Origin of the sequence: Phenylobacterium sp. (assembly GCF_035569475.1) — a bacterium.
GTDB lineage: Bacteria > Pseudomonadota > Alphaproteobacteria > Caulobacterales > Caulobacteraceae > Phenylobacterium.
In genome coordinates, this window is record NZ_DATMNA010000038.1 from 110,144 (window position 1) to 152,473 (window position 42,330).

39 protein-coding genes and 1 pseudogene (1 of these 40 running past the window's edge) are annotated in these 42,330 nt (G+C 68.8%); 4 read left to right on the forward strand and 36 right to left on the reverse strand.

The annotated features are described in order from the left end of the window. Together gltA and VNW53_RS06145 are read left to right on the forward strand one after the other, a co-directional pair. On the forward strand, positions 1 to 1,250 hold the 3' portion of the coding sequence (gltA, locus tag VNW53_RS06140) for a citrate synthase (RefSeq protein ID WP_325554275.1). It extends 34 nt beyond the left edge of the window; the window shows 1,250 of its 1,284 coding nt (coding positions 35-1,284); its start codon lies off the left edge, out of view; it ends in the stop codon at positions 1,248 to 1,250. Positions 1,251 to 1,330: 80 nt separating this feature from the next. Then, complete coding sequence (locus VNW53_RS06145) at positions 1,331 to 1,657, forward strand: hypothetical protein (RefSeq protein WP_325554276.1); 327 nt, start codon at positions 1,331 to 1,333, stop codon at positions 1,655 to 1,657. Here the strand turns inward: VNW53_RS06145 and lpxB are convergent. The 15 genes and pseudogenes from lpxB to rpsB all read right to left on the reverse strand — a co-directional run. Next, entirely contained in the window at positions 1,654 to 2,841 is a 1,188-nt protein-coding gene (gene lpxB / locus VNW53_RS06150) for a lipid-A-disaccharide synthase (protein WP_325554277.1), read from the reverse strand. The genes VNW53_RS06145 and lpxB overlap by 4 nt on opposite strands. After that, positions 2,838 to 3,677 carry a UDP-2,3-diacylglucosamine diphosphatase gene (gene lpxI, locus VNW53_RS06155; protein WP_325554279.1) on the reverse strand — a complete coding sequence of 280 codons (840 nt, stop codon included), beginning with the start codon at positions 3,675 to 3,677 and terminating at the stop codon, positions 2,838 to 2,840. Before lpxI ends, lpxB begins: the two co-directional genes overlap by 4 nt. Position 3,678: 1 nt before the next feature. Further along, positions 3,679 to 4,476, reverse strand: coding sequence for an acyl-ACP--UDP-N-acetylglucosamine O-acyltransferase (gene lpxA / locus VNW53_RS06160; protein ID WP_325554280.1), 798 nt, complete (start codon positions 4,474 to 4,476; stop codon positions 3,679 to 3,681). After that, positions 4,473 to 4,946, reverse strand: a complete 474-nt coding sequence (fabZ, locus tag VNW53_RS06165; protein ID WP_325554282.1) for a 3-hydroxyacyl-ACP dehydratase FabZ — start codon at positions 4,944 to 4,946, stop codon at positions 4,473 to 4,475. The genes lpxA and fabZ overlap by 4 nt, the downstream gene beginning before the upstream one ends. After that, entirely contained in the window at positions 4,943 to 5,959 is a 1,017-nt protein-coding gene (lpxD, locus tag VNW53_RS06170) for a UDP-3-O-(3-hydroxymyristoyl)glucosamine N-acyltransferase (RefSeq protein ID WP_325554284.1), read from the reverse strand. The genes fabZ and lpxD overlap by 4 nt, the downstream gene beginning before the upstream one ends. Before the next feature lie 35 nt (positions 5,960 to 5,994). Further along, complete coding sequence (locus VNW53_RS06175) at positions 5,995 to 6,684, reverse strand: OmpH family outer membrane protein (RefSeq protein ID WP_325554286.1); 690 nt, start codon at positions 6,682 to 6,684, stop codon at positions 5,995 to 5,997. Between the two features lie 8 nt (positions 6,685 to 6,692). Beyond that, entirely contained in the window at positions 6,693 to 9,176 is a 2,484-nt protein-coding gene (bamA, locus tag VNW53_RS06180; RefSeq protein ID WP_414693247.1) for an outer membrane protein assembly factor BamA, read from the reverse strand. Positions 9,177 to 9,205: 29 nt separating this feature from the next. Further along, positions 9,206 to 10,423 carry an RIP metalloprotease gene (locus tag VNW53_RS06185; RefSeq protein WP_325554287.1) on the reverse strand — a complete coding sequence of 406 codons (1,218 nt, stop codon included), beginning with the start codon at positions 10,421 to 10,423 and terminating at the stop codon, positions 9,206 to 9,208. Positions 10,424 to 10,447: 24 nt separating this feature from the next. Then, positions 10,448 to 11,653, reverse strand: coding sequence for a 1-deoxy-D-xylulose-5-phosphate reductoisomerase (gene dxr, locus VNW53_RS06190; protein WP_325554288.1), 1,206 nt, complete (start codon positions 11,651 to 11,653; stop codon positions 10,448 to 10,450). Further along, positions 11,641 to 12,507 (reverse strand): phosphatidate cytidylyltransferase, encoded by an 867-nt coding sequence (locus VNW53_RS06195; RefSeq protein ID WP_325554290.1) that lies wholly within the window; start codon positions 12,505 to 12,507, stop codon positions 11,641 to 11,643. Before VNW53_RS06195 ends, dxr begins: the two co-directional genes overlap by 13 nt. Beyond that, the gene (uppS, locus tag VNW53_RS06200) at positions 12,485 to 13,264 is read right to left on the reverse strand and encodes a polyprenyl diphosphate synthase (protein ID WP_325554292.1); all 780 of its coding nucleotides are present in this window, start codon (positions 13,262 to 13,264) and stop codon (positions 12,485 to 12,487) included. Before uppS ends, VNW53_RS06195 begins: the two co-directional genes overlap by 23 nt. Before the next feature lie 55 nt (positions 13,265 to 13,319). Beyond that, on the reverse strand, positions 13,320 to 13,886 hold the full coding sequence (frr, locus tag VNW53_RS06205) for a ribosome recycling factor (RefSeq protein WP_325554293.1): 567 nt from the start codon (positions 13,884 to 13,886) through the stop codon (positions 13,320 to 13,322). Positions 13,887 to 13,923: 37 nt separating this feature from the next. Then, the gene (gene pyrH / locus VNW53_RS06210; RefSeq protein WP_325554295.1) at positions 13,924 to 14,643 is read right to left on the reverse strand and encodes a UMP kinase; all 720 of its coding nucleotides are present in this window, start codon (positions 14,641 to 14,643) and stop codon (positions 13,924 to 13,926) included. A gap of 97 nt (positions 14,644 to 14,740) precedes the next feature. Continuing rightward, on the reverse strand, positions 14,741 to 15,679 hold the full coding sequence (tsf, locus tag VNW53_RS06215) for a translation elongation factor Ts (protein ID WP_325554296.1): 939 nt from the start codon (positions 15,677 to 15,679) through the stop codon (positions 14,741 to 14,743). Between the two features lie 270 nt (positions 15,680 to 15,949). Next, positions 15,950 to 16,738: pseudogene (rpsB, locus tag VNW53_RS06220) on the reverse strand (30S ribosomal protein S2); the annotation flags it as partial. Between the two features lie 252 nt (positions 16,739 to 16,990). On the opposite strand from rpsB, the gene VNW53_RS06225 reads away from it, so the two are divergent. Next, positions 16,991 to 17,389, forward strand: a complete 399-nt coding sequence (locus tag VNW53_RS06225) for a hypothetical protein (protein ID WP_325554297.1) — start codon at positions 16,991 to 16,993, stop codon at positions 17,387 to 17,389. 119 nt (positions 17,390 to 17,508) lie between these two features. Here VNW53_RS06225 and dnaE read toward each other — a convergent pair whose 3' ends face one another. After that, positions 17,509 to 20,958, reverse strand: coding sequence for a DNA polymerase III subunit alpha (dnaE, locus tag VNW53_RS06230; RefSeq protein WP_325554299.1), 3,450 nt, complete (start codon positions 20,956 to 20,958; stop codon positions 17,509 to 17,511). Between the two features lie 29 nt (positions 20,959 to 20,987). Continuing rightward, the gene (gene sidA, locus VNW53_RS06235; protein WP_325554301.1) at positions 20,988 to 21,305 is read right to left on the reverse strand and encodes a cell division inhibitor SidA; all 318 of its coding nucleotides are present in this window, start codon (positions 21,303 to 21,305) and stop codon (positions 20,988 to 20,990) included. On the opposite strand from sidA, the gene VNW53_RS06240 reads away from it, so the two are divergent. Continuing rightward, positions 21,265 to 21,699 (forward strand): Spy/CpxP family protein refolding chaperone, encoded by a 435-nt coding sequence (locus tag VNW53_RS06240; RefSeq protein ID WP_325554302.1) that lies wholly within the window; start codon positions 21,265 to 21,267, stop codon positions 21,697 to 21,699. The genes sidA and VNW53_RS06240 overlap by 41 nt on opposite strands. Here VNW53_RS06240 and VNW53_RS06245 read toward each other — a convergent pair whose 3' ends face one another. From VNW53_RS06245 to VNW53_RS06335, 19 genes are all read right to left on the reverse strand, one after another. Next, a complete protein-coding gene (locus VNW53_RS06245; RefSeq protein WP_325554303.1) occupies positions 21,700 to 22,194 on the reverse strand; it encodes a hypothetical protein in 495 nt (164 codons plus the stop codon). It lies immediately after the preceding gene. Positions 22,195 to 22,373: 179 nt separating this feature from the next. Further along, positions 22,374 to 24,839: a PAS domain-containing protein gene (locus VNW53_RS06250; protein ID WP_325554304.1), complete on the reverse strand. Its 2,466-nt coding sequence runs from the start codon at positions 24,837 to 24,839 to the stop codon at positions 22,374 to 22,376. 89 nt (positions 24,840 to 24,928) lie between these two features. Next, positions 24,929 to 25,618: an ABC transporter ATP-binding protein gene (locus VNW53_RS06255; protein WP_325554305.1), complete on the reverse strand. Its 690-nt coding sequence runs from the start codon at positions 25,616 to 25,618 to the stop codon at positions 24,929 to 24,931. Then, positions 25,611 to 26,900 (reverse strand): lipoprotein-releasing ABC transporter permease subunit, encoded by a 1,290-nt coding sequence (locus tag VNW53_RS06260; RefSeq protein ID WP_325554306.1) that lies wholly within the window; start codon positions 26,898 to 26,900, stop codon positions 25,611 to 25,613. The genes VNW53_RS06255 and VNW53_RS06260 overlap by 8 nt, the downstream gene beginning before the upstream one ends. Before the next feature lie 146 nt (positions 26,901 to 27,046). Beyond that, positions 27,047 to 28,366: a proline--tRNA ligase gene (gene proS / locus VNW53_RS06265; protein ID WP_325554307.1), complete on the reverse strand. Its 1,320-nt coding sequence runs from the start codon at positions 28,364 to 28,366 to the stop codon at positions 27,047 to 27,049. A 75-nt stretch (positions 28,367 to 28,441) separates the two neighbouring features. Next, positions 28,442 to 28,705: a DUF1467 family protein gene (locus tag VNW53_RS06270; RefSeq protein ID WP_325554308.1), complete on the reverse strand. Its 264-nt coding sequence runs from the start codon at positions 28,703 to 28,705 to the stop codon at positions 28,442 to 28,444. Continuing rightward, on the reverse strand, positions 28,705 to 29,127 hold the full coding sequence (gene mce / locus VNW53_RS06275; protein WP_325554309.1) for a methylmalonyl-CoA epimerase: 423 nt from the start codon (positions 29,125 to 29,127) through the stop codon (positions 28,705 to 28,707). The genes VNW53_RS06270 and mce overlap by 1 nt, the downstream gene beginning before the upstream one ends. Before the next feature lie 42 nt (positions 29,128 to 29,169). Continuing rightward, positions 29,170 to 31,479: a CoA transferase gene (locus VNW53_RS06280; protein WP_325554311.1), complete on the reverse strand. Its 2,310-nt coding sequence runs from the start codon at positions 31,477 to 31,479 to the stop codon at positions 29,170 to 29,172. A gap of 95 nt (positions 31,480 to 31,574) precedes the next feature. Beyond that, positions 31,575 to 32,423 (reverse strand): alpha/beta fold hydrolase, encoded by an 849-nt coding sequence (locus VNW53_RS06285; RefSeq protein WP_325554312.1) that lies wholly within the window; start codon positions 32,421 to 32,423, stop codon positions 31,575 to 31,577. A gap of 33 nt (positions 32,424 to 32,456) precedes the next feature. Further along, on the reverse strand, positions 32,457 to 32,693 hold the full coding sequence (locus tag VNW53_RS06290) for a helix-turn-helix transcriptional regulator (RefSeq protein ID WP_325554313.1): 237 nt from the start codon (positions 32,691 to 32,693) through the stop codon (positions 32,457 to 32,459). Beyond that, on the reverse strand, positions 32,693 to 33,286 hold the full coding sequence (locus VNW53_RS06295) for a DUF2975 domain-containing protein (RefSeq protein ID WP_325554314.1): 594 nt from the start codon (positions 33,284 to 33,286) through the stop codon (positions 32,693 to 32,695). Before VNW53_RS06295 ends, VNW53_RS06290 begins: the two co-directional genes overlap by 1 nt. A 62-nt stretch (positions 33,287 to 33,348) precedes the next feature. Beyond that, positions 33,349 to 35,031: a ribonuclease J gene (locus tag VNW53_RS06300; RefSeq protein ID WP_325554316.1), complete on the reverse strand. Its 1,683-nt coding sequence runs from the start codon at positions 35,029 to 35,031 to the stop codon at positions 33,349 to 33,351. After that, a complete protein-coding gene (locus VNW53_RS06305; protein WP_325554318.1) occupies positions 35,032 to 35,811 on the reverse strand; it encodes a type III pantothenate kinase in 780 nt (259 codons plus the stop codon). 3 nt (positions 35,812 to 35,814) lie between these two features. Then, positions 35,815 to 36,555, reverse strand: a complete 741-nt coding sequence (locus VNW53_RS06310; RefSeq protein WP_325554319.1) for a biotin--[acetyl-CoA-carboxylase] ligase — start codon at positions 36,553 to 36,555, stop codon at positions 35,815 to 35,817. A 1-nt stretch (position 36,556) separates the two neighbouring features. Further along, positions 36,557 to 37,987 carry an NADH-quinone oxidoreductase subunit NuoN gene (gene nuoN, locus VNW53_RS06315; RefSeq protein ID WP_325554320.1) on the reverse strand — a complete coding sequence of 477 codons (1,431 nt, stop codon included), beginning with the start codon at positions 37,985 to 37,987 and terminating at the stop codon, positions 36,557 to 36,559. Between the two features lie 11 nt (positions 37,988 to 37,998). Next, the gene (locus VNW53_RS06320) at positions 37,999 to 39,483 is read right to left on the reverse strand and encodes an NADH-quinone oxidoreductase subunit M (RefSeq protein WP_325554322.1); all 1,485 of its coding nucleotides are present in this window, start codon (positions 39,481 to 39,483) and stop codon (positions 37,999 to 38,001) included. Positions 39,484 to 39,497: 14 nt separating this feature from the next. Next, the gene (nuoL, locus tag VNW53_RS06325) at positions 39,498 to 41,573 is read right to left on the reverse strand and encodes an NADH-quinone oxidoreductase subunit L (protein WP_325554323.1); all 2,076 of its coding nucleotides are present in this window, start codon (positions 41,571 to 41,573) and stop codon (positions 39,498 to 39,500) included. A 2-nt stretch (positions 41,574 to 41,575) separates the two neighbouring features. After that, on the reverse strand, positions 41,576 to 41,884 hold the full coding sequence (gene nuoK / locus VNW53_RS06330) for an NADH-quinone oxidoreductase subunit NuoK (protein WP_325554325.1): 309 nt from the start codon (positions 41,882 to 41,884) through the stop codon (positions 41,576 to 41,578). After that, on the reverse strand, positions 41,881 to 42,330 hold a 450-nt coding region (locus VNW53_RS06335), incomplete at its 5' end, for an NADH-quinone oxidoreductase subunit J (protein WP_325554327.1). The genes VNW53_RS06335 and nuoK, both read right to left, overlap by 4 nt.

Here is a 42,330-nt window from a genome sequence, read left to right on the forward strand (position 1 = left end):
AGACCATCGACCTGCCCATCCTGAAGGGCACGACGGGTCCGGACGTCATCGATATCCGCAAGCTCTACGCCGAGAGCGACGCCTTCACCTACGATCCGGGCTTCACCTCGACCGCGAGCTGCGAAAGCAAGATCACCTACATCGACGGCGACGCCGGCATCCTGCTGCACCGTGGCTACAAGATCGGCGAGCTGGCCGAGAAGTCGACCTTCCTCGACACCTGCTACCTGCTTCTGCACGGCGAGCTGCCGAACGCTGCGCAATATTCCGAGTTCGAGCACACGATCACCTATCACACCATGCTGCACGAGCAGTTCGATAGGTTTTTCCAGGGCTTCCGCCGGGATGCTCACCCGATGGCGATCATGACCGGCGCCGTCGGGGCGCTGTCGGCCTTCTATCACGACTCCACCGACATCACCGATCCCGAGCAGCGGATGATCTCGGCCCATCGCCTGATCGCCAAGATGCCGACGATCGCGGCGCGGGCGTTCAAGTACTTCCAGGGCCAGCCCTTTGTGCACCCGCGCAACGATCTCTCCTACGCGGAGAACTTCCTGCGCATGTGCTTCTCGGTCCCGGCCGAGGACTGGAAGCCCAATCCGGTGCTGACCAAGGCGATGGACCGGATCTTCATCCTCCACGCCGACCACGAGCAGAACGCCTCGACGTCCACGGTGCGCCTGGCCGGGTCGTCGGGCGCCAACCCCTTCGCCTGCATCGCCGCCGGCATCGCCTGCCTCTGGGGGCCCGCGCACGGCGGGGCCAACGAAGAGGCGCTCAACATGCTCAAGGAGATCGGGACGGTCGACCGGATCCCCGAGTACATCCAGGGCGTGAAGGACCGCCGCTACCGGCTGATGGGCTTCGGCCACCGCGTCTACAAGAACTACGACCCCCGCGCGACGGTGATGCAGAAGACCTGCCACGAGGTGCTGGCCGAGGTCGGGGACGCCGACGATCCGCTGCTGAAGGTGGCCCTGGAACTGGAGCGCATCGCGCTCTCGGACGAGTACTTCATCGAGCGCAAACTCTACCCGAACGTGGACTTCTATTCGGGCATTACCCTGCGCGCCCTGGGCTTCCCGGCGGAGATGTTCACGGTGCTGTTCGCCGTGGCCCGCACCGTCGGCTGGATCAGCCAGTGGAAGGAGATGATCGAGGACCCGGCCTACAAGATCGGCCGTCCCCGCCAACTCTACACCGGCGCGCTCGAACGCCCCTACATGCCGGTCGACAAGCGCGCCTGATACGATTGACATCACGCCGTTATGGGCAGGTCCTGGGCGCGGGCGGGTATTCCATCCGCCCGCAACCTATGGAGGCCGCCATGCCCATCATGGCCATCTACCGCTCCAGTGACGTCGATGCGGAAACCTTCAACCGCTATCGCGCCGAGGTTCCCATCGAGCCCGTGCCGACCGGCGCGATCTTCCACCAGGCCGCGTTCGGCAAGGATGGGCTCCTGGTGATCGACATCTGGGACAGCGAAGCGGAGCTGCAGGCCTTCAACGAGGCGAGGGTCTATCCGGCCATGCGTAAGATGGGGCTGACGCCGATCGAGCCGGAGGTGCTGCAGCTCCACGAGCTGTGGACCGCCCCGGACGCCCGGAAATACAACGTCCCGGCGCCGCTGCCCCAGTCCGTCTCCGCCTAGCCCGGGGCGCGGGCCGCCAAGATCTTCAGAACCGCCTCTGCGGCGGCCTCCGAGGGGTCGGGACCGCCCCGGCCCATCTTGTCGAGGGCGGCGTACTGGGCGGCGACCTGGCGGTCGCGCAGCGCCTTGTCGTCAAGCCGAAGGGCGACCTCCCGCGCGACGTTCGGGCCCGTGCAGTCCCCCTGGATCAGCTCCGGGGCGACAAACGCCCGCGCAGCGATGTTGAACAGGGTGACCCAACGGGTGCGCAGCAGCACCTTCCGCACGATCCAGGCGGTCACCGGCCCCAGCCGGTAGCCGATCACCATGGGGACGCCAGCCAGGGCGAGCTCCGTGGTCACCGTGCCGGAGCAGGCCATGGCGACGGTGGCCGCCTTCATCGCGTCGAGCTTGCCCTCGTCGCCCTCGATCACATGGGCGCGGTGCGACCAGCCGGCGACGCGCGCCTTGACCGTCTCGGCTACCGTGGGCGCCGCGGGGACCACCACGTGGAGCCGGGGATGGGTCTCCTTCAGGCGCCGCACCGCGTCCTCGAACACCGGCAGCATGCGCTCGATCTCGCCCGGCCGGCTGCCCGGCAGGACGATCAGGATCGGATCGTTCGGCGCCGCGCCGATCCGCCGACGCAGCCGCGCCGGCCTTGCCTTGGAGAAGTCCACCGTGAGCGCCGAATTGCCGACGAAGGTCACCGGCAGGCCGTGGGCCTCGAAATGGGGGGCGTCGAAGGCGTGGATCGACAGCAGGTGGTCGACGGCCGCCGCCAGCGTCCTGGCGCGGCCGGGCCGGGTCGCCCAGACCTGCGGCCCGACATATTTGATCAGCGGCAGGCCCGGCGCCTGCCGGCGGAGGCGCTGGGCGACCCGCAGGGTGAAGCCCCAGGAATCGATCAGCACCGCCACGTCCGGCTTTTCGCGCAACGCCAGGGCAGCGGTCTCGTCGGCCCGGCGGACGATCCGCGGATAGGCCAGGAGGCCCTCCGCCAGGCCCAGGATCGAGATGTCGGCGATGTCGAAGGGGCTCTCGACGCCCTCGGCCGCCATCTGTTCGCCGCCAACGCCCACGAAGCGCACGTCCTGGCCGAGGCGCGCCTTCAGCGCGCGCGCGAGGCCCGCGCCGCGGTCGTCGCCCGAGGCCTCCGCCGCCACCAGCATGACGGTCAGCGGACGCTTGGCGGCCCGGCTCACGACGCGGGCGCTTCCACGCCCAGGATGAAGACGCCGAGCTCGTCGGCCAGCGCGATCACCGCCTCGCGCTCCAGCACCAGCAGGTGGCCGACCTCGCCGACGATGCCCGCCAGGCCGGCGCGCGCGACGCCCTCGACCGTGGCCGGGCCGATGGTCGGCAAGTCGACGCGCTTTTCCTGGATAGGCTTGGGCGCCTTGGCGAGCACGCCCACCGCCGCGCCCGGCCGTCCGCGCAGCGCTTCGGGCAGGTCGGCGACGCGGGCCAGCAGGGCGTCGGTGCCCTCGGCGGCCTCCAGGGCCAGCACCAGCCCGCGGCAGACCACCGCGGCCTGACCGGCGTCCAGGCGGCCGATCGCGCGGGCGACCTCCACGGCCTGCCGGATGTCCGCTTCGCTCTCCGGGCCCGGCGCGATGCGTCCGAGCGGCCCGGCGCCCAGGGTCAGGTCGTCCATCACCTCATGGGCGCCTTCGACGGCGAAGCCTTCCCTCTCGAACTCGCCGACCAGCATCCGTAGCAGGGCGTCGTCGCCCTTGCGCGCCGCGGCGATCGCCGCCGGCAGCGCGGCGAGACCCCGAAGGTCAGGCATCAGGGCGGTGAAATCCGGCCGCGCGACATTGCCGGCCAGGCAGACCGAGCGGCAGCCGGCGCGCTTCAGCGCCTTGAAGCATTTGCCGAGCTCGGCCAGGCCCACCTCGGCGCCGGCGTAGGGTTCGAGCCCCTCGCCCGCGAAGCCCTTCAGGCGGATCACGAACAGCGGCCGGCCCGACCGCTGGCAATGCTCGGCGATCTCGACCGGCAGGCTCCCGCCCCCGGCGATCAGGCCGAGCTTCTGCATCCTAGACCTCGCGTTCGGGCAGGCAGAGCGGCCGGCCGGCGTCGGCGCGGATGAAGTCGATGATCTCCATCACCGGCGCGGAGTGGCCGAAGGTGGTGGCGGTGTCGTCGATGCGCTCCTGGAAGGTGCCTTCCTCGGCGAACAGCAGCCGGTAGGCCGAGCGCAGCTCGCCGATCGTATCGCGGCCGAAGTCCCGCCGCTTCAGCCCGACCAGGTTCAGGCCCTCCAAGTGCGCGTGGTTGCCCCACACCAGGCCATAGGGGATGACGTCCTTGGTCACCGCCGCCAGGCCGCCGATGAAGGAATAGCGTCCCACGCGGCAGTACTGGTGCACGGCGGCCAAGCCGCTCACCATCACGAAGTCGCCGATATGGACGTGGCCGCCCAGAGTGGCCGAATGCGCCAGGATCACGTTGTCGCCCACGGTGCAGTCGTGGCCGACGTGGCTGGTGGCCATGTACATGCCGTCGTCGCCCACCCGGGTCACGCCGCCGGCCTGGGCCGTGCCGATGTGCATCGTCACGTGTTCCCAGATCTTGTTGCGATCGCCGATCACCAGCTCGGTCGGCTCGCCCTTGTAGCCGGTGTGGTGGGGCGGCCCGCCCAGGTTGGAGAAGTTGCGGATCGTGCAGTCCTCGCCGATCCGCGTGTGGCCCTCGACCACCACATGGCTGGCGAGCGTGGTGCGCGGTCCGATCCGCGCGTGCTCGCCGATGATGCAGTAGGGACCGATGCTCACGCCGTCGGCGATCTCGGCGCCTTTGGCGACGATGGCCGTCGGATGGATATCAACGCTCACTTCGTGTCCACCACCATAGCCGCCCACTCCGCCTCGGCGGCGACCTTGTCATCGACCAGGGCGCGGCCTTTGAATTTGAAGATGTCGCCGCGCGCGCGGGTGACCTCGACCGCCAGGCGCATCACGGCGCCGGGGCGCACCGGGGCGCGGAAACGGCAGTTGTCCAGCGACATGAAGAAGATCGCCTTGTCCGCGACGTCGACGTTCAGCGACTTCGACATCAGGACCGCGCTGGTCTGGGCCATGGCTTCGACGATCAGCACGCCGGGCATCACCGGATAGTGCGGAAAATGGCCCTGAAAGAAGGGCTCGTTCACCGACACGCATTTGACGCCGACGATGGACTGGTTCTCGACGTATTCCTCGCACCGGTCCACCAGCAGGAACGGGTAGCGGTGCGGGATCCGCGCCATCACCTCGGTGATGTCGATTTCGCTCGGAGCTTCGCTCACCGGCGCCTTGCGACTCATGAATTCCCTTCCTTGCGGCTCGCCTGTTTCGCAAGCCACGCGGTTTCCCGCATCCATTGTCGGATCGGCCGAGCGGGATAGCCGCCCCAGGTCTCGCCCGCCGGAACATCCTTGATCACGCCGGCCGCCGCGGTGATGCGCGCGCCGGCGCCAATCGAGAGGTGATCGGCCACGCCGGCGCGGCCTCCAAACTGCACGCCATCGCCGATGGTCACGCTGCCCGAGATCCCCGTATAGGCGGCCATGACGCAGTTGCGTCCGACCCGCACGTTGTGGGCGATCTGCACCAGATTGTCGATCTTGGTGTTCTCGCCCATGACGGTGTCTTCGAAGGCGCCCCTGTCGACGCAGCTATTGGCGCCGATGGTCACGCCGTCCTGCAGGATCACGCGGCCGAGCTGGGGAATGTCCACCAGGCCGTTCGGCCCCGGCGTGGCGCCGAACCCGGGCTCGCCGATCCGCGCGCCGGCCAGGATCCGCACCCGGTCGCCGATCAGGGCGAAGCCGATGGTCACGCTGGCGGAGATGTCGCAGTCACGCCCGATGGCCACGCCCGGCCCGATCACGGTGTTGGCGCCGACGCGCGTGCCGCGCCCGACCTGGGCCCCTGCGCCGACGACGACGCCCGGACCGAGCTCGACCTGGGGCTCGATCTGCGCCGACGGATGCACGCCCTTGTCGCCGGTCGGGAACCGCGGCCGGTGCAGGCGCTGGGCGGCGAGCGCGTAGCCCAGCTGGGGCGAGGCCGTCACCAGGGCCGCGCAGCCGGCCGGCAGGGCGTCGACGACCTCCGCGCGGACGAAGCAGGCGCCGGCCCGGGTGGTCCCGGCCTGGTCCAGGAACTTGCGGTCGGTGGCGAAGGTGACCGTGTCGGCCGCCGCGCCCTCCATGATCGACACCGCCCGCACCCGGCGTTCGCCCGCCGAGGCGTCCGCCAGTTGCGCGCCGGTCAGGCTGGCGAGTTCGGAAAGGCTGACCGGGCCTAGGTCTTCGAAGAAGCGCGGATCGGGCATGGTTTCTCTGCGCGATCCGCGCCTTCTTGAAGAGCTTAGCGCTTGGCCGGGGCGGCCGGGGTCCGCGCCGGGCCCGGCGTCTGGACGATCGCCGGCGCTCCGCCAGCGGCCGGGGCGCCCGGCTGGTCGAGGCGTTCGCGCTCGAAGGCGAACTGGGTGATCTTGCCGTTGAGGCCGGCCACCACCGCGGGCGTGATGTCCATGGCCGGGTTGCCGATGATCACCGCGCTGCGCTGCAACAGGATGCTGCAGGCCTTCGACTGGTAGCTCTGGCGAATGAACGGCTCCAGCTCCTGGCTGATCCTCGCGACGGCCTTCTGCTCGGTGGCCGAGACTTCGCGGTCGCGCAACTGGGCCTTGCGCTGCAGGGCGTTGGCGCGGATCTGCAGTTGCGAGGCCTGGCTCTCCAGCGTCGCCTGGTCGAGCGTGGCGCGCCGCGCGTCGAGCCCCTTGGCGTCGTTGTCGATGGCGGTCTTCTCGGCGGTCAGCTCGGCGTTCACCTGGGCGACGATCTGCTGCATCCGGGTGTCCACCGAATGGCCGACGGTCGAGGTCTGGATGGCCGTTTCGAAGGAGAAGATGCAGACGCCGGTCAGCGGCGGGCCATGGGTCACGGCCTGGGCGGCAGGCGCGGCGGGCGCGGCGGCCTGCGCGAAGACACTGGAGCCCGCGGTGAGGGCGATGGCGGCGGCGCAGACGCCGGCGACGATAGGCTTGGAGGTCATGATATCCCTTAGAATCTTGTGTTGGTTGAGAACCGGAAGGTTTCGGTCCTGTCGTAGTCTTCCTTCTTGAGGATCTGGCTGAAGTCGAAGCGGATGGGTCCCATCGGCGACTTCCAGAAGATGCTCAAGCCGGCGGAAGCGCGCAGGCCGAAATCGTCCTTGATCAACGGATTGATGATCGACAGGCCCGTGGTGGTGTCGGTCGTCTTCTTGTCGAAGCTGTCCAACAGGCCTTCGGCGCCTACGTAGGTGAAGACGGCCGCCCGGATGCCGTACTGCTCGGGCAGGAAGGTCGGCACCGTCAGCTCGGCCGAGCTGATGGCGTAGGCCTTGCCGCCCAGGGCGTCGTTCTGGTTTGTGCCGGTGTTGGCGAAGGTCAGGTCGCGCGGCCCGATGCCGGCGGTCTGGAAGCCGGGGAAGCTGTTGCCGCCCTTGTAGAAGCGGTCGTTGATCCGCACGTGGTCGCCGCCCCAGCCCTCGATGTCGCCGGCGCTGCCGGTGATGCTGAGGATGAAGGTCTTGTTGAAGCCGTGGTACCAGGCGCCCTCGGCCTCTGTGCGGACGTACTTCACGTCGCCGCCGATGCCGGCGAGGTCCTGGTTGAAGTCCAGGTAGAAGCCCCGCGTCGGATTGATCGCGTCGTTGCGGCGGTCCAGGCGATAGCCGTAGCCCACCGACGAAGTCAGGAAGTGGCCCCGCTGGTCGCAGATCGAGGTCGAGACGATCAGGTTCGTCGGGTCGCAGAAGGTCGGATCGATCTCCACGTCGTCGTCGCGGATCGTGTAGCGCAGCGAGCCGTGCGAGTTCAGGCTCAAGGGGAAGTTCAGCCGCACCCCGGTGCCGACCGAAGTGGTCTTGTAGGCGGAATATTGGGTGAGGTCGTACTTGTAGTAGAAGGCGTCGTAGCCGGCCGCCAGGTCGCGGCCGAGGAACCGCGGCTCGGTGAACGAGAAGTCGATCTGCTGGCGGATCGAGCCCACGGAAATGCGCGCGCGCACGTCCTCGCCGCGGCCGCGGAAGTTGCGCTCCGAAATGCCCAGGTCGACCACGAGCTGGTCCACCGACGAATAGCCGGCGCTGAACGACAGTTCGCCCGTGGGCTGCTCGGTGACCTTCACCTGCAGGCCGGTGCGGTCGGGCGCCGAGCCCGGCGTCTCGGTGATGTCCACGTCCTTGAAGTAGCCGAGCGCGCGGATCTGGTTCTTCGAGCGGTCGACCAGCACGCGGTTGTAGGCGTCGCCTTCCGAGACGTTCATCTCGCGGCGGATGACGTAATCCAGAGTGCGGGTGTTGCCGACGATGTCGATGCGGTCGACATAGACCCGCGGACCTTCCTTAACGTCGAAGGTCACGTCCACCACGCCCCGGGCGCGGTCGGGCACGTAGCGTGGGCGAACGTCGACGAAGGCGAAGCCCGCGGCGCCGGCGGCGAAGGTCAGGGCGTCCGTCGCCTGCTCGATCTTTTCGTCCTGGTAGATGTCGCCGCGGCGGAACGGCACCAGGGCCTCGAGCACGTTCTTGTCGAGCTTCTTGAGGTCCGTCTCGACGGTGACCTTGCCGAACTTGTACTCCGGCCCTTCTTCGACCGTGTAGGTGATGACGAAGCCGTTCTTGTCGGGCGCCAGCTCGGCCACTGAGGAGGCCACGCGGAAGTCGTAGAAGCCGCGGTTGCGGTAGTACTTGCGTAGCTGCTCCTTGTCGTACTCCAGCCGATCCGGGTCGTAGTTGGCGTTCGAGGAGAAGAATTTGTACCAGTGGCTCTGCTCGGTCACGACGACGTCGCGCAGGTTGTCGTCCGAGAAGGCCTTGTTGCCCAGGAAGTTGACCCGCAGCACGCCGCTCTTGGCGCCCTCGTCGATCTTGAAGATCAGGTCCACGCGCTTCTGCGGGAGCTCGACGATCTGCGGCGTCACCTCCGCCGAGATCCGGCCGGCCCGGCGATAGAGTTCGACGATGCGGCCGACGTCGGCCTGGGCCTTGGCGCGGGTGAAGATGCCCCGCGGACGCACCGTCACCTCGTCCTTGAGCTTGTCTTCCTTGATCGACGAATTTCCCTCGAACAGGACCCGGTTGATGATCGGGTTTTCGACGACAGTGATGATCATGTCGCCGTTGTTGAGCTCGATCTTTTCGTCGGAGAACAGTTCGGTGCGGGCCAGGGCCTTGATGCCGGCGTCGATCTTCGCCGCGTCGACCGTCTCACCCACAACCATCGGCAGGTAGGAGATCACCGTGGTGGGCTCGATCCGCTCGTTTCCGCGCACGATGAAGCGCTGGATTACGCCGGTCGGCGCGGGCGCGGCCGGCGGCGGGGCCTGAGGCGCGGGCGCGGTGGCGACGGGAGCCGCCGGCGGCGGGGCGGCTGCGGCCGCGGGCGGCGGTGGGGCTGGAGCCTGCGCGAGCGCCAGCCCTGGGCTCACTAGTGCGGTCGTCGCCATAAGACCGGCAAGACCGGAAGCTAGCGCAGCGCTGCGGGCGCGGTGTCTGTGCATCGAATCAGCCGTTTGGGAAAAGTCGGGGGTTAGGAGAATAGCCCGCCGATGAAATTGAACACACGCAGGCGCTGTAGATCGTTCCAAGTCGCGAACAACATCAATCCGAGAACGAGTGCAAGGCCCACGCGATAGCCTGCCGCCTGAACCTTGGCAGCAAGTGGGCGGCGCGCCACCGCCTCATAGGCATAGAACAGCAAGTGTCCCCCATCGAGCACAGGTATCGGCATCAAGTTCAGGAATCCGATGCCGACCGAAATGTTGGCGACCAGCAAGAGCGTCGTCAGCATGACATTTATTGCGAAAGTGGGGATGTCTTTGGAAACATCGGCGGTCTGTTTTGCAAGATCGCCGGAAATCTGCGCCATGCCCAGCGGGCCGGAGATCTGGTCGGCGGTCTCGCGGCCTTCGAACATCCGGCCGATGTAATAGACCGTGGTCTGCACCACGTCGGCGGTGCGCAGGACGCCGGCCCGCAGCGCCTGGATGGGGCCGTAGCGCACGACCTTGCGGTCCTGCGGCAGGTCGGCGAACTGGATGCCCACGGTGCCTAGCTGATGGACGTGGCCGACGGCGTCGGTGACTGCGCCGCGGGCCGGCGTCGCCGTCAGAACGACCTGGCTGTCGCCCCGCTGCACCACGAAGGTGAGCGGCACCCCGGTGCGCAGGACGATGAGTTGCTTGACCGTATCGAACGACTTCACGGGCTTGCCGTCCGCCCGGACGATGATGTCCCCCGGCTGGAAGCCCGCCTGGGCGGCCGGGGTGTTGGGAAACACCTTGGCGATCCGCGCCGCCGAGATCGGCTCGCCCAGGGCCAGGAGTAGGCCGGCGAAGATCGCGGTCGACAGCACGAAGTTGGCCAGCGGCCCCGCCGCGCTGATGATCGCGCGCTGCCAGATCGGCTTGAAGTGATGGTACTGGCTGAGCGCCGCCTCGCCTTCCTTCGACACGACCTCGCGGCGCAGGGTGGCCAGGTCGTCGGTGTCGGGCACGCTGGCGGCGTTGTCGTCGCCGGCGAAGCGGACGAAGCCGCCGATCGGCAGCCAGCCTAGGCGCCACTCCACCCCGGACTTGTCCACCCAGCGGGCGATCGGCTTGCCGAAGCCGATGGAGAACTGGTCGATCTTCGCGCCCACCGCCTTGCCCGCCAGGAAGTGGCCGAACTCGTGGACGGTGACCACGACGCCCACCACCAGCAGGAACGGGAGGATGTAGAACAGCAGATTGGCCAGCAAACCGGGCATCGGTCGTCTATTCCTCCGCGCGCGTCATGCGTGAGCTGGGGCCATAAGGCCGTTTACCACCTCATCCGCCACGCGGCGCGCGGTCGCATCGGTGATGCGCGCGGCCTCCGCCGGGTCGTTGTCCGGGGGCGTGAGCAGGTTCTGGCGATCCATCCGAGCCAAGGTTTCCTCGACTGTTGCGGCAATATCAAGGAACGCGATACGCCGTTTCAGGAAGGCCGCCACGGCGATCTCGTCGGCCGCGTTCATCGCCGCGGGCGCCGCCCCGCCCGTGGCCAGCGCCGCCTTGGCGATTCGCAGGGCCGGGAAGCGCACCGGATCCGGCTCCTCGAAGCTCAAGGGGCCCATCCTCGCCAGGTCCAGCTTCTTCGCCGGCCATGGGAGCCGGTCGGGCCAGGCGAAGGCGCAGGCGATCGGCGGGCGCATGTCCGGCGGCCCGAGCTGCGCCAGGGTCGAACCGTCCGCATATTCCACCAGGCTGTGGATGATCTGCTGCGGATGGACGAGCACGTCGATCTTCTCCGCGGGCATGGAGAACAGGTAGGCGGCTTCGATCACCTCCAGGCCCTTGTTCATCATCGTGGCCGAGTCGACGGAGATCTTGGCTCCCATGGCGAAGTTCGGATGCGCGACCGCCTGCGCCGGCGTCGCCTTCGCCATCGCCTCGCGTGTGGCGCCGCGGAAGGGCCCGCCGGACGAGGTGAGGATCAGCCGCAGAACCTGGGCGGCGTTCTGCGGCTCCAGCACCTGGAAGATCGCCGAGTGTTCGGAGTCCACGGGGATCACCATGCCGCCGGCCTGGCGCGCGGCGCGCAGCAGCTCGGGGCCGGCGCAGACCAGGCTCTCCTTGTTGGCCAGGGCCACGATCGCGCCCGACCGGGCGGCGGCGAGCGTCGGCGCCAGGCCCGCGAAGCCGACGATCGCCGACATCACCCATTGGACGTCCTCCGACGCGGCGTCGACCGTCGCCTGGGCCCCGGCGGCCGTCTCGATTCCGGAGCCGGCCAGCAGGGCGCGAAGCTGCGGCAGCACCGCCTCGTCGCCGACCACCGCGATCCGCGGCCGCCAGCGCAAGGCCTGCTGGGCGAGCCGTTCGACATTGCGCCCGGCCGCCAGGGCCGTGACCTCGACCTCCACGCCGGACTGGCTGAGGACGTCGAGCGTCGAGACCCCCACCGAGCCGGTGGATCCCAGAACGCTGATTTTACGCGGCAGGCTCAATGTCCCCATCCTAGGTGATTGGCGAGGCGCGCTGCGGCCATCACCACGACGGCGAACATCAAGCCGTCCACGCGGTCGAGCAGGCCGCCATGCCCGGGGATGATATCCCCGGAATCCTTCACGCCGAACCGGCGTTTTAGCGCGGATTCCCAGAGGTCGCCCGCCATGGTCGCCAGGCCCACGGTGAGACCGATGGCCGCGGCGGCCCACAGGCTGAGCTGGAAATAGGGTAAGGAGGCCATCAGGGTCCCCGCCCCCATCGCCGCCAGGAGGCCGCCGATGAAGCCCGACCAGGTCTTGTTCGGGGAGAACCGAGGCCAGAGCTTCGGCCCCTTGAACGTGCTTCCCACGGCGAAGGCGCCGATGTCGGCGCCCCAGGTGCAGGCGAACAGCATGAGGGTCCACCAGACGCCCTGGTGCGTGGCCCGCAGCCAGATCAGGCACACCGCCGCCGGGGCGATGTAGAAGACGCCATAGGCCGCGTCGGCGGGCCGCTCGGCCACGCCGCGCGCCACCAGGGCCGCGGCCGCCGCCCCGATCGGAACGACCAGCCAGCCCAGGACGAAGTGGTCCTTGTAGCCCAGGAACACCGCCGCCAGCACCGCCGCAGTCACCGCCGCCGACACGCGGATCGGCGCGCCGGGGGCGCTCATCCCGCCCCATTCGATGGACAGCAGCGCCACCCCGATCGAGATCATCAGCAGGTAGGGCAAGGGCTCCTGGCGCCCCTGCAGGGCGGGAATCCAGTGCTGATGCTGACCCAGCGTGGCGTAGAGCGCCGTCGGGACCAGCACCACGCCCGACGCGATCCTCAAGGCCAGGTTCGACCAGTCGAAGCGCCTAGCCTGTGGCAAGGACGTCATCGGCCAGGACAGCGCCGTACCGGCGATCACGGGTGTGATACTCGGCGATGGCGGCCTTGAGGTGTTCGGGCGAATAGTCCGGCCAAAGGACATCCTGAAACACGAACTCGGCGTAGGCCGCCTCCCAGAGCACGAAGTTGGAGAGCCGCTGCTCTCCCGACGGGCGCACGATCAGGTCGGGCGGCGGCAGGTCGGAGGTCGACAGGTACTGGGCGAACTTGGCCTCGTTCATGTCGCCGGGCGTGGCGCGGCCGGCGGCCACGTCCTGGGCGAACCGGCGGGCCGCGTCGGCGATGTCGGCCTGGCCTCCGTAGTTGAAGGCGATGGTCAGGAAGAGCTTGCTGTTGTGCGCCGTGCGGTCCTCGGCCTCGCGGCAGATCTTCAGGAGGTCGCGCGACAGGCCGTCCTCGCGGCCGACCACCCGCACCCGCACGCCTTCGCGCTCGAGTCGCGGCAGGTCGCTGCGGAAGTAGCGCTGCGGCAGGGCCATCAGCTCGGCCACCTCGGCCACGGGCCGGCTCCAGTTCTCGGTGGAAAAGCCGAAGATGGTCAGCCAGCGGATGCCCAGGTCGTTCGCCGACTGGACAATGCGCTTCAGGGCCTCGACGCCGGCCTGGTGCCCCACGGTCCGCGGCAGGCCGCGGCGCTTCGCCCAGCGCCCGTTGCCGTCCATGACGATAGCCACGTGCAGTTGCGCCTGATCCCCCGAACCGGGATCGGACGCACCGGCGGGCGGCGTGTTCTCTTGGACGGCCATGGAGGTGGAACGGTTCCTTGCGGCTTTCGGCTGCGGCGTTCAGCCGAAACTGCGGCTAAACGTGCATGATCTCTTGTTCTTTGGTTTTCAAGGCTTCGTCCACGCGCTTGATCGCCTCATCCGTCAGCTTCTGGATATCGGCTTCCAGGCGCTTTTCTTCGTCCTGGCTGATGACGTGGGCCTTCTCCGCGGCGCGCAGGTCCTCGTTGGCGTCGCGGCGGACGTTGCGCACGGCGATGCGCTGCTGCTCGGCGTACTTGCCGGCGACCTTCACCAGCTCCTTGCGGCGGTCCTCGGTGAGCGGCGGGATCGGGATGCGCAGGTTCTGGCCGTCGGTGACCGGGTTCAGCCCCAGGCCCGCCGAGCGGATCGCCTTCTCCACCGAGATCACCAGCGCCTTGTCCCAGACGCTGACGCTGATCATCCGCGGCTCGGGCACCGAGACGGCGCCCACCTGGTTGATCGGCATGGCCGAGCCGTAGGCCTCGACGGTGATCTGGTCGAGCAGGCTGGCCGAGGCGCGGCCGGTGCGCAGGCTCGCGAACTCTTCCTTCAAGGCGGTGACCGCCTTGTCCATGCGGTCGCGGTATTTCGACAGCACCGGTTTTTCCACAGTGGCCATGATGGTCGCTCCCTTCGTCGCGGGTCTCAAAGCGCCTCTAGGCGATCGTCGTGAAGACGCCCTCGCCCTTCAGCACCTTCAGGAGATTGCCCCGTTCGCGGATCGAGAAGACCACGATCGGGATGTGATTGTCGCGCATCAGGCTGACAGCCGAGGTGTCCATGACGCGCAGGTCCTTCGACAGGACCTCCTTGTAGGTCAGGGTTTCGTAGCGCTTGGCGTCCGCGTCCTTCTTGGGATCGGCGGTATAGACGCCGTCGACGCTGGTCCCCTTCAGCAGGGCGTCGCAGCCCATCTCGGCCGCGCGCAGCGCCGCCGGCGTGTCCGTGGTGAAGAACGGGGCGCCCAGGCCGGCGGCGAAGATCACCACGCGCCCTTTTTCCAGGTGCCGCAGCGCGCGGCGGCGAATGTAGGGCTCGCAGACCGTCTCCATCGGGATCGCCGACTGGACGCGGGTGTAGACGCCGATCTTCTCCAGGCTGGCCTGCAGGGCGAGCGCGTTCATCACGGTGGCCAGCATGCCCACATAGTCGGCGCTGGCCCGTTCCATGCCGCTCTCGGCGAGCGCCGCGCCGCGGAAGATGTTGCCGCCGCCCACCACCATGCAGATCTGGACGCCGGCCTGGACCACCTGGGCGATGTCTTCGCAGACCGCCTGCAGGGTCTTGGGATCGATGCCGAAGCCTTCGCCGCCGACGCCCGCTTCTCCCGAGAGTTTCAGGAGGATGCGTTTGTAGCGCGGCTGGCCGTCCGGCATGGGCGAGGTCCCGATCCTGTAATCACAAGCGCAACATACACTGAGGGCGCGGCGCGTCGAACGCACCGCGCCCTCTATTCTTGAGTCGGCGGAGAGCTTAGCCCTGGCCGGACATGGCCGCCACTTCCGAAGCGAAGTCAGGGCCTTCGGCCTTTTCCACGCCCTCGCCCAGGGCGAAGCGGACGAAGCCCTTCAGCGCGACGGGCGCGCCGACGGTCTTGGCGGTCTCGGCCACGAGCTGCTCGATGGTCTGATCCGGATTCATGACGAAGGGCTGCTTCAGGAGCACGACCTCTTCCTGCCACTTGCGGATGCGGCCTTCGATCATCTTCTCGACCACGCCGATCGGCTTGCCGCTTTCCAGCGCCTGCTCGGTCAGGAACTTCTTTTCCTTCTCGACGGCGGCGGGATCCAGGTCGTCGGTCGAGAGCGCCAGCGGCGGCATCGGCGTGCCGGCGACGTGCATGGCGATCTTGCGGCCGACATCCTTCAGCGCGGCCTGGTCGCCGGCGCTTTCCAGGGCCACGATCACGCCCAGGCGGCCGACGCCGTCGCCCTGCGCGTTGTGCAGGTAAAGCGACACCGCGCCCTGGCTCACCGTCAGGCGGGCGGAACGGCGCAGGCGCATGTTCTCGCCGATCGTGGCGATCATGTGCGTGACCATGTCCGCGACGGTCTGGCCGCCGGGGGTCTTGGCCGCGGAGATGGCCTCGACGCCTTCCACGGTGAGGGCGACCTCGGCAATGTCGCGCGCCGCGGCCTGGAAGGTGTCGTTCTTGCCGACGAAATCGGTCTCGGCGTTGAGTTCGATCAGCGCGCCGGTCTTGCCGTCAGCGCTCACCTTGCCGGCCACCAGGCCTTCGGCGGCGGCGCGGCCCGACTTCTTCTCGGCCTTCGACAGGCCCTTCTTCCGCAGCAGTTCCATGGCGGCCTCCATGTCGCCGCCGGTTTCCTGCAGGGCGTTCTTGCAATCCATCATGCCAACGCCGGACTTTTCGCGCAGGTCCTTGACCAGCGCAGCGGTGATCTCCGCCATGGTCAGCTCCTTCAAAAGCTATAGGGGTCGGGCGGAGACCTCACGGACTCCGCCCCCAAAAGGGACTTGTAGTCGGCCAGTGAGACGCTTTGGCGCGTCTCAGCCGGCCTGTTCTTCGCTCGTGGCTTCGGCCGCCGGAGCTTCCGCCTCGGCGGCGGGGGTATCGGCGGCCGGCGCTTCAGCCGCCGGCGCGTCGGCGACCGGTTCGGCGACGGCTTCCGGAGCCGCCTCGACGGCGGCTTCGGCCACGGGGGCGGCGGCGGGCGCTTCAGCCTTGGCCTTCTTCGGCTTGGCTTCGGCCGGCGCGTCCGAGCGGGCCAGGGCCGGCTCCATCGGCGACTCCGAGGCGCCCAGGTCGACGCCCGCGGCCGACTGGCCGGCGGCCAGGCCGTCGAGGATCGAATCGGCCATCAGGTCGCAATAGAGCTGGATGGCGCGCGCGGCGTCGTCGTTGCCGGGGATCGGGAAGGTGATGCCGTCCGGGTTGCAGTTCGTATCCAGGATCGCGATCACCGGGATGTTGAGCTTGCGCGCCTCCTGGATGGCGATGGCTTCCTTGTTGGTGTCGATCACGAACATCAGGTCGGGGATGCCGCCCATGTCCTTGATGCCGCCCAGGGAGAGCTCCAGCTTGTCGTGCTCGCGGCTGAGCTGCAGCAGCTCCTTCTTGGTGCGGCCGGTTTCGGTCTGCAGCACGCCTTCCAGTTCGCGCAGGCGCGCGATGGAGCCGGAGACGGTGCGCCAGTTGGTGAGCGTGCCGCCCAGCCAGCGGTGATTCACATAGTACTGCGCGCAGCGGCGCGCGGCCGTGGCGATCGGCTCGGAGGCCTGGCGCTTGGTGCCGACGAACAGGATCCGGCCGCCGGACGCGGCGACTTCGCGCACCTTCACCAGGGCCTGGTGGAGCAGCGGGATCGACTGCGACAGGTCGATGATGTGGATGTTGGAGCGGCTGCCGAAGATGTAGCGCTCCATCTTCGGGTTCCAGCGATGGGTCTGGTGGCCGAAGTGGGCGCCGGCTTCGAGCAATTGGCGCATAGAGAAATCGGGCAGTGCCATGGGTATAAAGTCCTTCTTCCGGTTGACCGCCGCAGGCAAGCCTCCCGCCGACGGATGTCTTGGGGAGGACCGGAATGGAAGCGGGCGGGATGTCTCCCCGCCGCGTCGCCAAACACCTGCGTGTGGATTTGGAGCCGCGGACTTAAGGGCTTGGGCAGGAAAAATCAACCGTTTGCGCGGCATGAGGCGCAAGGCGGCTTGAAGCTTCGCCTTGGCGTTGTAGGATTTCAGTCAGCAATCTGGGGGAAACGGATGAAACAGTTCCTGGTCCTGGCCGCGGGCCTCAGCCTGGCCGCCGGCGTCGCGCACGCCCAACTTCCGGGCCTGCCGGCGCTGCCGGGCCTGGCGGGTGCGCCGAACGGCGCGGCGGCCCCGAAAGCGCCGCGCCCCGCCGCTTCGGCGCCCACCTCTTCGGCGTCGGTCTACTCGGGGTACAATCCCGGTCAGCCGCCGAAGGTCTATGGCACGTTGAACAGCCAGGAGCCCACGGACGGCCCCTTCTCGCCCGCAGGCGAGGCGAAGCGTGCACGTCAGCAGGCACGGGCCGAGCAGGCTCGGCAAAACGGCATGTTCTCCCCCGAGGCCGGCGCCAAGCGCGACCGCGCCAATGCCCGGCGTGACGCCGCGCTCGATCCGTTCGGGCCGCACTAGGGCGCATCAGGGTGAAGCGGAAGCAGGTTCACCCGTCCGACGCGCTCTGGACTCTTGAAGATTGACCATTTGCCTATCCGGTTCAGGCGTTTCCACCCGAACCGGTCAGGGTCTAACCGCTAGAGGTCTTCCACGAAGATCACGCCCGGCGCGGTCTTGATCGCGCCGCGCACCGCGCCGTCGAGGGCGAAGCGGCCGGGCAGTTTCAGCTCGACCTCACGGCCCGCGCCGACGCCGGCCACCAGCACGATTTCGCCGCCGCGCGGATTGGTGACGCCTTCGAGGCGCTTCTTCAGGGCCTCGATCTCGGCGCTGCGCGGCGCGAGGTGCACCCGCAGGCCCGCGACCACGTTCTCCACCGCCTTGGCGACGGGCTCCGCGGAATCGCCGAAGAAACGCACCTCCCCGTCCTTGGCCCGGGCGCGCACGGTGATCGAGACCGCCGCCCCCGGCTCCAGCAGGTCGCGGCAGCGCCGCCAGCTCTCGGGCGGGAACAGCACCTCATATTCGCCGGTGGGATCGGACAGGGTGACGAAGGCGAACTTCTCGCCGGAGCCCTGGGCGGCGCGCTCCTGGCGGCGGCGCACCACGCCGGCCATGCGCAAGGCCTCCGCGCCTGCCTCGGCCTTGGCGATGGCGTCGGTGAGCAGGTCGGTGCGGCGGCGGCGCAGGGCCTCGACGAGGTCGTCCAGGGGGTGGCCTGACAGGTAGAAGCCGACCGCCGACAATTCCTCGTCCAACCGATCGACCGGCGTCCAGGGGTCGGTCTTCGGCAGGCGCGGGCGATGCGCGCCCGACGGGTCGTCGCCGAACAGGCTGCGCTTTCCCTCCGCCCGGTCGGCGGCGAGCGCCTGGCCGTGGCCAACCAGGACCTCGGCGGCCGCCACCAGTTGGGCGCGGTTGGCGTTCAGGCTGTCGAAGGCGCCGGCGCGGGCCAGGGTCTCGAAGGTGCGGCGGTTGACCTGCTTGGGATCGACCCGCTCCACGAAGTCGAAGACGTCGCGGAAGGGGCCATGCTCGCGCCGCTCGGCGACCACGTGCTCCATGGCCTGCAGCCCGACATTGCGGATCGCGCCCAGCGCATAGAGCACCTCGCCGGCCTCGACCTCGAAGTCGGCGCCCGAGAGGTTCACGTCGGGGCTCTTGATCTTCACGCCGCTGCGCTTGGCGTCCTGGTAGAAGACCGACAGCTTGTCGGTGTTGGCCAGGTCCAGGCTCATGGAGCCCGCGTAGAACTCCACCGGCGCGTTCGCCTTCAGCCAGGCCGTCTGGTAGGCGATCAGCGCATAGGGCGCGGCGTGCGACTTGTTGAAGCCGTAGCCGGAGAACTTCTCCATCAGGCCGAACAGCAGGTCGGCGAGGCTCCCGTCGACTCCACGCTCGGCGGCGCCGGACATGAAGCGCGCCCGCTGCTTGTCCATTTCCTCCTTCTTCTTCTTGCCCATGGCGCGGCGCAGGAGATCGGCCTCACCGAAGGAGTATCCGGCCAGGATCTGGGCGATCTGCATCACCTGTTCCTGGTAGACGATCACCCCGTAGGTCGGGCTGAGCACGTCGGTCAGCAGCGGATGCAGGACGTCGAGCGGCTTTCGCCCCATCTTGGTGTCGACGTAGGCGGGGATCGAATCCATCGGCCCCGGGCGATAGAGGGAGATCAGCGCGGTGACCTCTTCCAGCGACTGCGGGCGGAGCTGGCGAAGCGTGTCGCGCATCCCCTGCCCTTCCATCTGGAACACACCCACCGTCGCGCCAGAGGCCATCACCTCGTAGGCGCCCGCGTCGTCCAGCGGCAGGGTCTCGAGCGCGAAGCCCGCGCCGCGCCGCTCCAGGTGCTTCATGGCCTTGTTGACCACGGTGAGCGTCTTCAGGCCCAGGAAGTCGAACTTCACCAGGCCGGCGCTTTCCACCCATTTCATGTTGAACTGGGTGGCGGGCAGCTCGGAACGCGGGTCGCGGTAGAGCGGCGCGAGCTGGGTCAACGGCCGGTCGGAGATCACGATGCCGGCGGCGTGGGTCGAGGCGTTGCGGTAGAGGCCCTCAAGCTGCAGGGCGATGTCCAGCAGGCGGGCCACCGCCTCGTCCTCGTCGCGGGCCTGTTGCAGGCGCGGCTCGATCTCGATGGCCTTGGCGAGCGTCACCGGGTTGGCGGGGTTGGCCGGCACCATCTTGGCCAGCCGATCCACCTGGCCCAGCGGAAGCTGCAAGACCCGCCCCACGTCGCGCAGCACCGCGCGCGCCTGCAGGGTGCCGAAGGTGATGATCTGGGCGACCCGGTCGCGGCCATAGCGCGCTTGCACGTAGGCGATCACCTCGTCGCGGCGCTCCTGGCAGAAGTCGATGTCGAAGTCGGGCATCGACACCCGCTCGGGGTTCAGGAAGCGCTCGAAGATCAGGCCGTACTTCAGCGGGTCGAGGCCGGTGATCATCAGCGACCAGGCCACCAGCGAACCCGCGCCGGAGCCCCGGCCGGGCCCCACCGGCACGTCGTGGGCCACGGCCCACTTCATGAAGTCCGAAACGATCAGGAAGTAGCCGGCGAAGCCCATCGAGGTGATCACCCCGATCTCCTTCTCCAGGCGCTCCTCATAGACCTCCAGCGGATGCGCCGGGCCGTTGATCTTCAGCCGCGCCTTCAAGCCCTCGCGGGCCTGGTGCGCCAGTTCGTCGTTCTCGGAGCGGCCGCCCTCGGTCGGGAAGCGCGGCAGGATCGGGTCCCGCTTGGGCACGGCGAAGGCGCAGCGCCGGGCGATGTCCAGGGTGTTGTCGCAGGCCTCCGGGAGGTCGGCGAACAGGGCGCGCATGTCGGCGGCCGACTTGAACCAGTGCTCGCCGCTGACGCGGCGGCGCTCGTCCTGGCCGATGAAGGCGCCGTCGGCGATGCACAGGAGGGCGTCATGGGCCAGGTGCATGCCCGGCGTCTTGAAGTAGACGTCGTTGGTGGCCACGAGCGGCGCATCGGCCTCATAGGCGAAGGCCACCAGGTCCGGCTCCGCGGCGGCCTCGCCGGCCAGCTCATGCCGCTGCAGCTCGACGTAGAAGCGGTCGGCGAAAACCCGATGCATCTCCGCCAGGACCGCGCGGCCTTCCTTGGCCTTGCCGGCGGTGAACAGCGGGTCGGCCGGGCCGTCCGGGCCGCCGGAGAGCAGGATCAGCCCCTCAGCGTGGGCGCAGACTTTCTCCCAGGCCACGTGCGGCTCGTCGGTGGGATCGATGTCCAGGAAGGCGGCCGAGGACAGCTCGCTGAGGTTGGCGTAGCCCTGCTCGTTCTGGGCCAGCAGCACGACGGTCGGCGTCTTGGCCCAGCGGTCCGTGGGCGCCTCGCCGATCCCGGTCACCGGCAGCGCGCAGCCGATGATCGGCTGGACGCCCGTGTCCTTGGTGGTGACCGAAAACTCCAGCGCCCCGAACAGATTGGCCCGGTCCGTGAGCGCCACCGCCGGCATCCCGGCCTCCGCCGCCAGGGCGCCGATCTTGTCGGCCTTGATGGCGCCTTCCAGCAGCGAATAGGCGGAGCGGACGCGCAGATGGACGAAGCCCCCGGTCGTGTCGTTCGGGACCCCGCCGCTCACGCTTGCCGCCTCTCCCATCCGCATGGCGGTCAGCCCATGTGAGCCGCCACAGCGCACATCATCCAGACAAAGCTGGCCACCGACACAAAGGCCAGTGATTCTCGGGCCAGACGAACCATCGCTCGCATCCTTCTGTGGGCGGGCTTGTGGACAAGCCGATCGCGTTCCGTTTTCGTTCTTATTCTCCTTTTGTTCCCGAGGTCAAGGCCCAATGACACGCCGATTGCAATCCGGCGGCGCGTTCCCAGATAGGCCGGTGCATGCCATGGTGACGCCCGAGGGCGATGGACTTGAAGGTCTTCTGCGATGCGTTGGATTGTTCTGGGTTTCTGCCTGAGCACGGTCATCGGCGGCGCGGCCGCGGCCGGCGAGGCGCCGGGTCAGAAGCCGGGCCAGCAACCGGTCACCGCCGAACTCATCAGGCTGCACGACGACCTGCGGCTGAGCGATGACCAGGAGGGCGCCTGGCGCGCCTACACCCTCGCCATCGCGCCGAGCCCGGACGCCATGGCCCGCCACCGCGCGACCAGCGAACTGCTGCCGCTGGTGCCGACGCCGCGGCGGCTCGCGCTGATCGAGGCGACCATGCTGCAGGACAGCCTCGACTTCAAACGCCAGAGCGTGGCGGTGAACGCCTTCTACGCCAAGCTGACGGCGGACCAGCAGAAGGTGTTCGACCGCGACACCCTGGCCTCGGGAGCGGACGCCGGCGGCGACCGGACCCCGCAGGGACGCCCCTGATCAGGCGCCGCAGGGAACCCAGTTGTAGACCTGCTTGACCGTGTCCCAGGACCAGGAGCCGCAAGCCGCGGGGGGCGGCGCGACCTGGCTGGGCGGCGGAGCCGGGTAGGCCTCGGCCGCGGGATAGGCCGGCGCCGGATAGTAGTATCCCCCGGGCGGCGGATAGGGGGCGTAGTAGCCGTAGTACGGCGCGTCATAGAACCAGGGGTCGTAGGCGGTCAGGCCGAGCGCCAGGCCTAGCCCGAATCCCGCGCCGTAGAACGGATAGCCGTAGCCCCGGTAGAAACCGCCGTGCGGATGGTCGAAGTGGCCGCCATAGCCCGGGCGCCAGCCGCCTCCGTGGTAGCCGCCGCCGAACCCGCCATGGCCGCCCGCCGAAGGCGCTCCGGGCGAACCCCCGCCGCCATGGCTCCAACCGCCGTGGGACTGCGCCGCCGCCGGCAAGGCCGCGGCCAGCAAGGACGCGCCTGCCAGCGCGCCAACGATCGTCTTCAACTCAAGACCTCCCAAAGAGGCCGAGGCCTTTTCGAGGCCTGCGGTAAGCGTCCCGACAGCCAAGATAGGCCTTCAAGCGTGAGCGGAAAAGACCCCGCCTTACAAAGACTTCCGCGACCGATTGCTTACGGCGTTACGCCGCCTGGCCGCCCGTCATGGCGCGCCCCGCCTGGGGCCGGTCAGCTCTCGATCAGGCTGCGGATCTTGGCGCCCAGGTTGGCCATGCCGAACGGCTTGGTGATCACCTCCATGCCGGGGTCCAGGTGGCCGTTGCCCACGACCGCGTTCTCCGCATAGCCGGTGATGAACAGCACCTTCAGGTCGGCGCGGGTCAGGCGGGCGGCGTCGGCCACCTGCCGGCCGTTCAGGCCCCCGGGCAGGCCGACGTCGGTGATCAGCAGGTCGATGCGGGCGTCGGACTGCAGAACCTTCAGGCCGGTCGCGCCGTCGACCGCCTGGATCGCGGCGTAGCCATTCTCCTCCAGGACCTCCACGATCAGCATCCGCACCGTGGGCTCGTCGTCGATCACCAGCACCGTTTCGCCTGAGCCCGGCTGGATGGCCACGGGCGCGAGTTCGTCCTCGACCGCTTCGGCGTCGCCGGCGAAGCGCGGCAGGTAGAGGCACATGGTCGTCCCCTTCCCGACCTCCGAATAGACCCGGACCTGGCCGCCGGACTGACGCACGAAGCCGTAGGTCATGGACAGGCCGAGACCTGTGCCCTGCCCCAGCGGCTTGGTGGTGAAGAACGGGTCGAAGATGCGCAAGATGACATCCTGCGGGATGCCGGCGCCGGTGTCGGTCACGGAAAGCGAGACATACTGCCCGGGCGAAAGCTCGCGCGCCTTGGCGGCCCGGGCGTCGAGCCACTTGTTGGCGGTCTCGATCGTCAGCCTCCCGCCCTGCGGCTCCATGGCGTCGCGCCCGTTGAGGCACAGGTTGAGGAGCGCGTTTTCCAGTTGCGAACGGTCGATCCGCGTCAGCCACAGGCCGCCGGAGCCGACCACCTCGACCTCGACCGTTGGGCCGACGGTCCGGCGGATCAGGTCCTCCATGCCGGCGATGAGGCGGTTCAGGTCGGTGGGGCGCGGATCGAGCGTCTGGCGGCGCGAGAACGCCAGCAGCCGCTGCGTCAGGGCCGCCGCGCGCCGGGCGCTCGACTGGGCCGCGGCCACATAGCGTTCGACGTCGCCGATGCGGCCCTCGCCCAGCCGCTTGTCGACCATCTCCAGGCTTCCGCTGATGCCGGCGAGGAGGTTGTTGAAGTCGTGCGCCAGCCCGCCCGTGAGCTGGCCCACCGCCTCCATCTTCTGCGACTGGCGAAGAGCGTCCTGGGCGGCGGCCAGTTCGGCCTCGGCCGTCTTCTCCTCGGTGATGTCGCGGCCGGTGCAATAGACCATGCCGTCTTCCGGCACCCCGACCCAGGAGATCCACCGATAGCCGCCGTCCTTGCAGCGGTAGCGGTTGGGAAACCGGATGGCCGGTTGGCCGATCTGGGTGAGGGCGAAGCCCTCGCGCGTCCTTTCAAGATCGTCGGGATGCAGCAGCTCCCAGATGGACATGGAGGCCACCTCCTCCTCGGACCAGCCGAGCATCGACTTCCAGGCCGGGTTCGACGTCTCGAAATAGCCGGTCGAATTGAGCGCGCCCATCAGGTCGGGACTGACCTGCCAGGTGCGCCCCCGCGCCTGGGTGCGCTCGATCACCTTGCGCTCCAGCTCGGCGTTCATTTCGCGCAGGCGGGCCTCGCTGGCGCTGGCGGCGGCGGCGGCGCGATGGACCTCGGTGACCTCGTAGCCGCCGATGAAGATGCCGCTGACCTGGCCCACGTCGTCGCGGATCGGCTCGAAGACGAAGTCGATGTACTGGACCTCGGCGCTCCCCTGCAGTCGTAATTCCATGCCTCGGGCGACCACGCGCTCGCCGGTCGCGTAGACCTGGTCCAGAAGCTCGTAGAAGCCCTGGCCCTCCAGCTCGGGAAGCGCCTCCCGGACCGTGCGGCCGACGAAGTCGCTGCGCCCGGCGATCGCGATGTAGGCGTCGTTGACGTATTCGTAGACGTGCTGCGGGCCGGTCAGGACCCCGACGAAGCCAGGCATCTGAGTGAACAGTTGCCGTTGCCGCGCCTGCTCCGCGGCCGCGCGCCGGTCGGCCAGGACGCGGTCGGTCGTCTCCACGACGATGGCGATGACGCCGCCCGGCCGGCCGCTCTCGTCGATGACCGGCGAATAGTCGAGGTTCATCCAGACCTGCTCGGCCCGGCCCGACCGGTAGAGGGTGAGCTCCTGATCCCGATAGGCCAGCGTGCCGCCCGCCAGCCCGACGCTCATGACGTTGTCGTTGAAGTCGGTGACCTCCGGCCACCCCTCGCGGACCTTGGCGCCGAGGAGCCCCGGGTGCCGTCTCGCGGCGAACACCGAATAGGCGTCGTTGTAGATCATGATCCCGTCGGGCCCCCAGAGGAGCACGATGGGGACCTGCGAGTGCAGGACGATGCCGACCGTGGTCTTCAGGCTCTCGGGCCAGGCCGCCAAGGGACCGAGCGATGCGGACCAGTCGTGGCCGGCGATCAGCCGGCCGAGCTCGCCGCCGCCCTCCAGGAACCCGGCCGGCTCCGCCACGTCCAAGGTGATGCTGCCCGCCAACCCAGAGATCCCTCCACGCGCCCAGGAAGACGGCGCGCCCCGGAACCCTAATTCCGGTGGGTCATCCGGGTTCCCGGCGCCAGGCCCGGCTATGGCGCCGCCTGCGGCTCGAGATGCCCGTCCTTGAGGGCGAAGACGCGGTCCATGTGCCGGGCCAGTTCCAGGTTGTGGGTGGCGACCACGGCGGCGACGCCGGTCCGGCGGGCCAGGTTGTAGAGGTTCTCGAACACCGCCGTGGAGGTGTGCGGATCGAGGTTGCCGGTGGGCTCGTCGGCCAGCAGGAGGCGCGGCGAATTGGCGAGCGCCCGGGCGACGGCGACCCGCTGCTGCTCGCCGCCGGACATCTGGGCCGGCTGGTGCCCGACGCGGCCGGTCAGGCCCAGTTCGCCGAGCAGCTCGGCGGCGCGGGCCTGGGCCTTGGCCCGCGGGACCCCGGCGATCATCAGCGGCAGGGCCACGTTGTCGAGGGCCGTGAACTCCGGCAGCAGGTGGTGGAACTGGTAGACGAAGCCGATGGTCGCCAGTCGCACCCGCGTGCGGTCGCGGTCCGGCAGGTCGGAGCAGTCGCGGCCCTCGATGGTGATCCGCCCGGCGTTGGGGTGCTCCAGCAGGCCCGCGGCGTGCAGCAGCGACGACTTGCCCGACCCCGACGGCCCGATCAGTCCCACGATCTCCCCGGGCATGACGTCGAGGTCCGCGCCGCGCAGGACCGTCAGCGTCCCCGCCCCGGTCACATAGGACCGCTCCAGGCCGCGGATCGACAGGACCGGCTCACTCATAGCGAAGCGCCTCCACCGGATCGAGGCGCGAGGCGCGCCAGGCCGGCGGCAGGGTCCAGACCATGGACATGACCAGCGAGAAGGCCACGATGACCGCGACCTCGACCCAGTCGACCTTGGCCGGGAGGCGAGACAGGAAATAGACGTCCGAGGCGAACACCTGCTGGCCCGTGGCCCATTCCACGAAGCTCTGGATCGGGTCGATGTAGACCGAGATCAGCACGCCGAGCGCCAGGCCGGCCAGGGTGCCCGCGGCTCCGATCGCCGCCCCGGCCATGAAGAAGATCCGCATGATCGAGCCCTGCCCCGCCCCGATGGTGCGCAGGATCGCGATGTCGCGCCCCTTGTTCTTCACCAGCATGACCAGGCCCGAGATGATGTTCATGGCGGCGATCACCACCAGCATCATCAGGATCAGGCGCATGACGTTGCGCTCGACCTTCAGGGCGCCCCAGTAGGAAGCGTCGCGCTGCGTCCAGTCCGCCACCAGCGCCGTGGGGCCGGCCGCGCGGCCGATCGCGGCCTTGAGCGCCGGCGCCTTGTCGGGGTCGGCGACGCGGATCTCGATGGCGTCGACCGTACCTTCGCGCCCGAAGAACAGTTGCGCCTGTTCGAGCGGCATGAAGATGTAGGCTTGGTCGTACTGGCTCATGCCGGCGGTGAAGGTCGCGCCGACCACATAGGCCTTCTGCAGGGGCGTGCCGCCGAAGGCCGTGGCGCCGCCCGAGGGCGAGATGAGCGTGATGTTGTCGCCGGGCCTGACGCCAAGCTGGTCGGCCAGGCGGGCGCCCACCACCACCATGTCGCCGCCGTAGGGACCCTGGCCGAAGCCCTTGATGTCGCCGCTCGTGAGGTTGCCCGCGACGATCCGCGTGGCCGCGAGGTCCTTTGGCGACAGGCCGCGCACCATGGCGCCGGTGACCTGGCTGGGCCCGAGCGCGATGGCCTGGGCGTCGATCACCGGGAAGGCCTGGGTGACGCCGGGCACCTTGGCGATCTTCTCGACCGCGGCGTCGCGCATCCGGGCGTTGTCCAGCAGGCCGCCGGTGACGAAGACGTGGCCGTTGAAGCCCAGGATCTTGCCCAGGAGCTCGGCGCGGAAGCCGTTCATCACCGACATGACGATGATCAGGATCGCCACCGCCAGGGTGACGCCGGTGAAGGAGATGATCGAGATCAGGGCGACGCCGCCCTCGCTGCGCTTGGCGCGCAGATAGCGCCCGGCCAGCATCCGCTCCCACAGGCCGAAGGGGGCCGCCCGTGTCGAGGCGAGTTCACTCATCGGAAAACCTCACCCGCTTGCGGGGGAGGTGTCAGCGGAGCTGACGGAGGGGGCGTTGGGGCCCTGCGCCAGCAGCGCCCCCTCCACCACTTCGTGGTCCCCCTCGCCCGTTGAAACGGGGGAGGTTTTGGGCGCAAAGCCTCGGTTCACCCTGAGATCACCTTCAGAGCCTGATCCAGCGGCAGGGTCTGGCGCTCGCCGGTGGCGCGGCGCTTGATCTCGACGACGCCGTCGGCCACGCCCTTGGGCCCGACGATGAGCTGCCAGGGGATGCCCACCAGGTCGATGGAGGCGAACTTGGCGCCCGGCCGGTCGTCGCGGTCGTCCAGCAGCGGCTCCTTGCCGAGCTCGGTGAGCGCCTTGTAGGCCTGCTCGGCCACCGCATCGACCTCCGCCGCGCCGGGGCGCAGGTTGACCACGGCCACGCCGAAGGGGGCCACGGCGTCCGGCCAGATGATCCCGGCCTCGTCGTGGCTGGCCTCGATGATCCCGGCGACCAGGCGCGAGACGCCCACGCCGTAGGAGCCGCCGTGGATCGGGGCGTCCTTGCCGTCGGGGCCGGTGACCAGGGCCTTCATCGGCTTCGAGTACTTCTCCCCGAAGTAGAAAATGTGGCCGACCTCGATGCCGCGCGCGGTCATCCGCTTGTCGGCCGGGACCTCGACCTCGAAGCGCGCCGGGTCGTGCATCTCATCGCTCGCCGCGTAGAGGCGCGCGCGCTGGGCGACCAGCGGCTCCAGGTCGCCGTCCCAGTCGATGTCGGGGCCGGGCGCGCCCATCTCCACCAGATCGCCGTGCGCGAAGACCTCGCTCTCCCCGGTGTCGGCCAGGATGATGAACTCGTGGGAGAGGTCGCCGCCGATCGGGCCGGGATCGGCCTTCACCGGGATCGCCTTGAGGCCCAGCCGCGCATAGATGTTCAGATAGGCCAGGAACATGCGGTTGTAGGATTTGCGCGCCGCCGCCTCGTCGATGTCGAAGCTGTAGGCATCCTTCATCAGGAATTCGCGGCCGCGCATGACCCCGAAGCGGGGCCGCCGCTCATCGCGGAACTTCCACTGGATGTTGTAAAGATTCTTCGGCAAGTCCTTGTAGGACTTCACATACGCCCGGAAAATCTCGGTGATCACCTCCTCTGCGGTCGGCCCATAGAGCAGGTCGCGGTCGTGGCGGTCCTTGATGCGCAGCATCTCGTCGCCGTAGTCGTCGTAGCGGCCGCTCTCGCGCCACAGGTCGGCGAGTTGCAGGGTCGGCAACAGGACTTCGATCGCCCCGGCCCGGTCCATCTCCTCGCGGACGATCTGCTCGATCTTCTTCAGCACCTTCAGGCCCAGCGGCAGCCAGGCGTAGATGCCGGCGGCCTCCTGGCGGATCATGCCGGCGCGCAGCATGAGCTGGTGGGAGACGATCTGGGCGTCGGCGGGCGCGTCGCGCAGCGTGGGCATGAAGTAGCGCGACAGGCGCATGATCGAGAAACTTTCCAACAGAACCGCAGGCGGAGGGCTCTGATAGCCTTCGCCCGAGGGCGTTGGCAAACCCGTTCAGCTATGCGGGCCGGGCAGGCGCGACAGGTCGATCAGCTTGAAGTGGATCACCAGCCACAGGATGGCGAAGACGATCGCCGAGACCCAGGTCGTGGTGATGAACTTGCGCTTCAACTTGGGGTCCACCGGCGCGCCGGGGTCCGAGCCGTCGTTGGGCAGGCCCGCGTCGGCGCGGCTCTGCACGCCGATCGGCAGGATGGCGAAGAGCACGGTCCACCAGATGGTCAGGTAGACGGCGACGAGGGTGATCGGGCCGCCCATCAGTGCGCGTCCTTCGGGGTTTGCATCAGTTCCACAAGGACGCCCCCCATGTCCTTGGGGTGCACGAAGATCACCGGAACGCCGTGGGCGCCGATGCGCGGTGTCCCGCCGTTCAGCACCGTCGCACCCTTGGCGGCCATGTCGTCGCGGGCGGCGATGATGTCGGGAACCTCGAAACAGACGTGATGCTGGCCGCCCTTGGGGTTCTTGGCCAGGAAGGCGGTGATCGGAGAGCTGTCGTCGATCGGCTCGATCAGCTCGATCTGGCTATTGGGCAGGTTGACGAAACAGACCCAGACGCCCTGCTCCGGCATGGAGAAGGCCTCGGAGAAGTCGGTGGCGCCCAGCATCTCGCGGTACATCTTCACCGAGGCTTCGATGGACGGCGTGGCGACGCCCACGTGGTTCAATTTGCCGATCATCCGGGGGGTATAGCCGGGTGCGCCCTACCCCTCCAGTGCTGGTTACTGCACCGACAGCGCGGCGTTGTCGTTGCCGGTGCGCGCCGACTTGGCCAGGTGCGGGGCGACGTGGGCCGGCTCGAAGACCGCGCCGGCGGCCATCAGGGCGGCGATCCGCTCGGGGCTGACCCCAAACTCGGCCAGCAGCGCGTTGGAGTGCTCGCCCAGGTCCGGCGTCGGATGCTGAAAGCCCGCCGGCGTGCGGGAGAAGTCGGCATAGCTGCGCACGCCGACGATGTCGCCCAGGCGCGGGTGGCGCCATCGCTCCAGGGTCCCGTTCTCCCAGAGCCAGGCGCTCTCCAGCGGCTCCGCCGCACGCAGAGCCGGTGCGGCCGCCACCCCGGCGGCCAGCAGGTCCTGGACGGCCTCGTCGCGCGCGCGGTGAGCGAGCGCGGCGGCGATGGCCCCGGCGAGCGCGCCGGCGCGCGGCGCGGCCAGGGGATCGGGGCCCAATTCGACCCCCAACACCTGGCCCAGCGCCTCGGCGGCCTCTCTCGTCTCGCAGGCGAGCGCCAGCCAGCCGTCGTCGCAGGCGTAGAACCGATGCAGCGCCCGCGGCCCCAGGTAGTCGCGGCCGCCGAGGTCGTTGGGCGCACGGCCTTCGTAGGCCACCACCTCGGCCAGTTGGAAGGTCAGGCTCTGGGCCATCAGGCTGGTGAGGATTTCCTGGCCCTCGCCGGTGCGTTCGCGCGCGTTGAGGGCGGCGACCACGGCCATGGAGACGACGGCGGCTGTGGCTACGTCATTGACCGGGATGGTGTGCAGGATCGGCTCGTCGTCTCCGCCTTGCGCGGCTTGCATCCCGCCCTCGGCCTGCAACAGGGGATCGAACCCCGGCAGGGTCGCGCGCGGGCCCTGGTCGCCATAGGCGTTGATCGAGCAGGAAATGATCCGCGGATTGACGCCCCTGAGCGTCGCATAGTCGATGCCCAGACGCGCGCGGACCCCGAAGCGGTAGTTGTCCAGCACCACGTCAGCCTGGCGGACCAGGTCGTAGAACAGCTCCCTCGCGGCCGGCTGCTTGAGGTCCAGGCCCAGGCCGCGCTTGCCGCGGTTGTAGGCCATGAAGCCGCCCCCATCGCTGCGGAACGGATCTCCCTCCGCCGGCTCGATCTTGATGACGTCGGCGCCGAGGTTGGCCAGCACGCCGCCGGCGTGGGCGCCGGCGATCACCGTGCCCAGGTCCAGCACCCGCACGCCCTCCAGCGGCGAGGCGGCCTCGCCCTCGCCGTTCGGCCGCGGCGGCGGGCGAGGCGTCCAGGCGGGCGCCGTGGCGATGGGCCGCGCCAGGCCGCGGATGCTGCCGGGCGTCCCACACAGGCGGGCCGGCGGCGCGGGGATCGCCACCTCGCCCAGCGTCGGGTGCGCGAAGACCTGGCGCAGGCCGCCCTGCGCCACCGCCTCTCCGGCGAACCAGGCCTCGCGGGACCCCACCGGGGCGCAGGGAACGCCGTGGCCCTGCAGGACCTGTAGCCACTCGCCGCGCGGCCGGCTGGCGAAGACGGCCTCGAGCACGTCGCGGGCGCGGAGCGGATCGACCGCCAGCTCTTCCCAGCGATCGGCGATGCCGATGGCCTCGAAAGCCTTCAGGTAGAAGTTGGCGAACAGCGTCCCCAGGAAGAACCACTGGCCGTCGCCGCACCGGTAGAGGCGATAGCTGGGCGAGGCGCCCAGCGGCTGGCCGCGCGGCAACGGCGGCGCCTCCAGCACCCGCACCGGTCCGGACACCTCGGACAGCGCGTTCAGGCCGCTGACCACGACCGCCTGACCCTTGCCGCTGCGGCCGCGCTCCAGCAGGGCCGCGCCGATCGCCGAGGCGCCCAGCACGCCCTGGCCGTACCAGATCACCGGCATGACCAGATGCACCGGCTGGTCGCCATAGGCGCCTTGGCGGAAGGCCACTCCGGACAGGGCGGTGAGCAGGCTGTGGCAGGGCGGAAGGCGGCTCCACTCGCCGCGCACGCCATAGGGCGGCATCCAGGCGTGGACCAGGCCCGGGTGCGCCGCCGTCAGGCTGGCGGCGTCCAGCCCCAGCGCCTCAAGATGGCCCGGCGGATCGCTGAACAAGGCGACGTCGGCCCCGGCGATCAACTCGCGCGCGGCGGCGAGCCCCCGCGGCGTCGCAAGGTCCAGGGTCAGGACCTGCTTGTTGCGGTTGAAGGCGTGGTAGCCGGGATGGTCCCTGCCCCGTTCGCCGCCCGGCGGCTCGACCTTGACCACCTCGGCCTCGAAGTCGCCCAGCAGCATGGCCGCCATCGGACCGGCGACGCCCTGGCTGAAATCGGCGATGCGGACGCCGCGATAGGCGGACAACTGGCGGCCTCCCTGACCGTTTCAAGCGGCGCGGTTCCCGCGTCTCGCCTCGGGCCATGAAAGCCGCCCGCGCGGCCCTCTGCAAGCGCCTCCGACTACCGGCCCTTGCGCACGAAATCGGCGATCAGTTCGGCGACCTCCTTCGGATGCTCGAGCTGCATCAGATGGCCGGCGTCTTCCACCACGATCCGGCGCGACCCCGGGATCAGCGCCTGGGCGGCGCCCGACGCGGCCTGGTTGTCGGCGATGTCGTGGTCGCCGGTCATGATCAGCGTCGGGACGTTCAGGCCCGGCATGCGCGGCAGGTCCGAGGACCAGCCCTTGATCGGGTCGTGCGTCTGGTGGCGCAGGTCCTGCGGGCTGGCCTTGATGAGCGCCGCGATCTTCGCCCGCGCCGCGTCATGGCCGGGCGCCATGATCCAGGTCTCCTTCGACGCGTTGGCGATCACCGCGTCGAAGTTCCCGATGATCATCGGCAGCATGACGTGCGTGATGTGGTCGCGGAAGTTCTTGGTCGGCTGGAAGCCGTTGATCGCCGCGCCGGAAATGATCAGGCGGTCCACCTGCTCGGGATGCAGGATGGCGTAGGAGACCGCCAACCCGCCGCCGAAGGAGAACCCGGCGAGGCTCGCGTGATCCATCTTCGCCGCCGCCATCACCGCCGCCAGGTCTTCCTGCGGCGAATAGGGCGCCTTGGCGGCCGGCGACTTGCCGTAGCCGCGGCGGTCATAGCGCACGACCCGGAAATCCCGGCAGAGGATCGGCCACATGTCGTCGAAGCTGGCGGAGTTGATCACCCCGTCATGGATCAGGACGACGGCCTGTGGGCCTGCGCCGCAGGTCTCGTAGTAGAGCTGGCCGCCGTCCACATCGACCATGGCCGCGCGCGCGACGGAGGCGCTCAGGGCCAAGGCGCAGGCAAGCGCCGTCATTCGCCTGATCATCGGTCGTTCTCCTTCGTTCCGTCGTCAGGGTGGTCAGCTTGCCTGTCGGAGCGCTTCGGCGCCCTCGTCAGGCACGAATTCCAACAGGTCGCCCGGCTGGCACTCCAGCACCCGGCAGATGGCCTCCAGGGTGGAGAACCGCAGGCCCTTCACCTTGCCGGACTTGAGCAGGGAGAGGTTGGCCTCGGTGATGCCGATGGCGCGGGCGAGCACGTTGGAGCGCACCTTGCGCCGGGCCATCATCACGTCGAGGCGGATCACGATGGCCATCAGACGAACCCCTCGCGGTCCTGCTCGATTTCGTGGCCCGCCTGCATGACTAGCGCGATGACGAACACCACGGCGCCCAGCACCAGTTCCTGCAGCGCGGCCATATGGGCCCACAGCTTGTCGATCTCGTAGCCCGTGGCGCTGAGCGCCAGATGGCAAAGGAACGGCGCTGCGGCGTCGGCGATCAGGCAGACGCCCATGGCCTGGATCAGCCTTGCCGTGCGGTCGCTGAACACCTGGCCCTGGCCGTACAGCCGGAACAGCGAGCGCAAGGCGCCGAAGAGGCAGATCGTGGGGATGGCCCGGACGATCACGTCGACCGCATAGACCAGCCTCTGGTCGAGGCTCCACCTGTAGAAGGGCGTGAAGTCCGGCGGCAGCGGGGCCGTCGTGACGATCCCGCCGCGCGGTCCGACCGCGATCATCGTTCCTTGGTAGAAGAAGAGGATCCAGAGGCTGAAGATCGCGAGCCCGATGAAGGCCGCGAACAGGCCCGCGAACAACAGCTCGAACCCGCGGCTGGCGGTGCGGATCTTGCGGAAGCTGGGCGTGGCCGCCGGACGCGGCGGGGCGATATCGACGACAGACGCCATTGCGGTCTCCCTCGAAGGATGACCGCAGCGTCTCGCGTTAATTTATTTCTGTCAAACGATAATCAAAGCCTCAACACCGTCGTCTCCACCACGGGACGGCGGCCCCAGATGCGCTGGCTGGCCTTCTTGATGGTCCGCGAGATGGCGGCTTCCACGTCCTCGTCGACATCGCGCTGGGCGCCCTTCAGGCGCGCGATCGCCTGTTCGGCTTCGTCGGCCAGGTCGTCGAGGATATCGTCCAGCGAATAGCCCGGCTCCGACGGCAGGCCGAGCGCGCGGACCTGCGGGCCCGAGGCGATGCGACTGTTGCCGTCCAGGACGACGGAGACCGCCAGCATGCCGTTGGAGGCCGCGTGGCGGCGTTCGCGGAGCGCATCGCCGTTCTCCGCCGTCACCATGCCACCGTCGACATAGAGCCGGCCGGCCGGAACCTCGTCGACGATGGCCGCGCGGCCGGGCGCCAGGCGCACCATGTCGCCGTTGCGCGGCGTCACCTGCTGCGGGACCTGCAGATCGCGGGCGAAGGCGGCGTGCTCCAGCAGGTGGCGGCGCTCGCCGTGGGTGGGGACCGAGATCTCCGGCCGGGCCCAGCGGTACATCTCCGCCAGTTCGTCGCGGCAGGGGTGGCCGCTCACGTGGATGCCGGGATGGTCGCGCTCAGTGTAGAGCCGCACCCCGCGGTCGGCCAGGCGGTCCTGCAGGTTGCGGATCGGGATCTCGTTGCCCGGGATCACGCGGCTGGAGAAGATGCAGGCGTCGCCCGCGCCCAGGCTGACGTGCGGGTGGGTGCCGTCGGCGATCCGCGACAGGGCCGCACGGCCCTCCCCCTGGCTGCCAGTGCAGAGGAACAGCACCTTGTCCGGCGGGAACTTCTTGGCGTCGCTATCGTCGAGGAACGGCTGCAGGCCCTGCATCAGGCCGACCGACTTCGCCGCCGCCGACATCCGGTGCATCGAGCGCCCGGCCAGGCAGACGCGTCGCCCGTTGGCCTCGGCGGCGCGGGCGATCGAGTCCATCCGCGCCACGTTGGAGGCGAAGCAGGCCACCGCGACCTTGCCCTTGAGCGTGCCGATCAGCGGGATGAGGGTGTCGCGGACTTCGGCCTCCGAGCCGGCGTGGCCGTCCACGAAGACGTTGGTCGAGTCGCAGACCATGGCCAGCACGCCTTCGTCGCCGAGGCGGCGGATGGCGTCCTGGTCGGTGACGGCGCCCAGCAGCGGGTCCGGGTCGATCTTCCAGTCGCCGGTGTGCAGGATGGTCCCCAGCGGCGTGCGGATGGCCAGGCCGTTGGGCTCGGGGATCGAGTGGGTGAGCGTGATCAGCTCCAGCTCGAACGGGCCCAGCGATATCTTGCCGCCCAACGGCACGATGGTGATCTCGGCCTCGTCCAGCAGGCCCGCTTCCCGCAGCTTCTCGCGCAGGATGAAGGCCGTGAAGGGCGTGGCGAAGATCGGGGCCTTGAACCGGGGCCAGAGCCAGGCGACCGCGCCGATATGGTCCTCGTGGGCATGGGTCAGCACGATGCCCAGCAGGCGGTCGGCGTTCTCCTCCATGAAGGTCGGGTCCGGCAGGATCACCTCGACGCCCGGCGTGGTCTGGTCGCCGAAGGTTATCCCCAGGTCGACCACGATCCACTTGCGGTCGTGCGGCGGCCCGAAGCCGTAGAGATTGAAGTTCATCCCGATCTCGTTCGACCCGCCCAGCGGCAGGAAGACGAGCTCGTCGTCTTTGGAGGATTTTGCCATTTACGCCTTCGCCGTGTTCCGGCGGTAGATCTCGAGCATGCCGCGGATCGTCAGATCCGGGTCGAAGTGGTCGATAGCCGCTGTCGCGCCATGGAAAAGCGAGGCGACGCCGCCGGTTCCGACGACGGTCATGGGCTTGCCCCACTCCGTCTTGATCCGCGCCACCAGCCCCTCGATCAGGGCGATATAGCCCCAATAGACCCCCGACTGCATGGCGGCCACCGTATCCTTGCCGATGGCGGTGTTGCCCTTGGGGCGCTGGATGGCCACGCGGGGCAATTTGGCCGCCGCCTGGTGCAGGGCTTCCATGGACAGGTTGATCCCCGGCGCGATGGCGCAGCCTTCCATGCCGCCGTCCGTGGCGATCACGTCGAAGGTGGTGGCGGTGCCGCTGTCGATGACGATCAGGTCGCCGGGATAGACCATGTGGGCGCCGATGGCGTTGACCAGGCGGTCGGCGCCGGCCTCGGAGGGCTTTTCGATCCGCACCTCGATGCCGAGGTCGACGTTCTCGCCGATCACCAGGGGCTCCACCTTCAGGTAGCGCCGCGCCAGGTTACGCAGGTTGAAGATCGACTGCGGCACGACGCTGGAGACGATGCAGCCGTCGAAGACGCCGAGCTGCAGCCCGGCCATGGCCAGGAGCTGGGACAGCCAGACGGCGTATTCGTCGGCGGTGCGGGTGGAGTGGGTCGCCGAGCGCCACTGGGCGATCCACTGCTTGCCGTCGTGGACCGCGAACAGCGTGTTGGTGTTGCCTTGCTCGATGGCCAGCAGCATGGCTCAAGGCTCCCCGAAGAAAACGTCGCCCGCCGTTACGCGCTCAAGGGCCCCGTCGTCCAGCCGTAGCCGTAGCGCGCCGTCCGGATCCATGCCCTCGGCTACGCCGGAAAGGGTGCGGTTGGGCAGCCGCGCCTCGCACCGTTCGCCCAGCCCGTGGGCGCGCGCGGTCCAGCCCTCCGCGATGGGCGGAAAACCCTGTGTCACCCACAGCTTGCGCCAGGATTCGAACCGGCCGGCGAGCACCTCCAGGGCGTCCAGCGGCTTCGGCGGCGGGCCGGCCATGTGCTCGGCGAAGGACGTCGCCGGCCGCTCGGTGTCGTGCGGCGCATGGGCCAGGTTGACGCCGATGCCGACCGCCAGCCACAGCCGCCCGTCCGGCCGCGCGCCGGACTCCACCAGGATGCCCACGGCCTTGCGGCCGAACACGAGCACGTCGTTGGGCCATTTCAGCCGCGCCGCGCCTGCGCCGAGGCAGGTGTCGGCCAGGTCGCAGGCCGCCAGCGCCGCGACGAACGAAAGCTGCGCCGCCTCGGCCGCGGGCAGATCGGTCGTGGTCAGCAGGGTGGCGGCGAGGTTGCCGGTCTCGGTGGACCAGGCCCGGCCTCGGCGCCCTCGGCCGGCGGTCTGGCGCCCGGCGGTGATCCAGACGGGACCGGCGCTCCCCGCCTCGGCGCGGCGGCGCGCCTCGGCATTGGTCGAGTCGATCTCGGCGTAGGCCTCGATCGGGGGGTGATCGGACAAGCTAGGCCAGGCCGAAGGCGTGGGCGGCGCGGCCGGCGGCCGGATAGATCCAGATGAGCGCGCCGAGCACGACCGGGAAGGAGAACAGCGCCAGGCCCATGCCGATGAGACGCGCCTCGACCGGCGGCGTGTCGGTCGCCCCGACCGAGCCGTCGAACCACATCACCTTGATCAGGCGCAGATAGTAGAAGGCCGCCACCACGGAGCCGACCAGGCCCAGCACCGCGGCGATCGGTAGGCCGGCGGCGAGCGCGGCCTTGAACACGAACACCTTGGCCCAGAAGCCGGAGAACGGCGGCAGGCCGAGCGCCGAGAGCGAGAAGGCGGTCATGGCGAGCGCGATGCCCGGCTGCTCGCGGAAGAGGCCCGCCATGTCGTCGATGGTCTCCATGTCGCGGCCCTGGCGCTTGAGCGCCGCCAGGCAGGCGAAGAAGCCGGTCACGTCGACCATGTAGAGGACCATGAAGGTCAGCATCGACTGCACGCCCTCGGCGCTGCCGGCGGAGAGGCCGATGATCGCGTAGCCGACGTTGGCGATGGAGGAATAGGCCCACAGGCGCTTCAGGTTCCGCTGCGCCAGGCCCGCGAAGGCGCCGACGGCGATGGAGATCAGGCCCAGGGCCACCAGCACCTGCTGCCACTGGATCATCGCCCCGCCGAAGCCCTGGCCCAGCAGGCGGGCGAACAGCACCATGGCGGCGAGCTTCGGCGCGGCGGCGAAGAAGGCGACGACCGGGGTCGGCGCGCCTTCGTAGACGTCCGGCGTCCACATGTGGAACGGCGCGGCGGAGACCTTGAAGGCCAGGCCGCAGATCAGGAAGACGAGCCCGAACAGCACGCCGGTCGAAGCGCCGTTGTGCACGGCCGCGGCGATGTCGCTGAAGAGGGTCGAGCCGGCGAAGCCGTAGACCAGGCTCGCGCCATAGAGCAGCAGGCCCGAGGAGAGCGCGCCCAGCACGAAGTACTTCAGGCCGGCCTCCGAGGCGCGGGCGTTGTCGCGGTGCATGGCGGCCAGGACGTAGAGGGCGAGCGAATGCAGCTCGACGCCGACGTAGAGCGAGATCAGGTCGCCGGCCGAGACCATCATCCCCATGCCGAGCGCGGCCAGCACGATCAGCACCGGGAACTCGAAGTTGTCGACGCCGCGACGCTCGAACCAGCGCTGGCCGAGCGGGATGCAGATGGCGCTGGAGGCGTAGATCGCCACCTGGGCGAAGGCCGAGCCGGCGTCGGAGATCAGGCCGCCGGAGAAGCCCTTGCCGAACGGCCCGGTGGCGGCCTCGTAGGCCGCGGCGGCCAGGACCGCGATGGCGGCCCAGCCGACGGCGCGGGAGGCCTTGGGCGCGAAGGCGCCTGCGACGAGCAGCACCAGGGCCCCGATCGCGAGGATCAGTTCCGGATAGGCCAGGCCCAGGTCGGCGGAAAAGGTCATGGCTTTAGGTCTTAGCCCCCGATGGCCGCTTGGTAGGCCGAGACCAGATGGTCCACGGAGGCCTGGGTGAGGTTCATGACGAGGCCGGGCTGCACGCCCAGCACCAGGGTGGCGGCGATCAGGGGCGCGAAGATCGCCACCTCGCGCCAGTCCAGGTCGGTGATGGTCTCGAGCTTGGGATTGACGATCGTGCCGAACACCACGCGCCGGTAAAGCGTCAGGGCGTAGACCGCCGAGAAGATCACCCCGGTGGCGGCCACGATCGCTGTCCAGGTGGAGACGCCGTAGGTCCCGGTCATGGTCAGGATCTCGCCCACGAAGCCGCTGGTCCCTGGCAGGCCGACATTGCCCATGGTGAAGAGCATGAAGGTCGCGGCGTACCACGGCATGCGGTTCACCAGCCCGCCGTAGAAGGCGATCTCGCGGGTGTGCATGCGGTCGTAGACCACCCCGACGCAGAGGAAGAGCGCGCCGGAGATCACTCCGTGGCTCAGCATCTGGAACAGCGCGCCCTGTTCGCCAACGGCGTTGCCGGAGAAGATGCCCATGGTCACGAAGCCCATGTGGGCCACCGACGAGTAGGCGATCAGCTTCTTGATATCGACCTGCCGGAAGGCGACCAGCGAGGTGTAGACCACGGCGATCACGCTGAGCGCGAAGATCAGCGGCGTGAAGAGGTGCGAGGCCGCCGGGAACATCGGCAGGCTGAAGCGCATGAAGCCGTAGCCGCCGAGCTTCAACAGGATCCCGGCCAGGATCACCGAGCCCGCCGTGGGCGCCTCCACGTGGGCGTCGGGCAGCCAGGTGTGGACCGGCCACATGGGCATCTTCACCGCGAAGGAGGCGAAGAAGGCGAGCCACAGCCAGGTCTGGATCGCGGGGCTGAAGTGATAGGTCATCAGGACCGGGATCGAGCTCGTGCCGCTGATCGAGATCATGGCCAGGATCGCGGCCAGCATCAGGACCGAGCCCAGCAGGGTGTAGAGGAAGAACTTGAAGGCCGCGTAGACCCGCCGCTGGCCGCCCCAGATGCCGATGATCAGGAACATCGGCACCAGGCCGAACTCGAAGAAGATGTAGAACAGCACGATGTCGAGGGACACGAAGACGCCGATCACCAGCGTCTCGAGCACCAGGAAACAGATCATATATTCGAGGACGCGCTTCTCGATCGACTTCCAGGACGCCACGATACAGATCGGCATCAGGAAGGCCGTCAGCAGCACGAAGAGGACGGATATCCCGTCCACGCCCAGGTGGTAGCGCAGGCCCGCGAACCAGGGCGCGTCCTCGACGAACTGGAAGCCGGTCTCGGCCGGGTTGAACTGCACGACCAGCAGGACGGACAGCGCCAGGGTCGCGAGCGTGGTGACGAGCGCGATCCACTTGGAGGTCTCGATCGCCTTGGGATCGTCGGCCTTGCCGAGGAACCGCAGCGCCAGGATGCCGGCGACGCCGAGCAGCGGGGCGTAGGTGATGAGGGAGAGGATGGGCATTTCCGGGCGCTCCCTTAAGCGTTCCAGGCCCAGAGGGCGTAGGAGAGGATCGCCGCGACGCCCAGCAGCATCACGAAGGCGTAGTGGTAGAGGAAGCCGGTCTGCAGGCGCCCTGCCCCCTTACCCACCTGCATCGAGACCGCGCTGACGCCGTCGGGGCCGAGGCCGTCGATCAGCTTCTGGTCGCCGCCCTTCCAGAACAGGTCGCCGAGGAACTTGGCGGCGCGCACGAAGGTCGCCTCATAGAGCTCGTCGAAGAACCACTTGTTGTAGAAGAACAGGTAGACGGGGCCGCGTTGGGCCGCGAGGCGCGCGCCCGTGCCCTCGCGCCAGATGTACATGTAGGCCGCGACCAGCAGGCCCAGGATCGAAACCACCAGCGGCGCCCAGACCGTCCAGGCTGGCGGGTGGCCTTCGGCGAGCACCTGGTTGTTCGCAGCCGTGAAGATGGCCCCGCGCCAGAACTCGTGCTGCTCGGCGCCGATGAACTTCTCGACGAAGAAGAAGCCCGCGGCCATCGCGCCGATGGAGAGCAGGATCAGCGGCAGGCGCATGGTCCAGGGGCTCTCGTGCGGCAGGTGGCTGTGCGCGCCGTGGTCGGGCTCCGAATGGGTCTCGGCCTGGGCGTCGCTGGCGTGGTCGTCGTGACCGTGGTCGTGGTCGCGGTTGTGCCAGTGGTGCTCCAGGTCCTCCGACGTCCAGCGGGCGTGGCCGTTGAAGGTGAAGAAGGCGACGCGCCAGGAATAGAAGGCGGTCAGGCCGGCCACGAAGACCCCGTTCACGAAGGCGAAGTAGCCCATCGGATCGCCCGCCGCGCCGGCGGCCCAGGCGGCGTGGATGATCGAGTCCTTGGAGTAGAAGCCGGCGAAGCCCAGCTCGAGCCCGGGAATGCCCAGGCCGGTGATGGCGATGGTGCCGATGGTCATGACCGCGAAGGTCACCGGCAGGTACTTCGCCAGGCCGCCGTAGCGGCGCATGTCCTGCTCGTGGGCCATGGCGTGGATCACCGAGCCCGCGCCCAGGAACAGCAGGGCCTTGAAGAAGGCGTGGGTGAACAGGTGGAACATCGAGGCCTGGTAGGCGCCGACGCCCGCGGCCATGAACATGTAGCCGAGCTGCGAGCACGTCGAATAGGCGATCACCCGCTTGATGTCGTTCTGCACCAGCCCGACCGTGGCGGCGAAAAGCGCGGTGATGGCGCCGATGGCGACCACGATGTGCTTGGCGACCGGCGCGTACTCGAACATCGGCGACAGCAGGCAGACCATGTAGACGCCGGCCGTCACCATGGTCGCAGCGTGGATCAGGGCCGAGACCGGGGTCGGGCCTTCCATGGCGTCCGGCAGCCAGGTGTGCAGGAAGAACTGCGCCGACTTGCCCATGGCCCCGACGAACAGCAGCGCGCAGGCCAGGTCCATCAGCCGCCAGCCCTGGCCCGCGAACATCCAGGTGTCGTTGGCGTGCGCCGCGACCAGCGGGAATATCTGTGCGAACTGGATCGAACCCAGCGACCAGAAGACGGTCATGATGCCCAGCGCGAAGCCGAAGTCGCCGACCCGGTTGACCACGAAGGCCTTGATCGCCGCGGCGTTGGCGGTGGGCTTGTGGTGCCAGAAGCCGATCAGCAGGTAGCTCGCCAGGCCCACGCCTTCCCAACCGAAGAACAGTTGCATGAAATCGGCCGCGCTGATCAGGCTCAGCATGGCGAAGGTGAACAGCGACAGGTAGGCGAAGAACCGCGGCTTGGACGGATCGTCGGCCATGTACCCCCAGCTATAGAGGTGCACGAGGCTGGAGACCGTGGTCACCACCACCAGCATCACCGCAGACAGCCCATCGAGCCGGAACGACCAGTTGGAGACGAACTTGCCCACCTGGATGAACGGCGCATAGGTCAGGGTGAAGGGCTCGAGCCCGCCCCAGGTCCACTGGCTGAACACCATCCAGGACAGCACCGCCGACAGCATCAGGAAGCCGGTGGTCACCGCCATGGAGGCGGTATTGCCGATGCGGCGGCCGAACAGGCCGGCCACGGTCGCGCCCAGCAGGGGCCCGTAGAGAATGATCGTGACGAGGAGCTTGGCGTCCATGCTCAGCCCTTCATCATCGAGGCGTCGTCCACGGCGATATCGCCGCGGTTGCGGAAGAAGGTGACCAGGATCGCCAGGCCCACGGCGGCCTCGGCGGCCGCGACGGTGAGCACGAACATGGCGAAGATCTGCCCGGTGACATTGCCCAGGTAGGCCGAGAAGGCCACCAGGTTGATGTTCACGGCGAGCAGGATCAGCTCCACCGACATCAGGATAACGATGATGTTCTTGCGGTTCACGAAGATGCCGAAGACCCCGATGGTGAAGAGGATCGCGGCGACCGCGAGATAGTGAGGAAGCCCGATGGTCATGCGTCGATCCCTTCGCCGGGCCTGGGCGAGACCATGCGCATGCCCTTGGCCGGGGTGCGCAGCACCTGGTCCATGATGATCTGGCGTTTCACGCCGGGCTTGTGGCGGAGCGTCAGCACGATGGCCCCGATCATCGCCACCAGCAGCACCATGCCCGCCGCCTGGAAGAAGTAGACGTACTGGGTATAGAGCACGCGCCCGATCGCCTCGGCGTTCGGCACGCCCGGCCCCAAGGTTCCGGAGGCCATCGGCGTCTCGTTCAGCCGCGCCGCGCCCTTGGTGGCCACCGTGGTGGAGACCACGATCATCTCGACGGCCAGGCCGCCGGCGATCAGGCCGCCCAGGGGCATGTAGCGGGCGAAGCCCTGCCGCAGCTCGGCGAAATCCACGTCCAGCATCATCACCACGAACAGGAACAGCACGGCGACGGCGCCGACATAGACCAC

Excerpts from the sequence above, each read along its gene's own strand:
- VNW53_RS06145 (WP_325554276.1), top strand. The coding sequence starts at position 1,331 with ATGCCCATCATGGCCATCTACCGCTCCAGTGACGTCGATGCGGAAACC.
- lpxI (WP_325554279.1), bottom strand. The coding sequence starts at position 3,677 with ATGCAGAAGCTCGGCCTGATCGCCGGGGGCGGGAGCCTGCCGGTCGAG.
- fabZ (WP_325554282.1), bottom strand. The coding sequence starts at position 4,946 with ATGAGTCGCAAGGCGCCGGTGAGCGAAGCTCCGAGCGAAATCGACATC.
- lpxD (WP_325554284.1), bottom strand. The coding sequence starts at position 5,959 with ATGCCCGATCCGCGCTTCTTCGAAGACCTAGGCCCGGTCAGCCTTTCC.
- VNW53_RS06175 (WP_325554286.1), bottom strand. The coding sequence starts at position 6,684 with ATGACCTCCAAGCCTATCGTCGCCGGCGTCTGCGCCGCCGCCATCGCC.
- bamA (WP_414693247.1), bottom strand. The coding sequence starts at position 9,176 with ATGCACAGACACCGCGCCCGCAGCGCTGCGCTAGCTTCCGGTCTTGCC.
- VNW53_RS06185 (WP_325554287.1), bottom strand. The coding sequence starts at position 10,423 with ATGCCCGGTTTGCTGGCCAATCTGCTGTTCTACATCCTCCCGTTCCTG.
- dxr (WP_325554288.1), bottom strand. The coding sequence starts at position 11,653 with ATGGGGACATTGAGCCTGCCGCGTAAAATCAGCGTTCTGGGATCCACC.
- VNW53_RS06195 (WP_325554290.1), bottom strand. The coding sequence starts at position 12,507 with ATGACGTCCTTGCCACAGGCTAGGCGCTTCGACTGGTCGAACCTGGCC.
- uppS (WP_325554292.1), bottom strand. The coding sequence starts at position 13,264 with ATGGCCGTCCAAGAGAACACGCCGCCCGCCGGTGCGTCCGATCCCGGT.
- frr (WP_325554293.1), bottom strand. The coding sequence starts at position 13,886 with ATGGCCACTGTGGAAAAACCGGTGCTGTCGAAATACCGCGACCGCATG.
- pyrH (WP_325554295.1), bottom strand. The coding sequence starts at position 14,643 with ATGCCGGACGGCCAGCCGCGCTACAAACGCATCCTCCTGAAACTCTCG.
- tsf (WP_325554296.1), bottom strand. The coding sequence starts at position 15,679 with ATGGCGGAGATCACCGCTGCGCTGGTCAAGGACCTGCGCGAAAAGTCC.
- VNW53_RS06225 (WP_325554297.1), top strand. The coding sequence starts at position 16,991 with ATGAAACAGTTCCTGGTCCTGGCCGCGGGCCTCAGCCTGGCCGCCGGC.
- VNW53_RS06240 (WP_325554302.1), top strand. The coding sequence starts at position 21,265 with ATGCGTTGGATTGTTCTGGGTTTCTGCCTGAGCACGGTCATCGGCGGC.
- sidA (WP_325554301.1), bottom strand. The coding sequence starts at position 21,305 with ATGACCGTGCTCAGGCAGAAACCCAGAACAATCCAACGCATCGCAGAA.
- VNW53_RS06255 (WP_325554305.1), bottom strand. The coding sequence starts at position 25,618 with ATGAGTGAGCCGGTCCTGTCGATCCGCGGCCTGGAGCGGTCCTATGTG.
- VNW53_RS06260 (WP_325554306.1), bottom strand. The coding sequence starts at position 26,900 with ATGAGTGAACTCGCCTCGACACGGGCGGCCCCCTTCGGCCTGTGGGAG.
- proS (WP_325554307.1), bottom strand. The coding sequence starts at position 28,366 with ATGCGCCTGTCGCGCTACTTCATGCCCACGCTGCGCGACGCGCCCGCC.
- VNW53_RS06270 (WP_325554308.1), bottom strand. The coding sequence starts at position 28,705 with ATGGGCGGCCCGATCACCCTCGTCGCCGTCTACCTGACCATCTGGTGG.
- mce (WP_325554309.1), bottom strand. The coding sequence starts at position 29,127 with ATGATCGGCAAATTGAACCACGTGGGCGTCGCCACGCCGTCCATCGAA.
- VNW53_RS06285 (WP_325554312.1), bottom strand. The coding sequence starts at position 32,423 with ATGATCAGGCGAATGACGGCGCTTGCCTGCGCCTTGGCCCTGAGCGCC.
- VNW53_RS06290 (WP_325554313.1), bottom strand. The coding sequence starts at position 32,693 with ATGGCCATCGTGATCCGCCTCGACGTGATGATGGCCCGGCGCAAGGTG.
- VNW53_RS06295 (WP_325554314.1), bottom strand. The coding sequence starts at position 33,286 with ATGGCGTCTGTCGTCGATATCGCCCCGCCGCGTCCGGCGGCCACGCCC.
- VNW53_RS06300 (WP_325554316.1), bottom strand. The coding sequence starts at position 35,031 with ATGGCAAAATCCTCCAAAGACGACGAGCTCGTCTTCCTGCCGCTGGGC.
- VNW53_RS06305 (WP_325554318.1), bottom strand. The coding sequence starts at position 35,811 with ATGCTGCTGGCCATCGAGCAAGGCAACACCAACACGCTGTTCGCGGTC.
- nuoN (WP_325554320.1), bottom strand. The coding sequence starts at position 37,987 with ATGACCTTTTCCGCCGACCTGGGCCTGGCCTATCCGGAACTGATCCTC.
- VNW53_RS06320 (WP_325554322.1), bottom strand. The coding sequence starts at position 39,483 with ATGCCCATCCTCTCCCTCATCACCTACGCCCCGCTGCTCGGCGTCGCC.
- nuoL (WP_325554323.1), bottom strand. The coding sequence starts at position 41,573 with ATGGACGCCAAGCTCCTCGTCACGATCATTCTCTACGGGCCCCTGCTG.
- nuoK (WP_325554325.1), bottom strand. The coding sequence starts at position 41,884 with ATGACCATCGGGCTTCCTCACTATCTCGCGGTCGCCGCGATCCTCTTC.